The organism is Thioalbus denitrificans (assembly GCF_003337735.1).
GTDB lineage: Bacteria > Pseudomonadota > Gammaproteobacteria > DSM-26407 > DSM-26407 > Thioalbus > Thioalbus denitrificans.
Window position 1 is genome coordinate 114,150 of record NZ_QPJY01000006.1, and the last position, 57,095, is coordinate 171,244.

The following is a 57,095-nucleotide window of genomic DNA, read 5'->3' on the forward strand; positions in this document are numbered from 1 at the left end:
CGATCAGCGCTTCGATCTCTGCCTCACCGACATGCGCCTTCCCGACGGCAACGGGATTGAACTGGTGGGTCACATCCAGGAGCACCACCCGGAACTCCCGGTCGCGGTCATCACCGCCTTCGGGAGCATGGAAACGGCCATCGCCGCACTCAAGGCCGGCGCCTTCGATTTCGTCTCCAAACCCGTCGATCTGACGGTCCTGCGGGGACTGGTGGAAAAGGCGCTCAAGCTCTCCAGCCGCACCACCGGGCGCCAGCCAGCCGCCGAGCAGCGGCTGCTCGGGGAGTCCCCGGCCATCCACAGGGTGCGGGAACTCATCGCCAAGCTCGCCCGCAGCCAGGCGCCGGTCTACATCAGCGGCGAGTCAGGAACCGGCAAGGAGCTGGTGGCACGGCTCATCCACGAAAACGGACCGCGGGCTGACATGCCCTTCGTTCCGGTGAACTGCGGCGCCATCCCATCCGAACTGATGGAGAGTGAATTCTTCGGCCACCGCAAGGGCAGCTTCACCGGCGCGCTGACCGACAAGCCCGGGTTGTTCCAGGCCGCCCACGGCGGCACCCTGTTCCTGGACGAGGCGGCGGATCTGCCCATGCACATGCAGGTGAAGCTGCTGCGCGCCATCCAGGAAAAGGCGGTCCGACCCATCGGTGCCCAGAAGGAGGTGAAGATCGATGTGCGCATCCTGAGCGCCACCCACAAGGATCTCGGCGAACTGGTCCAGCGCAACGCATTCCGCCAGGACCTCTACTACCGCATCAACGTCATCGAGCTGCATGTCCCCAGCCTCAGGGATCATCCCGAGGACATCCCCCTGCTGGCCGAGAGTATCCTCCGGCGGCTGGGCGGCCAATGGGGCCAGGACACACCGCAACTCGACCCGGCCGCCATCAGGGCCCTGACCGGATACCCCTTTCCCGGCAATGTGCGCGAACTGGAGAACATCCTGGAGCGGGCGATGACCCTGTGCGAGGGGAACGTAATCCGCACCGAGGATTTGCATCTTCCGCAGCCGAGCGGAGGCTCCGGGGTCACGACCGCTGCCGGCGAACCCCTCCCCGAGTACCTGGGCGAGCTCGAACGGGAGGCCATCCTCCAGGCCCTCGAGGAGACCCGCTGGAACCGCACCGCCGCCGCCCGCAAGCTCGGCATCACCTTCCGCGCCCTGCGCTACCGGCTCAAGAAACTCGGCATCGAGTGAAAGATCCACCAGAAAACAATTCACCACGAAGGCACGGAGGACACGAAGAAAAACCGAAGAAACTTTAATCGACAGGATTTACAGGATTTTTCAGGATGGACAGGATTGTGTTGGATGCTGTGGATGGGCGGCTCGCCTGAACCATGCGTCTCCCCAACAAACCAAGTCACTCTTCCCGCCTCTCTCCGTGTCCTTCGTGCCTTCGTGGTGAATCTTTTTTCCATGGCTGTCCATCCTGTAAATCCTGTCTATTAAAAAAACATCACCCCACAGGCCGGTAGGGTGCCGGGTCGAGGATCGGCGCGCGGCCGGTGACGAGGTCGGCCAGCAGGCGCGCCGAGGCCGGGGCGAGGACCACGCCGTTGCGGTAGTGGCCGGCGTTGACGAACAGGCCCCGGATACCCGGGAGCTCGCCGATGTAGGGAATGCCCTTGGGCGAGCTCGGCCGCAGGCCGGCCCAGTGGCGCTCCACCGGGCACTCCGCCAGACCCGGCACCAGATCCACGGCAAAGGCGCGCAGCTTCTGCTCGGCCGCGGTCGTGGTGGACTTGTCGAAGCCGGTGTACTCCACCGTGCTGCCCACCAGCACGCGGCCGTCGCGGCGGGGGATCAGGTAGTGCTCATGGGCCAGCACGATGCGCCGGAGCAGATCCGGGCTGGCGTGATACATGAGCATCTGGCCCCGCACCGGCTCCACCGGCAGGCGGGCCTCGGTATCGGCGGCCAGCAGCCGGCCGGACCAGGCGCCGGCGGCGATGACCACCCGCTCCGCCTCCAGCCGTCCCGCCGGGGTGTTGACCCCGGCCACCCGGTCACCCTTGAACAGCAGGCCCTCCACCGGGGTATGGGACTGGATGCGGATGTTGCCGGCCTCCAGCGCGCCATGGAGAGCCTGGGCCAGGCGCGGATTGCGGATCTGGGCCACTTCCGGCATCCAGATGGCCGCTTCCGGCACCTTCGCCAGGTTCGGCTCCAGGCCGTGCGCCGCCTGGCCATCCACCAGTTCCACCCGGCGGTGGTGCCGGCGCGCCCACTCCTCCGCCGCGCCACGCTCACCCGTCTCCAGCACCAGCAGGCCATTGCGGGTCCACTCGGGATCGACCCCCGAGGCGTCGCGCATCCGCCGGGCCAGCACCTCGTAGTGATCCTGGCTCCAGGTGGCCAGCTGGGTGACCGCGTCGGGGTAGCGCCACGGGAACAGCGGCGAGAGGATGCCGCCCCCGGCCCAGGAGGCTTCACGCCCCGTCTCGCCGCGTTCCAGGAGCGTCACCTCCAGGCCCGCATCCGCCAGCTCCAGCGCGGTCAGCATCCCGATGATGCCGCCGCCCACCACCAGACAATCGCTCATACGCTATCCTTGTGCATTGCATCGCCCGCCGGCGGCACGGCCGGCATGGGCCGGACCGCCGGTTCCATAAGATGGGAATGTTACCAGCTTCGCCCCCGGCGCGGGCATGCCGGGCGACTCCGGTCAGAGACTGAATTTTTCACCACGAAGGCACGAAGGACACGAAGAAGAACAGAAAGAACCTGAATGGACAGGATTCACAGGATTACTCTGAACACAGTTGGTGGGCAGGCCACGATCCACCAGGGTTTCCTGCAACAAATCAAGTCAATCTTCGCGCCCTTCTTCGTGCCCTTCGTGCCTTCGTGGTGAAAATGAATCGTGCCTTCGTTGTGAATACTATAGTGAAAGAACACACCAACCCGTGGTGGCAGGAAGCCGCCGCGACCCCATCCACCTCACGGAAGAGGAGAGACCGCCATGGAACGGCAGTCGGGCTTCACCCTGCAGGAACTGATCATCACCCTCGCCCTCGGTGCGGTACTGGTCACCGTCGTCGTACCCGCCTTCTCCCATGTGGCCAGCACCAACCGCAGCGCCGCGGCCGTCAACGAGCTGCTCACGGCGCTCCAGCTGGCGCGCAGCACGGCCATCACCCGGGCGGTACCGGTGACCCTGTGCCGGGGCGCCACCCGCTGCGGCGATGCCGGCTGGAGCGAGGGCTGGCGCCTGTTCAGCGACGTGGACGGCGACCGGCTCCTGGAGCCGGGCGACGGCGACCGCCTGATCCGGGTCGGGGAGGCACCGGCCCCCGACTACACCCTGAGCTGGCGCGCCTTCGGCTCCAATGACTATATTCAGTTCACCCCCGAGGGACGCACCCGGGGCCAGAACGGGACCTTCCGCTTCTGCCCCCGGAACGGCGAGGACCGCTACGCCCGCGGGATCATCGTCCACCGGACGGGACGCGCCAGGGTCAGCCGGGACAACGACGGCGACACCCTGCACGAGGACGCCCGGGGGCGCCCCCTCGGCTGCTCCTGAATGCCGTTCATCGGTTCGCCGCCACCACCCGTCGGGCCATCCGTGACAGGAACAACAACCTGATCTAAGTAGATAACATGAAAAGAAATCCGGGCTTTTCCCTCATCGAGATGATGATAGCGCTGGTGGTGCTGGCCGTGCTGATTACCATCGCCGTGCCGGGGTTCCGCAGCTTCATCCTCAACAACCGGCTGACAACCCAGGCCAACGAGTTCATCACCGCGCTGCAGGTGGCCCGGAGCGAGGCCATCAAGCGCGGCGGGGTGGTGGTCAGGATCACGGCCACCGCGCCCGTCGCCGCCAATGAATGGGGCGGCGGCTGGAGCATCTGGCCCGACACCGACGATGACGGTGTACAGGATGCTGGCGAAGATACCATTCGCACCGCCGAGGCGTTCGCCGGCGGCAACACGCTCGACAGCGCGGGGAACATCACGGAATTCGTCTACCGTGGTGATGGCTCCATCAGCAGCGCCGACACCTTCACGCTGTGCGACAGCCGCACGGGAGAGACGGGACGCCGGATCATCGTGACCGCCAGCGGCCGTTCCGCGCTGAATCCCGAGTTCACCTGTCCCTGAGGAGTGACGGAAAGATGATCGCCAGGTGCGCACAGAGCCCAGCCCCCATCCGCGGCGGCCACCGCCAGGCCGGCTTCACCATGATCGAAGTGCTGATCACCGTGCTGGTACTCTCCATCGGCCTGCTTGGCCTGGCCGCCCTGCAGGCGACCGGGCTCAAGGAGAGCCAGATGGCCTACATGCGATCCCAGGCCGTGCTGCTCGCCTACGACATGGCGGACCGGATTCGGGCCAATCCGTTTCAGGCGGCGAGCTATGTCTACGATTCCGCGAACTACCCCAACGCGCTTCCTGCGGGGGTCGCGGGAACGGACCTCACCGACTGGATCACCAACGAGCTGAACCTGTTGCCGGATGCAGCGGGCGAGATTACCAGCCCCTCGGCTGACAACTACACCATCACCATCCGCTGGAACGAGACCCGGGATCCGGCGGTGGTGGACACCGACTGCCCCAATGACGATTCCGACGGCAAGGACCTGCAGTGCTACCAGCTGGAGGTGGCGCTATGAAACGTCTGCTGCCCATTGAAGCCAACCAGCGCCAGGGCGGCGTGAGCCTGGTGGAGCTGATGGTGGCCGTGGTCATCGGCCTGGTGCTGCTGGCCGGCATCACCCAGCTCTATATCGGCAGCAAGCGCAGCTACACCGCGCTGGAGACCCTGGCCCGCCTGCAGGAGAACGGCCGCTACGCCATCGACATCCTCGCCCGGGATCTGCGCCGGGCGGGCTACTGGGGCGGCAACGCCGACATCTCCATGCCGGCCACCGCCGGCAGCGAGGGGCCCTACACCCCGCCGGACAACACCTGCAATACCGGCGACTCCACCTGGGGCCGGATGGTGGAGCGGCGGGTGTTCGGCATCGACCGCGAGAACAGCGGCGCCGGCTACGGGGCCTGCATCCCCGCGGCCGATCACCCCGCCGGCGATATCCTGGTCGCCCGCTACGCCTCCCCGACCGACGTGGACTTCACCGTGGCGGCCGAGTACAACGCGGGCACGGACGGCAACCGCCTCTACATGCGCTCCTCGCTGTTCGAGAGCCGCATCTTCATCGGCAGCAAGAATGGACAGGCGGACAACGCGGTGGCCAAGGAGCCCAACCGCGCCGCGGCCATGGTGGCCAACGCCTACTACATCAACGACTCGGTCCAGCAGTGCCGGGGCAACAGCGTGCCCGCCCTCTGGCGCGAGACCCTGGACGCCAGCGGGCGCCCCGTGGGCGAGGAACTCGCCGTGGGCGTGGAGCAGATCCAGGTGCAGTGGGGCGTGGACACCAACGGCAACAACTCGGTGAACCAGTACGTGAACGCCAACGCGGTGGCGGACTGGGACCAGGTCATCGCCGCCCGGGTCTGGGTGCTGATGCGCGGGGACTGCCCCGAGGGCGGTGCCGCGGATACCCGCACCTACAACATGGGCAACCTCGCCTACACCCCCAACGACGACTTCCGGCGCCAGCTCTACGTCACCACGGTGATGCTGCGCAACCCGAACTTCTGAGGTGAGCGGCCATGAAAACGCCCACGAACACATGCGAATCCACCTGCCGGCACCAGGTCGGCGCGGTGCTGCCCGTCGCGCTCATCTTCCTGGTGATCCTGACCATCATCGGCGTCACGGCCATGAACACCTCGGTGCTGGACACCATGATGGCCAGCAACACCCAGTTCCAGACCCGCGCCCTGGGCGATGCCGAGGTGGTGCTGGTGGAGGGCGAGGACGACGTCGTGGCCATCACGACCGATGCCGTACCGCTCGACTGGAACACCACGGGTGACTACTACTACGACGCCACCGCCACCTCCACCGAGACCATCGACCCCTCGGACTGGGACTGGACCTTCACCACCCAGACCGCGGCTGACGGCGCCAGCCTCTACGTCGTCCAGTACGGCGGCCGCGAGCCCATCCCGGGCAACACCGGCGGCTACGGCGGCAGCGTGGCCTACGGCGGGGCCGGCGGCGGGGCCGCGGGCTCCTACGTCTACGTCTTCCAGGTCACCACCCAGGCCGACTCCAGCCGCGGCGCGCGTCGCATCGTGCAGTCCGTCTACGTCACCGATCAAGAGCCCTGATCCGTTCAGGAGGGCAAGACCATGAAACGCATCCATCGAATCCCCTACCTCAGGATCACCCTCCTGGTCGCCGCCCTGGGTGCAGCCGGCCTCTATGCCGCCGTGACGTTCAACCCCGCGACCCAGCCGTACCTGACGGTCTCGCCCTACACGCTGCAGAACACCAACCTGGCCGAGGGCGACACCCGGGCCTACCGGACCTGGTACGAAAACGGCGCCTGGCAGGGGGATCTCATCGAGTACGACATCGCCTCGACCGGCGCCCGCTACACCGACGTGGCGGTGGGCTACAGCCCGCCGGGCGTACCGGTGGACGGCGACACCGACGGCCACATCAACTGGAGCGTGCGCGCGGTCTTCGCCGCGGCCGAAGGCCAGACCGCCGACGGCACCACCTCCAATCCGCAGCAGTACGACGGCGTGCCCACCATCACCGACTACTGGATGGAGACGGCCGATGGCGGCGGCCGCAATATCTTCACCGTCAGCATCGGCAGCCAGGTGCCGTTCCTGTGGAACAACCTGAGCACGACCCAGCGGGCCGCTCTCGACAGCGGAGTGGCCACCACGGGCGCCTATGACAGCGACATCCTCAACTTCATCCGCGGCGATCGCAGCAACGAGTTCCCCGACGGCACCCTGCGTCGTCGCTACAGTCTGATGGGCGACATCATCCGCTCCCAGCCGGTCTACGTGGCCAAGCCGGTGGCCAACTTCACCCTCCCCTATTACGCCGCCTACAAGACGGCCCAGGCCAGCCGGGCCGGCCGGGTCTTCGTGGGTTCCAATGACGGCATGGTCCACGCCTTCGACACCAGCGACGGCTCGGAGGCCTACGCCTACATCCCCTCCATGCTGATGCCGGAACTGCCGGCCCTGGCCGCACGCCCCTACACCCACAAATACTACGTGGACAGCGAGCTCTACGCCGGCGATGCCTGCCCCGGGACCTGCAGCAGCTCCAGCGCCTGGAAGACCTTCCTCACCGGAGGCCTCGGCGCCGGCGGCAAGGGCCTCTGGGCCCTGAACATCACCAACGCCGACTATGACACCTCGAAGGTGGTGTGGGAGCGGCTGGGCGACGAAGCCTCGCCGCCAACCGGCTACACGCCGTCCCACATGGGCCATATCTACAACCGGCCCCAGATCGCTCTGATGCCCAACGGCAAGTGGTACGTGGTGACCGGCAACGGCTACGGCAGCACCAGCGGCGACGTGGTGCTCTACCTGTTCCCGCTCAACGGCGGAGACGAGGTCATCACCCACGTGGTGGGCGCGGACACCGGCAATGGCCTTTCGGGCATCACCCTGGTGGACACCGACGGTGATTTCCGGGTGGAGACCGGCTATGCCGGCGACATCAAGGGCAACCTCTACAAGTTCACCTTCGGCGGCAGCGATGGCGACTCCAGTCCGACGGTAACGAACGCCACGCTCATCAACGTCGGCGTCGATCGGCCCATCACCGTCTCCCCGGACGTGGGCCGGCACCCCAACGGCGGCTATTTCATCTACTTCGGCACCGGCAGCCTGCTGAGCAGCGCCGATGCCACCAATACCGCGACCCAGCGCATCTACGCCATCTGGGACAGCAAGCCGGGCGGCTCCTACCCCATCAGCGACAGCTGCGACACCGACGGCACCGTCGCCATCGAGGGCCCGCTGGTCTGCCAGACCCTGGGCGAGACCACATTCAGTGGAACCGCGGTGCGCTATGTCACCCAGGCCACGCCCAACTGGAGCAATCATTACGGCTGGCGCGTGGAACTGCCCGATTCGGGCGAACGGCTGCTGGGCAACCCGCAGCTGCGCGCCGAGCGGCTCCAGTTCATCACCACCAACACCGCGGTCGACGGCGTCGACAGCTGGCTGATGGGTCTCGACTGGCTCTCCGGCAGTGACGGGGACTACCCGAAGGAGGTGATGTACGACCTCAACCAGGACGGCCTGCTGAACGACTCCGACAAGGTGGCCGTGGACCTGAACGGCAACGGGGTGACCACCGATCCCGAGGACGGCCTGTTCGCGCCCGTGGCCCTGAACCTCGGCGACGGCAACCTCTCCCAGCCCACCATCGCCCGCATCGGCGGCGGGGTGGACATCCACTACATCAACGGCCTGCGCCTGCCGGCCCCCGAGTCGAACTTCGGCCCGATCCTGGGCGGCCTCATCGATGTCACGACCGATACACCCTACGGCGGCATCACCACCCTGGCGTACGACAAGCTGGTGGACGACGGCCTGCAGGAGGTCTGCGACAGCTACAGCATGACCACCTGCCGGGGCAGCCCGGGCCAGCCGGTCAGCGGGCATGCCGGCGAAGGCTATGCCGGCGTCCCCGACGGACATGTGCACGGCTACGACAAGGTGCACGGTACCCCGTACGTGGACTACCTGACCCTCGAACCCCGGCGCGGTCTGCCGCGGCTCGACGCCTACACGGGCGATGACGCCACGGTGGACGACACCCTGGCCCGTCTCGACCGCCTCGGCGCCGCGAGCGGAAGCGAGGAGCCCTACGCCTCCGGCACCCACACCAGCGTCATCGATCCGGACCAGAAGTTCGTCGTGGTGCTCTCCAACGCGGATCTCTCCACCGGGCCGGCCCTCCAGATCGGTTGCCGCACCTGGAACGTCACCGAGTACCAGGACATGCTGCGGTACCAACTGGAGACCCAGAACCGCACGCCGGCCGCATTGCAGGACACCTACCACGGCAACAAGACCCTGGTCTTCACGCTCAACAGCATCCGCGAGGACCATGACGACGGCCTGCCGGCCGGGCAGTGCGCACCCGAGACCATCGCCAACGGCATCGAGAAGTCCGAGACGGCAACCATGCGGGTCCTGTTCTACAACCGGGTGGTGGAGGACCTCGCGATTCTCCCGACCCTGCCGCAGTGCGTCTGGGGCATCCACAAGTACGACGTGCGGTTCGACTACTCCACTTCCGGCTACATCGACCCCGCCGTCAACGCCTTCGGCCATCTGACCCCGGCCCAGGAGAAGTCCTACACCGGCTACCGCTGGCGCAACGGGGCGCTGACCCTGCAGATGCTGGCCGTCAACAGCGACAACACGGCCGGCTATGTCCTGCAGCCGGCCACGGGCACCATCACCACCGGGTATGACAAGAAAGGCAACCCGATTACCGAAACCTTCACCTACCTGCCGAAGGACAAGAACGGCGCCCGCGTGGGCGGCATCATCGCCAAGGCGGTCCGCTATGACGGCATCAACAGCAAGTTCGTCAATGACATGGCCACCAGCCAGAGCGGGCTGCTCTACGAGTCGAGCGTCTTCTTCGACTTCGGCGACTGGTTCAACTTCAAGACCGGCAGTGCCTCGCTCTACTGCTACGGCGCCTCCACCTTCCATTCGCGGCTGGTGCAGGAGGTGGTACAGGGGCTCGACTGGGGCCACTACACCCAGTTGACCGACATCTTCTTCACCGACGGTGTCCTCAACAGCCTCTACTACCAGTACCTGGATCTGGTGAACGCCGTGCAGGCCGCCACGACCGAGGAGGAGCAGCGGGATGCCCTGCAGAACCTGGCCGACTTCTTCGCCGACAATCCGGACGTGGGCGCCTACGACAAGCTGCGCAGCTGGCGTGGCCACAAGGTCTGGCACCAGGAGAACACCGGCAACGAGGGGCGCATCCTGCCCATCGATCGCTCCGACTATACGGGCGGTGGCGGCACCGCCAGTGACGGCACGCCGGAGCAGGTGGACGACATCTCCCGCAACCTGACCCCGGTGCTCGGCCCGAACTTCATCACCGGCCGGCGCACCTGGATCGACCTGAGGCCGTGAGGCGAAGCGGCCGGCGCGCCCAAGCCGCGCGCCGGCCGCAGGCGGCCGCGGGACTGAACACAACGGGGACGAGAGCACACCATGAACCTGCACACTCGCAATGTGACCCGGAGCGGGGAACGGGGTTTCACCCTCACCGAGCTGATGATCGTGGTGGCCATCGTGGCCATCCTCGCCTCCATCATGCTGCCCGCCTACCAGGACCAGGTGCGCAAGAGCCGTCGGGCCGACGCCAAGGCGGCGCTGACCGAACTGTCCGGGTTCATGGAGCGTTTCTACGCTTCCAACGGGCGCTATGACCAGGACGGCGCCGGCAACGCCGTGACCCTGCCCTTCACCCAGTCGCCCAAGGAAGGCCGCAAGTTCTACAACCTATCCGTCGCGACTGCCGCGAATACCTACACGCTGACAGCGGACCCCATCGCCGGCACGGGACAGGAGAACGACGTCGCCGCGGGAGTCAGCTGTGATCCGCTGACCCTCGACCATTTGGGAGCCAAGACCCCGACCGGCTGCTGGTAGCCGCAGACCCGGCGTTGCGTCGCCACGTCGGCATCGACCTCGGCGGAACCAAGACCGAGGTTGCGGTCCTGGATGCGTCGGGCCGTCTCCTGCTGCGGGAGCGCCGCCCGACTCCCCGCGGCGACTACCGATCCGCCCTCGATCTCATCCGCGCCCTGGTCGGCGAGGCCGACCGGCTGACCGGCGGCCCCTGCCCGGTGGGGGTGGGCATCCCCGGCTCCGAATCCCCCGCCACCGGCCTCATCCGCAACGCCAACTCCACCTGGCTCAACGGCCGACCCCTCCGCGCCGATCTCGAGGAACTGCTCGCACGCCCGGTTCGGCTCGCCAACGACGCCAACTGCTTCGCCCTGTCCGAGGCCGTGGACGGTGCCGGCCGGGGCGCGGAGAGCGTATTCGGGGTGATCGCCGGCACCGGCACCGGAGCGGGCATCGTCATCGACGGAAAAGTCCTGACCGGCATCAACCGGGTAGCCGGCGAATGGGGCCACAACCCCCTCCCCTGGCCCGAACCCCACGAGCTTCCAGGCCCGGCCTGCTACTGCGGACGGCACGGCTGCCTGGAGACCTGGCTCTCCGGGCCCGGGCTGGCCGCCGACCACCGCCGAACCACGGGAACGGGCCTGACCGCCGAGGCCATCGCCGCACGGGCCGTGTCCGGCGACCCGGACTGCCGGACGACCCTCGATCGCCACGCCGGGCGAATGGCCCGCGGGTTGGCCCATGTGATCAACATCCTCGATCCCGAAATCATCGTGCTGGGTGGAGGGCTCTCCAACCTGGCCCATCTCTACGAGGAGGTCCCGCGGCGCTGGGAGTCATGGATCTTCTCCGACACGGTGCGCACCCGGCTCCTTCCCCCGCTGCACGGCGACTCCAGCGGGGTGCGCGGTGCGGCGTGGCTGTGGAATGAATAGTCAGACTTATTAACCGCAGATTACGCTGATTCACGCAGATTTTCTGTCGACTCAAGGATTTCCGATCGGACATCCGGACCGTCCCGTTTCCGGTGGTTCGCGTTGGTCGGAGAAGCGTCCCGTTCCACCCTGTCGCCTGTGCGGCCACCGCAGCGCACCACTGGCAGTGGTTCTGTCAATCCATGCAAATCAACGTAATCTGCGGTTGATTCGCCTTTGTATCTTCCTTCTTCGTGTCCTCCGTGCCTTCGTGGTGAATATTCAGTGTCTGCGCTGCGGCAGCAGCATTTGTCACCGGCTGCGGGAAAGCCCCATCGCCCCCGGGCGGGCCTCCCACAGGCTTCGCTCAGGTCACCGGGCCGGGAATCCTTGTGGGAGGCGCGCCCCCGCGGCGATTTGGGAAACATCCGGTGGTTGTATGGAGGAGCGTGGTCGTGCCCATGGCGCCGCCAACGACTGAAAAGACTTATTAACCGCAGATTACGCTGATTTACGCAGATTTTCTGTCGACTCGGGGATTCCGGATCGGACATCCGTACCGCCCAGTTTCCGGTGAATCACCTCGGTCGTATAAGCGTCCCGGTCATCCCTGTCGTCGGCTCAACCACTGCACTACAACACTCGTAGCGTTCTATTAATCCACGCAAATCAACGTAATCTGCGGTTGATTCGCTTTTTAAGTTTTTCTGCTTCGTGTCCTTCGTGCCTTCGTCGTGAATATTGCTTTCGTGGTGAATACTCAGTTGGCGCCCCTATCGCACCGCCAGCGCCACGGTGTAGTCCCTGCCCTGCTTGACCTTGTCGTAGTTGCCGAACACCTCCCTGAAGCCGCGCTCGATGAAGCGGCGCAGGCCGGAGATGGTGACCACGTAGAAGCGTCCGCCGGGCTTGAGGTGTTCCCGGGCGTCGTGGAGGTAGAGGTAGAGCATCTCCTTGCCCACCTTGGCCGGCAGGTTGGAGACGATGAGATCGAAGCGGCGCCCGCCCACGGCGCTGAAGCCGTTGCTGAGGAAGGCCTCGCAATTGCCGATGCCGTTGACCCGCGCGTTGCGGGCGCTGTAGTCCACCGCCACGAAATCCTTGTCCACCAGGCAGGTGCTCCCCTGCGGGGCCAGGCGCGCCAGCGTCAGCCCCAGCACGCCGTAACCGCAGCCCACATCGAGGCAGTCATCCCCCTCGTTGACCTCGACGTGCTCCAGCAGCAGCCGCGAGCCGTCGTCCACCGCCCGCGGCGAGAACAGCCCCCAGGTGGTATGGAACGTCAGCGGCTGCCCCCGCAGGGTGTCGCTGAAGACGATGTCCCGGCGCAGGGAGTCGATGTAAGCCTTGTCGATTTTCTTGGTCGTTTCAGTCATATGGATATCTCACCGGCCAGCCGCGGGTGACGGGCTCTGGGATCCAACAAACGGATAAACCGCAGATTTACGTTGATTTACGCTGATTTTCATGTCGATTCCTGGATTCCCGGTCGGACAACCGGTCCACCCGCTCTCCGGCAGGTCGGGTTGATCACGAAGACACCCCGGTCTGCGCTGGCGGGTATTCAACCATGGCGCTGCAGCCCAGGCAGTGGTTTTCATAATCTGCGTGAATCAGCGTAATCTGCGGTTAATAAATTCTTTTCCGTCTTGTCCTTTCTTCGTGTCCTTCGTGCCTTCGTGGTGAAATCGCTCTACCGCGGCCGCAGGTCCTCGACCCGCTGGGCCTTGCCCTGGGCCTCGGGGAGGCTGCGGGGCGGCATGAGGTCGAGGCCCGGGGTGACCAGCAGCTCGTCGCGCAGGCGGTGGATGATGTGCCGATGCAGGGCGGCCATGGCGGCGGGATCGTCGCGGTAGTGCTCCGCCTTGATCTCCACCTTCACCCGCAGCTGGTCGATATCCTGTTCCCGGTCCAGGATGATGAGGTAGTTCTGCCCCACCTCGGGGATGCCCAGCAGCACCCGCTCTATCTGCATGGGGTAGATGTTCACGCCCTTGATGATGAACATGTCGTCGCTGCGGCCGGTGATGCGGTCGATGCGGCGGTGGGTGCGGCCGCAGGCGCAATCGCCCGGCAGGATGCGGGTGATGTCCTTGGTGCGATAGCGCAGGATGGGCATGGCGTGGCGCTGGAGGGTGGTCAGCACCAGTTCGCCGGGCTCGCCGTCGGGCACCGGTTCCAGGGTCTCGGGATCGACCACCTCCATCAGAAAGGCGTCTTCCCACAGGTGCATCCCCTGCTGCTCCGGACACTCGAACGCCACCCCGGGGCCGTTCATCTCCGACAGGCCGTAGGAGTTGTACGCCTTCAGATCGAGCAGGCTCTCGATCCGGCTCCGCGCCTCACCGGTGTGGGGCTCGGCGCCGATGAGGGCGATGCGCGGGGTCAGCTCTCCCGGATCGATGCCCTCGCGCTCGAGCCAGCCGGCGAAGTGCAGGGCATAGGAGGGGATGATATGCAGCGCCGTCACGCCGAAATCGCGGATGAGCTTGATCTGGCGCTGGGTGTTGCCTGGCCCGGCGGGCACCGTGAGGCAGCCGAGCCGCTCGGCGCCGTAGTGCATGCCGAGGCCACCGGTGAACAGCCCGTAGGCGGTCATGTTCTGGAACACGTCGCCGGGGCGCATGCCCACCATGTACATGCAGCGGGCCACCAGGTCCGACCAGTTGTCCAGATCCTGCCGGTCATGGAACACCACCGTGGAGGCCCCTGTGGTGCCGCTGGAAGCATGCAGGCGGATCAGTTCCTCCCGGGGGCAGGTCACCAGGCCGAAGGGATACTCGGCCCGCAGATCATCCTTCGTGGTCACCGGAAGCCTGCGGATATCGCCGGGAGAGCGGATATCCTGCGGACCGAGCCCGGATTCGGCCAGGCGGCGTCCATAGAACGGTGACCGCCGCGCCCGCTCAAGGGTCGCCCGCAAGGCCCTGACCTGGAGATCGGCGAGCGCATCCCGGCCGATGGTCTCTACCTCGTGAAGGTGCACAGATGACTCCTGCTGTCTGGTGAAACGGTCTCTGTCAGTCGGCGCCGCGAAAGCCCATCTCCGGCATGCAGGGCGGGGACAGGGTACGGACAGCGGCTGCAACTGCCGGCTGTCATCGACCCGACCCGACAACCCCAATACCCGTGGGCGATCAGTTTATCAGGATCCCACCGCCGTCTTAATCGCATGCCTGCACAACGCTTGCCAGCCGGCCCCTTAGGCTCTAACCTGCAGTTAAAAAATCGGTGCCTGATCAATGCGAAACGCCCTGCCATGAAACCTGAGGTCGGTGGACAAGCCATCACCGTCGTACTCGCTGACGACGATGCCGCCTTCCGTCTCCTGCTGCGACGGGTCCTGGAGAACGAGGGCTACCTCGTCATGGAGGCCTCCGATGGCGAGGAGGCGCTGCGGGTCTGCGAGACCAACCATCCCGACCTGGTGCTGCTGGACGCCATCATGCCGGACAAGGACGGTTTCGCCACCTGCTCCGAGCTGCAGACCCGGGACTGGGCCCGGCGCGTGCCCGTGCTGATGCTCACCGGCCTGGACGACGAGCAGTCCATCGAGCGGGCCTTCTCGGTCGGCGCCTTCGACTACATCACCAAGCCGGTCAACATGTCCGTCCTGAAGCAGCGGGTACGGCGCATGCTCTTCAACAGCCAGGCCGAGCAGCGCATGCTGCACCTGGCCTACCACGACCCCCTCACCGGCCTGCCCAACCGGCACCTGCTCATGGACCGCCTGGAGCAGGCCATCATGCGCGCCCGCCGCAGCAACCAGAACCTGGCCGTGATGTTCATGGACCTGGACCGGTTCAAGCTCATCAACGACAGCCTGGGGCACGACGCCGGCGACCGACTGCTCAAGACCATCGCCGCCCGGCTCGAGGGGGTGGTCCGGCGTTCCGACACCGTGGCCCGCCTCGGCGGCGACGAGTTCACGGTCATCCTCGAAGGGCTCAACCAGCCCCAGGAGGCCGCCCAGGTCGCCCACAACATCCTCGAGGTCATGGCCCGCGACATCGATGTGGAGGCCAGCGCGCTCACCATCTCCGGCAGTATCGGCATCGCCACCTTCCCGCGCGATGGCGAAACCGTGGGCGCCCTGCTGAAGAACGCCGACATCGCCATGTACCGGGCCAAGGAGCTGGGACGCGCCAATGTCCAGTTCTACACCGAGGAGATGAGCGCCGCGGCGCTGCGGCGCCTGCACATCGAGAATGGACTGCGTCGCGGCCTCGCGCGGGGCGAGTTCCGCCTCCACTACCAGCCGAAGTACCAGATCGATGACAACCGCCTGCTCGGCATGGAGGCCCTGCTGCGCTGGAATCACCCCGAGGAGGGCCTGCTGCTGCCCGGTGAGTTCATCTCCGTGGCCGAGGAGACCGGGATCATCGTCGAACTGGGAGAGTGGGTCATCCGGACCGCCTGCGAGCAGTTCAAGGCCTGGCAGCAGAAGGGTCGTTCCGTTCCCAGCCTAGCCATCAACCTCTCAACCCGCCAGTGCCGCAACGATGGCCTGGTGGAGTTCATCGGCTCGGTGCTCGCCAGGCATCAGCTGGAACCCGCCGCAATCCAGCTGGAGTTCACCGAGGTGAGCCTGATGAACCAGATGGCCCAGATCGGCGACTGCCTGGAGGCCCTCCATGGCCTGGGCGTGAAGATCGCCATCGACGACTTCGGCAGCGGCTGTTCCTCGCTCACCGACCTGAAGCGCTTTCCCATCGACATCATCAAGGTGGACAGCAGCTTCGTCCACGGACTGCCCGGGAGCAGCGAGGACCAGGCCATCGTCCGCGCCATCGTCGGCCTCGCCCGGGGCCTGGGTCTGGACCTGGTGGCGGAAGGCGTCGAAACGCCGGACCAGGCAGCCGAGCTCCAGAAGCTCGGCTGCCACCAGGGTCAGGGCCACTACTGGCACCGCCCCGCCGAGTCGGAACAGCTGTTCCGCCAACAGCGCGCCTGAACGCCCCACCGGGCCGGACGAGCCTGCCGGTAACAGCGTGCCCCCCGGCACGCCGATGAATCCGCGCCAACGCCAGGCCCTCCATCACCCCTTGTCCATGCACCCGCTATCCTTTATCCATGACCTCCCGCCTGCCAGACACCGCTCCGAGGGTGTATGGGCAGCGCCAACGCAACATTCCGTAACAGCCGCCAGTAGTTGACATATAGCTGTTCCTGCTACTATGTTGCACTGCAACTAAAGCGCCGCCGACCCGATTGCCCCCGATTGTCGTCCGCGGCTCCACGAATACCGATTACAACGGTCAGATGGGAAAGAGGAGTCAAACACCATGCAAGACGTGGTCATCGTAGCGGCCGCCCGCACGGCCATTGGCAAGTTCGCCGGATCCCTGGCCGGCATTCCCGCCAGCGACCTCGGCGCAACCGTCATCAGGCACCTGCTCGCCACCACCGGCGTGGCTCCGGAGCAGGTCGACGAAGTCATCCTGGGCCAGGTGCTCACCGCCGGTGTCGGCCAGAATCCGGCCCGCCAGGCGGCCATCAAGGCCGGCCTGCCGGTGCAGGTCCCGGCCATGACCATCAACAAGGTCTGCGGCAGCGGCCTGAAGTCCCTCCACCTGGCCGCCCAGGCCATCCGCTGCGGGGACGCCGAGGTAATCATCGCCGGCGGCCAGGAGAACATGAGCCGCTCCCCCCACGTGCTCAACGGCTCCCGCGACGGCCAGCGCATGGGCAACTGGGAGATGGTCGACACCATGGTCAACGACGGCCTGTGGGACGCCTTCAACGACTACCACATGGGCTGCACTGCCGAGAACATCGTCGAGAAGTGGGGCATCACCCGCGAGGAGCAGGACGAGTTCGCCGCCGCCTCCCAGCAGAAGGCCGAGGCCGCCCAGAAATCCGGTCGCTTCGACGACGAAATCGTGCCGGTGGAGATCCCCCAGCGCAAGGGCGACCCGCTGATCTTCAAGACGGACGAATTCCCCCGCCATGGCACCACCGCCGACCAGCTGGCCAAGCTGCGTCCGGCCTTCAACAAGACCGGCTCGGTCACCGCCGGCAACGCCTCCGGGATCAACGACGGTGCCGCCGCCGTGCTGCTCATGTCCGCCGACAAGGCGGAAGCCCTGGGCCTCAAGCCCCTGGCCCGCATCGCCGCCTACGCCAGTGCCGGGGTCGATCCGGCCATCATGGGTACCGGCCCCATCCCCTCCAGCCAGCGCGCCCTGGACAAGGCCGGCTGGAAGGTGGAGGAGGTTGATCTCATCGAGGCCAACGAGGCCTTCGCCGCCCAGGCGATCTCCGTGAACCGCGAAATGGGCTGGGATACCGCCAAGGTGAACGTCAACGGCGGTGCCATCGCCATCGGCCACCCCATCGGGGCCAGCGGCGCGCGCATCCTCGTCACCCTGGTGCACGAGATGATCAAGCGTGACGCCAGGAAGGGCATCGCCACCCTGTGCATCGGCGGCGGCCAGGGTGTGGCGCTGGCCATCGAACGCTGACCCCCCGGGGAGCGCCGGGCGTACCCGGCCGGCTGATCACGGCCCCCACGGACGAATGGATAATCGAACAGAACCTGAACCGGAGAACGACGAGATGGCAAGAATCGCACTGGTAACCGGCGGCACCGGCGGCATCGGCACCGCCATCTGCAAGGCGCTCGCCGACGCGGGCTGCACGGTGGTGGCGAACCACATGCCCGGCAGCGAGGAGAAGGCGCAGAAGTGGCAGGCGGATCGCAAGGCCGAGGGCTACGAGATGGGCACCGTGGCCGGTGACGTCTCCGACTTCGAGTCCTGCAAGGCGATGATCGCCGCAGTCGAGGCCGGCTTCGGCCCCGTGGACATCCTGGTGAACAACGCCGGCATCACCCGTGACGGCATGTTCCGCAAGATGAGCCCGGAGAACTGGGATGCGGTCATCCGCACCAACCTCGACAGCGTTTTCAATGTCACCCGGCACGTCATCGAGGGGATGACCGAGCGCGGCTTCGGGCGCATCGTCAACATCTCCTCCATCAACGGCCAGAAGGGGCAGTTCGGCCAGGCCAACTACTCCGCCGCCAAGGCCGGCATGCACGGTTTCACCAAGGCTCTGGCCCAGGAGGTCGCGCGCAAGGGCGTGACGGTGAACACCATCTCCCCCGGTTACATCGCCACCGACATGGTGATGGCGGTCCCCGAGAGCGTGCGGGAGCAGATCATCGCCCAGATCCCGGTGGGCCGCCTCGGCAAGCCCGAGGAGATCGCCCGCACCGTGGCCTTCCTGGCGGACGAGGAAGGGGGGTTCATCACCGGCTCGAACCTCGCCATTAACGGCGGCCAGCACATGTTCTGATGGCCGGTGAACCATCCTCCGCCGGAGGATGCGGGATACCGGGGCCCGTCCCCGCCCGACGGCGGGGACAGGCCCCTTTCCCGGAGCCCGAACGTCTTGACGCCTGCGGGCGAGTCGGTCAGACTGCATGACCATGTCAGATGTGAGAATTATTAAAAAATATCCCAACCGCCGTCTCTATGACACGGCCATCAGCAGCTATATCACGCTGGAGGACGTCAAGCGGCTGGTTCTCGACCGCGTGGAGTTCCAGGTGGTGGACGCCCGCTCGCAGGAGGATCTGACCCGTACCATCCTGCTCCAGATCATCACCGAGCAGGAAGAGCAGGGCACCCCCATCCTCACCACCGAACTGCTCGAGCAGCTCATCCGCTTCTACGGCGACACGCTTCAGGGAATGATGAGCAGCTACCTGGAGCGCAGCCTGAGCTTCTTCATCGAGCAGCAGAGCAGCATGCGCAATCAGCTGCAGGACCTGGTGACCCAGACCCCGCTGGGCATGATGTCCGAGATGGCCGAACGCAATCTCAACATGTGGAAGACGATGCAGGAGAACTTCCTGGCCGCGAGCGGAATGCAGGGCCCGGCCCACTCCACGCCCAAGAAAGACAGCGACGCGCAGCCCAAGAAGAACGACAAGTAGCCTCCTCCCCGATTCCAACGCTGAACATCTCCTTCCGGACACCCCGGATACCCCACAAGGCACTCCGCAGGGCCCGCCAAGCACGGTCATTCCCACGCCGCCTCGGCACGCACCGAAGCACAGGGCCACGCCCTCGGTTGCGCTGGGACACTTGACAGATCCACGCCCGGGTCGCTATATTGCATCGCAACAATGTTGCAGCGCACCAGATAGAGGGGACCCCCATGGACAACGAAATGTTCTTCCGCATGACCGAAATGACCCAGAACGCCTGGAAACCCTTCATGGAACTGGGCGAGATCACCACCCGCGCCATGGAGCGCGCCGGGCAGCAGCAGATGGCCCTCATCAACGAGGCACTGCAGGACAGCGCCCGCTACACCCAGAATTTCACCAGCGTGAAGGACGTCAAGGAACTGGTCGAACTCCAGTCCCGGCTGATGGCCGAGGTCAGCGAGAAGTTCTTCAACGTCGCCCGGCAGAACGTCGACAACGCCATGCAGACCGGCTCCGAACTGAACAAGTGGTTCGAGACGAGCGTCAACATCCAGGCGGCCGTCAAGCCGGCCGCCCGCGGCACCACGCGCAAGAGCGCCTGAGCCAACCGGTTCCATCCTCCTCGGATTGAGGCCCCCTCCCCGGAGGGGGCTTTTTTTTCATAGACAGGATTGACGGGATTGGGCTGGGGCGGATCTCCTACGGGCTTCGGCGTGGGGCGGGGTGTGCAGATGAATCTGCACCTACCGGAGACGCGCCCTCGCGGCGATGGATCGCAGGCCGGTGGGCACACGGCGCGTGCCCTACCCCGCCCGGCGGCCTGGCGGTGAATGCCACCGCCCGGTCCCGGGCTCAAAAAAAACCCCCGGACGATGCCGGGGGTCCTTTTCGGGCCGTGGCCCGCGGTGAAGCTGTCGGGATCAGATGTAGAGGCAGATATCCGACTCGCCGGCAAACTCGAAGAAGGTGGCGGCACCACCGAACTCGAGCCCGTCGATGAAGTCGCTGGTATTGAAGTCGAAGAGATCCACCGTCATCTGACAGGCGATCATCTTCACTTCCGCCTCCTGGCAGAGCTCGCGGAGCTCCTCGATGCTGGCCACGCCCTTGTCCTTCATCTTCTTCTTCATCATGGCGGTCATGACCGTTTCCATACCGGGCAGCGCGGTGCCCAGAACCGGGAACCACTTGTCCATGCCCATGGGCATCGGCATTCCCGGGTTGCCCAGCGGGGAGACCTTCAGATCGAGGTCCTTGCGCACCAGCTGCAGGCCGTAGAAGGTGAAGAAGATCTGGGTTTCATAGCCCAGTGCGGCGGCCGTCGAGGCCAGAATGAAGGGGGGATAGGCCCAGTCGAGGGTGCCCTTCGTTGCGATAATCGCCAGCTTTTTCTGATCCATTGCGCTTCTCCGCCAGTTGCTTAGGGGTTGAAACTGCTTCCCGGGGCCCTCAGGCCTTCTTGATCAGGAAGACGAACTTTCCACCCTCTTCACCGGACTCAAGCAGCTCGTTGCCGGTCTGCTTGGCGAAAGCCTCGAAGTCTTTCACGGACCCCGGATCAGTCGCCACAATGCGCAGAACCTGACCACTCTCCAGGCCCGCCAGGGTCTTCTTGGCGCGCAGGATGGGCAGAGGGCAGTTCAGTCCGGAAGCGTCCAGCTCTTGATCAAAAGCGGCCATTCTTAAGTTCTCCTTCATCTGGGTGGATGAATCTCAGTTAATGGGATCCCATCCGGCATTCCTGAATTTGGGTAAGTGTTTATATGGCAATCGACTCACGAACGCAACATGAAAAAATTGATTAAACTGCATTAATCAGCCTTATCATCATGTAGTTCCGGTTCGATGACGCCTACCTTGCCACCCCGCCGCGACGCTATCAAGTACCCGGATAACCTCCCTCGACCGGCACTTTTTCCATCCCCGGCTGTCCATCACACAGGTGGCGCCCCGGCGCAAGGGACTGTCGACGCGGAAACGGCCTGGCGGAGAACTGCGCTGCAATTGCGCACCAGGAACTCTACAATGGTCGAACGGACACTCGTCAACCACTCTTGCACCACAACCGACCCGAATCCTGAAACTCCACCGGCCTTCCACCCTATGTTAAAGCGACACATCACACCGCTCCTCTGCGCAAGCCTGCTGGCCTGGCTTCCCGTGGGCGGCATGGCCCAGACGGACTTCCAGCTGCCCGACATGGGAGACCCCTCCGCGGCGGCGCTCAGCCCGGAACAGGACAGGAAGCTGGGCGAAGCCTTCATGCGCGAGATCCGGCGTTCCATGACCCTCCTCGAGGACCCGGAGGCCAAGGACTACCTGCGTTCGCTGGGCAGCCGCCTGAGCGCCTACGGTGACGACTCCGGTCAGCACTACAGCTTCTTCATCGTCGACGAGGACAGCATCAATGCCTTCGCCGGTCCCGGGGGCAACATCGGCATTCACACCGGCCTGTTCGCCGCCACCGAGAACGAAAGCGAACTGGCCGCGGTCGTCGCCCATGAAATGGCCCACGTCAGCCAGAAACATATCGCCCGGCAGATTCAGCGGGCCGAGAACCTGAGCCTGCCGGCCCTGGCCGCCCTCCTCGCCGCCATGGTGGTTGCCGGAAAAAGCGGCAACGCCGATCTCGGCCAGGCCGCCCTGGCCACGGTCACCGCCACCAGCGCCCAGATGCAGATCAATTTCACCCGCAACAACGAGCAGGAGGCGGACAGCGTCGGTATGCAGACGCTTTCGGGGGCCGGTTACGACCCGCACGGCATGGCGACCTTCTTCGAGCGCCTGCAGTTCTCCAGCCGCTACTATGGCAAGCCGCCCGAGTTCCTCAGCACCCACCCCGTCACCCGGGATCGCATCGCCGAGGCCCAGCAGCGCGCCCAGCGCTATGACTACCGGCAGGTTCCCGACAGCCTCACCTACGCCCTGGTCAAGGCCCGGTTGCATGTGCTCAGCGAGCCGGACCCCCGGGCCAGCCTGCGCTACTACCAGCGCCTGATCGAGGGTGGCCAGTACCGGAGCGAAGCGGCGCTGCATTACGGCCTGGCGCTGGCCCAGGGCGTCCTGGGCGACCATGCCGCCGCGCGCCATGAGCTCGATGCCCTCATCGCCCGCGAGGGAGAGCACCCCATGCTGCTCTCGGCCCGTGCCCACAACGAGCTCGAGGCCGGCAACCTGGCGGACGCCACCCGCCTCTACCGTGAAGCCCTCAAGGTCTATCCCGGGAACAGCGCCCTTACCCTCCAGTATGCCGAGGCGCTCATCCGGGCCGGGGATGCGGAGAAAGCCCGCGAGCTGCTTCGCTCCCACAGCCGGGAACATCCGGAGGAACCCGAGGTGTTTCGGCTTCTGGCCCGTGCTCACGCCGAACTCGGCGAGCAGGCCAGGGCCTACCAGGCCCAGGCGGAATACTACTTCCTGTCCGGCGATGTCCTGGGCGCGGTACAGCAGCTCAAGGTGGCCCGGCAGAAGGCCGGGAATGATTTCTACACCGCCTCGTCCGTGGAGGCGCGGCTGGCCGAACTGGAGAAGATCGCGAAGGAAGAGAAGGAAGACCGGCGCGACCGGGAGCCGTGAAGATTTTCGGGTGCTGGACGTGTGCCGGCATCGCCTTGCGGTTCATCCACCGACCATAAGCAGGTGCTGAAGTACCCGCGCCACCCACCCTACCCCGCCTCCGTCACTCCCCCTCCCGGATGGACTGACCCTTGCCAATGCGGCCTGATTCGGTATCCTACGAACACAGTCGGTAAGATAACCGGCACCGCAACCATGCGGTCTCAAAAATAAAATCAAAACGCCTGGCAGCCACCGTGCACGCACGATCCGGACTGATCCAAGGCGAAACAATACGACAAGCCGCTCCCCACCAAAGCGGACTGACCGGAGGAAGAGAGCAATGCGGAATTCCGCGAAATCCATTCTCGCCGCTACCGCGGTGAGCGCACTGCTGCTGGCCGCGGGCGGCCAGGGCACCGCACTCGCCGCCCACACCGAAGAACACGCCACCATCATCGATCAGGGCAAGGAAATCGCCTTCGATCGCCGCAAGGGCAACTGCCTGGCCTGCCACGCCATTCCCGGCGGTGTTTCGCCCGGCAACATCGGCCCGCCGCTCATCGTCATGAACAAACGTTTCCCCAGCAAGGAGAAACTGCGCGAACAGATCTGGGATCCCAGCCAGAACAACCCGGACACCATGATGCCTCCGTTCGGACGGCACATGATCATCTCCGAGGACGAGATCGACAAGATCGTGGAGTTCATCTGGTCGCTCTGACCGGCTGCACCGCCATCGACCTGCGCATGAACAATCCACCGGCACCGCCCTGCGAGGCGTGCCGGAACTGCTGGAGGAAGTATCCATGAAGAAGCTGATGAGTGTTGCGGCCATCGCTGCGGCCGTCGCCCTGATGCCGGTGGCCGCCCAGGCCACACCCGAGGAGGATCTGCAGGCGTTCCGGGACTACTACAAGGAGAAGTTCCCGGATGTGCCGTTCGAGGATTACGTCAACGGCTCCTATGCCCTGGACTCCATCGCCCGCGAGAACTGGCTCTCCATCGAGGAGTTCCCTCCCTACGAGCCGGCCATCGAGGAGGGTGACAACCTGTTCCACACGCCGTTCAAGAACGGCAAGACCTATGCGGACTGCTTCCCCGACTACAAGAAGGGCATCCGCCAGAACTATCCCTACTTCGATGCCAAGACCGGCCAGGTGAAGACCCTCGAGCTCGAGATCAACGAGTGCCGGGTCAAGAACGGCGAGGAGCCGCTGAAGTACAAGAAGGGGCACATCGCCTCCATCTCCTCCTACCTGGCCTACCTCTCGCGGGGCAAGATTTTCGACATCAAGATCCCCAACGACCCCCGCGCCCAGGCGGCCTACGAGGCGGGCAAGAAGTTCTACTTCACCAAGCGCGGCCAGCTGAACCTCTCCTGCGCCGACTGCCATGTCTACAGCGCCGGCAAGAACCTGCGCACCGAGCTGCTGAGCCCGGAGCTGGGCCACCCCACCCACTTTCCGGTCTACCGCTCCAAGTGGGGCGAGATGGGCACCCTGCACCGGCGCTACGGCGGCTGCAACGAGCAGGTCCGCGCCAAGGCCTTCTCGCCCCAGGGCGAGGAGTACCGCAACCTGGAGTACTACATGACCTACATGAGCAACGGGCTGCCGGTCAACGGCCCCGGCGCCCGCAAGTAGGCCTGTAGCCACGACGACAAAGCCCCGGGTGGCGTGAGCCCCCGGGGCTTTTTTCATGTGCCGTGCCCGGTTTTGTTCAACGCGAAGGCGCCAAGAACGCCGAGGTATTCATTCGGGGCTGCAGACAACAGTCCGTGGCTGTCGGTGCGGATTCAGTCCGCATGACCGGACCTGCCCGTATAATTCCGCCCTTAATCATTTCAGCCTTCTTTGCGTCTTTGCGTCTTTGCGTTGAAGCCTTCCTGAGAGCCAGTGTACTGCGTCACTCCTGGAGGTACTTTCTGAGCCCCCCGAAAGCGTCAGGACAAGGCACAGCGCGCAGGCAATGGTTGTTCCCTTGTCCAGCGCTGCAACGCGGTCATGGTGCTTTCGGGGGGCTCCCTGCGGGCGAGCCTCCAGGAGTGACGCAGTACACTAGTCGTGCTTCATCACCGCGCGCAGGAACTCCTGGGTGCGGGGATTGCGGGGCTCGTGGAAGATCCGGGCCGGATCCCCCTCCTCCACGATGCGGCCGTGGTCGAAGAAGCAGACCCGGTCGGCGACCTCCTCGGCGAACCACATCTCGTGGGTCACCAGGAGCATGGTCAGGTCGTGCTCCTGGGCCAGCTGCTCGATGACGTTGAGCACCTCCCCGACGAGCTCCGGGTCGAGCGCGCTGGTGGGTTCGTCGAAGAGCATGATGCGCGGGCGCATGGCCAGCGCGCGGGCGATGGCCACCCGCTGCTTCTGGCCGCCGGAGAGTTGTGCCGGGTGCGCGTCGGCCTTCTCCGCCAGCCCCACCATGTTCAGCAGCTCCAGGGCGCGCTCGTTGGCCTCCTCTCGGTTGAGGCCGAGCACGTGGACCGGCGCCTCGGTGACGTTGCGCAGCACGCTCATGTGCGGGAACAGGTTGAAGTGCTGAAAGACCATGCCCACGTTCTTGCGCATCCGCCGCAGGTGCGCCTCGCTGGCGGGAACCAGCTCCTCGTTGCGCATCTCGTGCCACAGCGGCTCCCCGTCGATGGTCACCACGCCGCCCTGGATCTTCTCCAGGGTCATGAGGATGCGCAGCACGGTGGTCTTCCCGGAGCCGCTCGGGCCGACCAGGGCCACCTTTTCGCCGGGGTTCACGTGGAAGTCGAAGTCCTCGAAGATGACGAGGTCGCCGAACCGCTTGGTGACCTTCCTGAACTCGACGATCGGTTTCATTTCATCGGGATCCCGTGTTTTGGCAGGTGGTGCTCGACCCGGCGCACTCCCGCGGCTGACAGGAGGCTGAGGGCCAGGAACAGCAACCCCACCACCGTGAAGGGCTCAAGGTACTGGAAGCTCTCCGAGCCCAGGATCTTGGCCCGCTGCAGCGCCTCGACCACGGTGATGGCCGAGAGCAGCGGCGAGTCCTTGAACATGGAGATCAGGTAGTTGCCCAGCGCCGGGATGATGGGCGGAATGGCCTGGGGCACGACGACGTCGCGGTAGGTGCGGTAGGCGCTCAGGTTGAGCGCCCGCGCCGCCTCCCACTGGCCGCGGGGCACGCCGTCCAGGCCGGAGCGGTAGACCTCGGCGGTATAGGCGCTGTAGTGCAGTCCGAGCCCCACCACGCCTACCACCAGCGCCGGCAGCGAGACGCCGTAGTCGGGCAGCACGAAGTAGAGGAAATAGAGCTGCACCAGCAGCGGCGTGCTGCGCACGAACTCGACGAAGAAGACCACCGGCCAGCGGACCAGCCGCAGCGGAGCGCGGCGCAGCACGGCGAGGAGCAGACCCACAACCAGCGCCAGCAGGAAGCCCAGCACGGTCGCCTCGACAGTCACCACCAGCGCCTTGAGCAGCGGCGGCAGGATCTCGAGGGCGTAGTCCCAGTCCCAGACGAACTTCATCGGGCCATTCCTCCCCGATCGAGCCCCACGCCCAACCGCCGTTCCAGCAGCCGCACGACACCGGTGATGAACAGCGCGATGACGAAGTAGAGCAGCAGCACCAGGCTGAAGATATCGGCGGTCTGGTAGGTGAGGTTGCGCAGCAGCTGGCCGCTGAAGGTCAGGTCGTGCAGCGTGATGAGGGAGACCAGCGCCGTGCCCTTGAGCAGCTCGATGGCATTGTTGCCGAAGGGCGGAATCATGGCCGGGATGGCCTGGGGCAGGATGATCTGCCACAGCCGCCGCAGCGGCGTGAAGTTCAGCGCTATCGAGGCCTCGTACTGCTCCTTCGGAACGGCCAGGATGGCGCCGCGCACCACTTCCGCGCCATAGGCCCCGATGTTGAGCCCGAGGGTCAGGACGCCCGCGGTGAAGGCGCTCATCTCCACGCCCAGCATCGGCAGGGCATAGTAGATCCAGAACATCTGCACCAGCAGGGAAGTGCCGCGGAACAGCTCCACGTAACCCCGGGCGATCCAGCGCACGAGGCGGTGTTCGGAAACCCGGGCGATCCCGGCGAGGAAGGCCATCAGCAGGGCCAGCACGATGGAGATCAGCGTGATCTCCACCGTGACCCAGGTGCCCTTGAGCAGGTAGGGCAGGATCTCGGCAAGGGTCATCGGATTCGGTTATCCGTCAGTCCGGCAGGTATCGGAACCGGACCGGTGGAGTCGGCCGTGAGGGCGTCCGCAGCGCATTTGCGCGAGCGCGACGCCCTGCTCCGGCCGACTCCGGGCCCGTTCGGCTCAACCGCCGCAGAGTTCGGCGGCGCTCTTTTCCGGCAGGGTGTGGCGCCCGAAACCGAACGGAGTCACGGTCTGCTCCCAGGCGTCGGTGCCCAGGTAGCCGGCGAGATGCTCGTTGAAGGCGTCCCGGAAATCCTCGTCGCCCTTGCGGAAGCCGAACGCGCCGTGACCGGCGATCAGCTTGCCGTCGATCACCAGGTCCTCGAAGGGCTGGGCCGTCTCGACGGTCGGATCGTTGGCCGCCAGGCGGGCCACGGTGAGCGCCGTGCCGCCGTAGGCGTCCACCCGGCCGCTCTTGACCGCGCCCATGCCGGTGGCGTTGTCCGGCAGCATCACCACCTGTTCGTCGGGAATGCCCACATCACGGGCATAGCCCCCCTCCACCGCACCGGCCACGACACCGAGCTTGATGTCGGGATTGGCCTTCACATCCTCGTAGCCATGGAGATTCCTGGGATTGCCGGCAGGCACCAGGAAGCCCTCGCCGATCTTGTAGCTGGGTTCGGAGAAGAGAACCTGCCCGCAACGCTCGGGGGTGATGTACATGCCGGCGGCGATGACATCGAAACGCCCGGCCTTGAGGCCCGGAATGAGGGAACCGAACTCCACCACCACCGCCTCGACCTTGTCGATGCCCATCGCATTGAACACCGCGCGGGCCACCTCGGGCGCCTCGCCGGTCACCTTGCCGTCCAGGTCCATGTAGCCGTAGGGGGCCTCGTTGGCGATGCCGATGCGGACCACGCCCCTTTCCTTCACCTCATCGAGGGTTCCGGCAGCCGCGCTGCCCACCGCCAGCGCGAAGAACAGCGTCATTGCGGTAGCGAATCCGCGGATCAAACGGAATGTTGTTGTTTTCATCGGTTCTCCTCCATGCGTGCCAGTCCGGCCGACAGCGTCGGCCCGCAAGCCATCCCGCCCGGATCACGGGTGGGGTGACACAAAACACCGCCGATGGATGACGCAAGGCATGGTGCCGAATGTGCGGGTATGCACGTCCGGAGCCATCAGAGAACCGAGGAACGGAAAGCGTCTGACACGTTCCGCTGGGAGTTCGTTGTTCGGTTCATCACCTTAGAACGACCTGACCAGACCGGATCGGTTATTGATACGGGCCTGCCCGAGGTTGCGCGCCCAATGGGGCTGCAGTCCATCAAGACGGATGCCTTTTTCGACCCTAAGCAATCCGGCGCCGGGATGCAAGTCTGGTGATGGGTGAATGCGTGATGCGCCGTCGGGCCGGATGCATCCGGCCGGACGGATCGAGTGATGAGTGAATCCTGACAGCCCGTTCGGGCACCGCCACCCCCTGGCCGGGGTTTGGTTCCCGGCCAGGGGGTGGCGTCATCGATGTTTCTCCCTTATCCCTTAATCCAGGCCTGCTCAGGACGGAAGCTCCAGCAGCAGCCGGTTGAGGCGCTGGACGAAACTGGCGGGATCCTCCAGCTGCCCACCATCGGCAAGCTGGGCCTGGTCGAACAGCAGTCGGGCCAGGTCCTCGAAACGCGCCTCGTCGGTCGTCCCTTCCAGGCGCGCCACCAGGGAGTGGGCGGGGTTGAGCTCGAGGATCGGTTTCGCTTTCGGCACCTCCTGGCCGGCGGCGCGCAGCATCCGCTCCAGGTGGGCGCTCATCTCGTCGGCACCGCGAACCAGGCAGGCGGGCGAAGTGGCCAGGCGACCGGAGACCCGGACCTCCCGCACCGACTCGCCGAAGACCTTCTGGACCCGCTCCAGCAGCGCCTTGTGGGCCTCCTGGTCGGCCTTCTTCCCCTCTTCCCCCTGCTCTTCCCCGCCGTCGATCGTCTCCAGCCCCAGCTCACCCTGGGTCACGGAGCGGAATGACTTGCCCTCGAACTCCATGAGGTGGCCCATCAGCCACTCGTCCACCCGGTCGGTGAGCAGCAGCGCCTCCACGCCCTTCTCCCGCAGCCGCTCCAGGTGGGGGCTGTTGCGGGCCGCCGCGAAGCTGTCGGCGATGATGTAGTAGATGTGCTCCTGTCCCTCCTTCATGCGCCCGAGGTAATCGGCCAGGGCGACCGTCTGCTCCGGGGAGTCGGTGTGGGTGGAGGCGAAGCGCAGCAGCCGGGCGATGGCCTCGCGGTTGGCGAAGTCCTCGCCCGGACCCTCCTTGAGCACCTGCCCGAAGGCGGTCCAGAACCGGCTGTAATCCTCGGGCTGCTTCTCCGCCAGATCCTCCAGCAGCCCCAGCACCTTCTTCACCGAGCCGGCGCGGATGCTGTCGATGACCTTGCTGCTCTGCAGGATCTCGCGGGAGACGTTCAGGGGCAGGTCGTTGGAGTCGATGACGCCGCGCACGAAGCGCAGGTAGCGGGGCATCAGCTGTTCGGCGTCATCCATGATGAAGACCCGCTGCACGTAGAGCTTCACCCCGTGGCGGGCGTCGCGGTCCCACAGGTCGAAGGGGGGGCGGGAAGGCAGGTAGAGCAGCGAGGTGTACTCCAGCCGCCCCTCGACCCGGTTGTGGGTCCAGGCCAGCGGGTCCTCGAAATCGTGGGCCACGTGCTTGTAGAAGGTCTTGTACTCCTCCTCGCCGATGTCGGCCTTGGGCAGGGCCCACAGCGCCGTGGCCCGGTTCACCTGCTCGGTCTCCGCAGCGCCCTCCTCCCCCTCCTCCCCGGAGGACTCCTTCGCCATCAGGATGGGCAGGGTGATGTGGTCGGAGTACTTGCCCAGGATGCCGCGCAGCCGCCAGCCGTCCAGCAGCTCGTCCTCGCCCTCGCGCAGGTGCAAGGTGACCGAGGTGCCCCGGGCGGCCCGTTCCACCGTCTCCAGGCTGTACTCCCCGGTACCGTCCGACTCCCAGCGTACCCCGTGCTCGGGGCCGAGGCCGGCGCGGCGGGTCTCGACCGTGACCCGGTCGGCGACGATGAAGGAGGAGTAGAAACCGACGCCGAACTGGCCGATGAGATGGGCGTCCCGGGCCTGGTCGCCGGTCAGGGACTCGAAGAACTGGCGGGTACCCGACTTGGCGATGGTGCCAAGGTTGTCCATCGCCTCCTGGCGCGACATGCCGATGCCGTTGTCGCTGACGGTCACCGTGCGCGCCCCGGGATCGAGGTCGACCCGGATGTTCAGCTCGCGATCACCCTCGTAGAGGGCGTCGTCGGCCAGGGCCTCGAAGCGCAGCTTGTCGCAGGCGTCGGAGGCGTTGGAGACGAGCTCGCGCAGGAAGATCTCCTTGTTGGAGTAGAGGGAGTGGATCATGAGGTTGAGCAGCTGCTTCACCTCGGCCTGGAACCCCAGGGTCTCCTTGTGGGCGTCAACGGTCATCTTCTGTCTGGCTCCTCGATACAGGCTTTTAATCCGAACGGGCGGGCCGCGGCCCGCGACACAACCCTTGTAGATGCGTCCGGAACGCGCCTTTTCAAGCCCCTGGCCCACGGCTCTGTCGTTTCACCCTGGCGGGAGAAAGCGGAAAGCGGCCGCGCGCAAAGACCCAGGGCACGCCATGGACGACCCGGCGACGGCCCTTCCCTACGCCCTGGCGGCCTGGCGCAAGAGATTCCCAACCCGGCCCCCAATGGGTGCGCCCGGCATGGAGCGCCCGGCACGGTGGCCTTGCCGGGCCCGGGAACGGTATGCTTGAGCCATCGACTTCCACCGATTGCCAGGAGCGCCCGACCCGGCCATGAGCCCCACCGTCAAGCACGTCCCGACCACGCCCTTCGACGACCAGCGCCCCGGGACCTCCGGGTTGCGCAAGAAGGTCCGCACCTTCCGCCAGCCCGGCTACCTGGAGAATTTCGTCCAGTCGGTGTTCGACAGCCTGGAGGGCTTCCGGGGACAGACGCTGGTGGTGGGCGGCGACGGGCGCTACTGGAACCTCGAGGCCATCCAGGTCATCCTGCGCATGGCCGCTGCGAACGGCTTCGGGCGGGTCCTGGTGGGGCGCGACGGCCTGCTCTCCACCCCCGCGGCCTCCGCGGTCATCCGCGCCCACCGCGCCTTCGGCGGGCTCATCCTCTCCGCCAGCCACAACCCCGGCGGCCCCGACGCGGACTTCGGCATCAAGTACAACACCGGCAACGGCGGCCCCGCCCCGGAGAAGGTGACCGAGGCCATCTACGCGGCGTCCCGGCAGATCGGGGAGTACCGCACCCTCGAGGCGCCCGACCTGGATCTCTCCCGCCCGGGCGCGACGGAACTGGGCGGCATGCAGGTGGAGGTCATCGACCCGGTGGCCGACTACGCGGCGCTGATGGAGCGACTGTTCGACTTCGGCGCCATCAGCGGGCTGCTCGCCTCCGGGTTCCGCATCCGCTTCGACGCCATGCACGCCATCACCGGCCCCTACGCCCACGCCATCCTGGAGCAGCGCCTGGGCGCGCCGGCGGGGACGGTGATCAACGGCACGCCGCTGCCCGACTTCGGCGGCGGTCACCCGGATCCGAACCTCACCTACGCCCACGACCTGGTGGAGGAGATGTACGGGCCCGACGCGCCGGACTTCGGCGCCGCCTCCGACGGCGACGGCGACCGCAACATGATCCTGGGCCGGGGCTTCTTCGTCACGCCCTCCGACAGCCTGGCGGTGCTGGCGGCCAACGCGCGCCTGGTGCCGGGCTATGCCGGCGGGCTGAAGGGCATCGCCCGCTCCATGCCCACCAGCCAGGCCGCCGACCGGGTGGCGGAGAAGCTCGGCATCCCCTGCTTCGAGACCCCCACCGGCTGGAAGTTCTTCGGCAACCTCCTGGATGCCGGACGGGCCACCCTGTGCGGGGAGGAGAGCTTCGGCACCGGCTCCGACCATGTGCGCGAGAAGGACGGCCTGTGGGCGGTGCTGTTCTGGCTCAACATCCTTGCCGTCCGCCGCGAGGGGGTCGAGGCGGTGGTGCGCACCCATTGGGCCGAGTTCGGCCGCAACGTCTACAGCCGCCACGACTACGAGGGGATTCCCGCGGAGGCCGCCAGCGGCCTGATGGCGCACCTGAGAGCCCGGCTCGCGGCGCTGCCCGGCACGGACCTGGACGGCAACCGGGTGGCTTATGCCGACGATTTCGGCTATACCGACCCGGTGGACGGCAGCACCAGCAGCGGCCAGGGGCTGCGGGTGGGGTTCGAGGACGGCTCGCGCATCGTCTTCCGCCTCTCCGGCACCGGCACCGAGGGCGCCACCCTGCGGGTCTACCTGGAGCGCTTCGATCCCGACACCGACCGCCACCACCTGGATGCCCAGGAAGCGCTGGCGGACCTCATCCACATCGCCGATGGACTGGCCGAGATCCGCGCCCGCACGGGCCGGGAGGCCCCGGATGTCATCACCTGACGCCGCTCCGCGGGTGGGGCTGTTCGTCACCTGCCTGGTGGACTTCTTCCGCCCCGGCGTGGGCTTCGCCAGCGTGCGCCTGCTGGAGGCCGCCGGCTGCCGGGTGGAGGTGCCGGAGGCGCAGACCTGCTGCGGCCAGCCCGCCTTCAACAGCGGCGACAGCGCCGGCGCCCGGCGCCTGGCCCGGCAGGTGATCGAGGCCTTCGAAGCCTACGACTACGTGGTGCTCCCCTCCGGCTCCTGCGCCGGGATGATCCGGGCCCACTACCCCGAGCTGTTCGGCGACGACCCGCCCTGGCAGCGCCGCGCCCGGGCCCTGGCGGAACGCACCTACGAGCTCACCGCCTTCCTCGCCGACGTGCGCGGCTTCACCGGCCTCGGCGCCCGCGTGCCGGCCCGTGCCACCTACCACGACAGCTGCAGCGGCCTGCGCGAGCTGGGCATCCACGGCCAGCCGCGCCGGCTGCTGGCCGCCGTGGAGGAGCTGGAGCTCGGGGAGATGGCCGAGAGCACCACCTGCTGCGGCTTCGGCGGGACCTTCTGCGTCAAGTACCCGGATATCTCCGCCCAGATGGTGCGGGACAAGGCGGGCCACGTGGAGGCGAGCGGGGCCGACCTGCTGCTGGCCGGCGACCTCGGCTGCCTGCTCAACATGGCCGGCGCCCTGAAGCGCCGCGGCAGCCGGGTGCAGGTCCGCCACGTGGCCGAGGTGCTGGCGGGCATGACCGACACCCCGGCCATCGGCGAGGGGGAGGAACCGGCATGAAGGCCACCTCCCATGCTTTTCCCGAGAATGCCGCCCGGGCGCTGGCCGATGCCCGCCTGCAGCAGGCCCTGGGCCGGGCCCGGGGCGGATTCGTGGACAAGCGCGCCGCCGCCGTGGCGGCCCTGCCGGAGTTCGAGGCGCTGCGGGAGCGGGCCCGGGCCATCAAGGATCACACCCTGGCGCACCTGGACTGGTACCTGGAGCGGTTCGAGGCAAAGGTCCGGGAACAGGGCGGCCAGGTGCACTGGGTCCGGGACACCGCCGAGCTGCAGGCGCAGGTGCTGGAGATCTGCCGCGCCGCCGGCGCCCGCCGCGTCACCAAGGGCAAGTCCATGGTGGGCGAGGAAGCGGCGCTGAACGAGGCGCTGGAGGGCGGGGGGCTGGAGGTCACCGAGACGGATCTCGGCGAGTACATCATCCAGCTCGCCAAGGAGCCGCCCAGCCACATCATCGCCCCGGCCATCCACAAGACCCGCGAACAGGTGGACGAGCTGTTCCACCGCTTCCACGCCGACCTCGACCCGCGCCCCCTGACCGAGGTGGCGGAGCTGGTGGACGAGGCCCGCCGGGTGCTGCGCGACCGCTTCATCGCCGCCGACGTGGGCATCACCGGGGCCAACTTCCTGGTGGCCGAAACCGGTTCGGCCATCATCGTCACCAACGAGGGCAACGGCGACCTCACCGCCACCCTGCCCCGGGTCCACATCGTCACCGCCAGCCTGGAGAAGGTGGTGCCGAACCTGGATGACGCCGCCACCCTGCTGCGGCTGCTGGCGCGCAGCGCCACCGGCCAGGAGTTCACCTCCTACACCACCCTGTTCACCGGGCCGCGCCGGGAGGAGGACCCCGACGGCCCCGAGGCGTTCCACGTCATCCTCCTGGACAACGGCCGCAGCGCCATGCTCGGCGGCCCGTTCAGCGACATGCTGCGCTGCATCCGCTGCGGCGCCTGCATGAACCACTGTCCCGTCTACGGCGCCGTGGGCGGCCACGCCTACGGCTGGGTCTATCCCGGCCCCATGGGCTCGGTGCTGAGCCCCATGCTGGCGGGGCTGGAGGAGACCCGCCACCTGCCGGAGGCCTCCACCCTGTGCGGGCGCTGCGGCGAGGTGTGCCCGGTGCGCATCCCGCTGCCCGGGCTGCTGCGCCGGCTGCGGGAGCGCAACTTCAGCGAGGGCAACACGCCCGCGCGCTGGCGTCTCGGGCTGCGCCTGTGGGGCGCCGTCGCCGCCCGGCCCGCCCTCTATCGGGCCGCCACCGGCGCGGCGGCCTGGGTGCTGGGTCGGCTCGGGCGCCGCCGTGGCGCCTTCCGCCAGCTCCCCGGCGCCGGCGGCTGGACCGCGACCCGCGACCTTCCCGCTCCCGCGGGCGAGACCTTCATGAGCCGCTGGAAGCGGCAGGGAGGCGAGCGCCCGTGAGCGACGCACGCAAGGCCATCCTGGCGGCCATCCGCGGCAACCTCGGCCGCGGCCCGGTGGAGCCGGTCAGCGCCCGGGCCCTGGAGGAGCGGCTGCGGGGTTCACCCGGCGCGCCCCGCCCGGCGCTCGCCGGCGAGCCGCTGGAGCGGTTCCGGGAACGGGCGCTCCGGGCCGCGGCCAGCCTCGAGGCGGTGGACGGCCGGGAGGCGATTCCCGCCGCGGTGGCGGCCTGCCTGGAGCAACGGGAGCAGGCGCGGCGCCTGGTCTGCGGCACCGATCCCTGGCTCACCGGCCTGGACTGGGCCGGGCGGGACATCGAGCTCCGGGAGGGCACCGCCGAAGCCGACGACCGCGTGGGGCTGAGCCGGGCGGACCTCGCCGTGGCCGAGACCGGCAGCGTGGTGCTGCTGGCGGGTCCGGGCAACCCCACCCGCATCAACTTCCTGCCCGAGCTTCACATCGTGGTGGTGGAGGCGGAACGGGTGGTGGACGGGCTGGAGGAGGTCTGGACCGAGCTGCGCCGGCGCGGCCTGCCGCGGGCGGTGAACTTCGTCACCGGCCCCTCCCGCACCGCCGACATCGAGCAGACCCTGCAGCTCGGCGCCCATGGCCCCCGCCACCTGCACCTCATCCTCGTCGGCGGCTGAACACCGGAGTCACGTAGCAGGGAACCTTCTTCTGTCTCTCGCCAAGACGCGAAGCGCGCCAGGGATGACCCGGTAACAGATAAGTCGTATCTTCTCCAGCCCTGGAGTCAGTGGCTTTTCCTTGCGCCTTGGCGCCTTGGTGTCTTGGCGCCTTGGCGTTATGAAAGATCCGCCCCACGCCCACCTCAGAGCCGCGACTGAACCCAGCGCACGATGTCCGCCGCGCCCATGGCGCCGGGCTGGCGGGCCACTTCCCGGCCCCCGCGGAACAGGGCCAGGGTGGGGATGCTGCGGATGTTGAACCGGGCGCCGAGGGCCGGTTCGGCCTCCGTGTCCACCTTGGCCAGGCGGACCCGGGGCTCCAGCTGCCGCGCCGCCTCCTCGAACGCCGGCGCCATCATCTTGCAGGGCCCGCACCAGGGGGCCCAGAAATCCACCAGCACCGGGATGTCGCTGCGCTCGATATGACGCTGGAAGTTCTCCGCCGTGAGCGCCACGGGGTGGGCGGCGAACAGGGGCTGGCGGCACTTGCCGCAGCGGGGGTGTTCGGCGAGGCGGCTGGAGGGTATGCGGTTCACCGCCCCGCAATGGGGGCAGACGATGTGGGTCGAGTCGCTCATGCAGGTACTCCAACAATCGGGTCCATGAGCGATATGGCGCCCGGAGGCACCGTTTTCAAGACCCTTTCCGGCTCGACCCGGAGCCGGGCTCCCAGCGATGCCCGTGGGGTGAATGGTGCGCACGGCGCATCCTACGTTCTATTGAAATCTCACCACGAAGGCACGAAGAACACGAAGTAAAGCAAAACGTAGGGTGCGCCGTGCGCACCGGGACACACACAATCCCGTCAATCCTGTAAATCGTGTCTATATACAAATATCAAACACTCCCTGCCGCCAGCTCTGCCACCAGGGTCTCCACCGCCCGCTCCACGGCGGGTGACATGGCCTCGCCCAGGCCGAAGCGCTCGCCCTCGATGGCATGGAGGTCGAGCCGCGCCGGCAGGCGGCCTAGTGTTCCGGCCAGGGCGAGAGCCTCGGCCAGCCCGAAGGCATGGCTGGAGCCGAGGCGCAGGGCGGCGGGGAGGGAATCGTCCGGCAGCCGCCAGTGGCGAAGAGTGCCGGCCGGGGCGTCGGAACGGCAGACATCCACCAGGGTGACCCGGTCGTGCCCCACCCAGGATTCCATGAGCACCGCGCCGTCGCCGGAGAACTCCCGCACCTCCACCTCCGCCAGGCGGCCCCGGAGCCGTCTCGCCACCTCCAGGCCGGCCTGGTCGTCGCCCCGGTAGTCGGTGCCGATCCCGATCAGGAGGCCGGGTTGGCGCGGACCGCTACTCACGGTCGACGGTGAGTTCGAGGAAGTGGGTGGCGCAGGAGATGCAGGGATCGTAGTTGCGGATGGTCTGCTCGCAGCGCAGCTTGAGCTGCTCGTCGGGCAGCGCCAGGTTCTGCGCCACCACCCCGCGCAAATCGTCCTCGATCTGCTTCTGGTTCTGGGAGGTGGGCGGGATGATGCGCGCCTCCAGGATGTGTCCCGTCTCGTCCAGGGCGTAGCGGTGATAGCAGATGCCGCGCGGGGCCTCGGTGCAGCCGTGGCCCACGCCCGCCCGGGGCGCCGCCTCCACGCAGGAGGCGTCGGGCTCCTCGTAGGCGCGCACCAGTCGCAGCGCCTCCTCGCAGGCGTAGAGTGTCTCCACCAGCCGCACCAGCAGGCTCTGGTAGGGGTTGTTCACCACCGGGCCCAGGCCGGCCTCGCGGGCCGCGCCCTGCGCCAGCGGCGTGAGCTGGTCGAAGTTGTTGTTGTAGCGGGCGATGGGGCCCACCAGGTAGGGCTCGCCCGCGCCCAGGTAGCCGTGCAGGGCATTGGAGTGGGCCACGTGCTCCTCGCCGAAATGATCGAGGAACGTGTCGATGGCGATGTCCATGCCGCGGTTGGAGACCAGCCGCCCCTCGGTGATGGCGTATTCGTCGGGGTGGCGCAGGGAGACGCAGGTGTAGTCGTGGGTGTAGTCGGGAAAGTCGAAGCCGGCGAAGGCGCGCAGGAGGGTCGTCGAGGCCTCCAGCGCCCATTCCAGCTCCGACGCCAGCGCCCGGACGCGCGCCCGGCCCGGCGCCCGGTAGAAGCCGCCCACGCGGGTGTTCACCGGGTGCACGGCGCGGCCGCCCACCACCTCGAGAATCTCGTTGCCGAGCTTCTTCAGCCGCAGCGCCGTGCGCACCAGCTGCGGATCCCGCTCGGCGATCTGCAGGGCGTCGTCCAGGCCGAGGAAGTCCGGCGCGTGGAGCATGGCGGCGTGGAGCACGTGGCTCTCGATCCACTCGCCGCAGTAGAGCAGCCGGCGCAGGTCCCGCAGCGGCCCGGTCACGCGGATGCCGAGGGCCTGCTCCATGGCGTGGCTGGAGCTGAGGATGTAGGCCACCGGACAGATGCCGCAGATACGGGCGGTGATATCCGGCGCCTCGGCGTAGCCGCGCCCGGCGAGCAGCGCCTCGAAGAACCGCGGCGGTTCGAAGATGCGGAACTTGAGATCCCTGATGGCGCCGTCCTTCACCCGCAGGTAGAGGGCGCCCTCGCCCTCCACCCGCGCCAGGGCGTCCACCTTGATGGTCCGGGTGCCGCTGCGCTCACTCATGCTTCTGGCTCTCTTCACGGAAGGCCGGTGCGTTGGCGTTGAAGGTGCTGTAGAGGTGGCCGATGGCGCGGCCGCCGAGCCCCTCCGCACCCAGCTTCGCGCTCAGCGCGGCGGTGTTGGGCGCCTCCTTGGGGCCAAAGCAGCCGTAGCAGCCGCGGCTGCAGGCGGGACAGAGATTGCCGCAGCCGGCCTGGGTCACCGGCCCCAGGCAGGGGGTGCCGTGGGCCACCAGCACGCAGACGGTGCCGTGGCGCTTGCACTCCACGCACTGGCTGTGGTCGGGGATGTTGGGGCGGCGCCCGTTGAGGGTGGCGTTCACCACCTCCAGCAACTGGTGCTTGTTGACCGGGCAGCCGCGCAACTCGAAATCCACCGGCACATGGTCCTGGATGGCGGTGGCGGTGGCCAGGGTGTCCAGGTACTCCGGGTGGGCGTAGACGGCGCGGGCGAAGGCGTCCACGTCGGCGAAGTTGCGCAACGCCTGGATGCCGCCGGACGTGGCGCAGGCGCCGATGGTCACCAGGAAGCGCGACTGGCTGCGCACCTTGCGGATGCGCTCGGCCTCCTCCGGGGTGGTGATGGAGCCCTCCACCAGGGACAGGTCGTAGGGCCCGCGCAGCCGGGCCCGGGTGGCCTCCAGGAAGTAGGCGATATCCACCGCGCCCGCCACCGCCAGCAACTCGTCCTCGCAGTCGAGCAGGCTCAGCTGGCAGCCGTCGCAGGAGGAGAACTTCCATACCGCCAGTTTCGGTTTTCTCATCGCAATCACCTGGACATGAAAAGGCATTGAATAGACAGTATTTACAGGATTGACAGGATTTTTCTGTCCGCAGTCGGACCGGATGTTTCTGGCTATTTGGACACCGCCTGCCTGGCTTTCCACCACAACCCTATGGGGTTCCGATCAAGTACTCCTTTTCGAATCCTGTAAATCCTGTAAATCCTGTCTATTCCCATTCTCAAAGCTCGCGGACGTTGAAGCGCGAGCGGATGCGGTCGAAGCGGAACACCGGGCCGTCCTTGCACACGAAGCTGGCGCCGAACTGGCAGTGGCCGCAGAAGCCCACGGCGCACTTCATGTTCCGCTCCATGGAGGCGTGGATGCGGCGGTCCTCCACCCCGGCGCTGTTCAGCGCCTCGACGGTGAAGCGCATCATGATCTCCGGGCCGCAGAGGAAGGCCGCGGTGTTCGGGGCGTCGAAGCGGGCGCGCTCGATGAGCCTGGTCACCACGCCCACGTTGCCGGCCCAGCCGGGGCTGGCCCGGTCCACGGTGACGTCCACGTAGGTGTCCAGCCGCCCGCTCCAGCGCTCCAGCTCGGCGCGGTAGAGGATCTCCTCCGGGCTGCGGGCGCCATAGAGGATCACCACCCGGCCGTAGCGGGTGCGATTGGCCAGCACCTGGTGGATGGCCGGGCGCAGGGGCGCCAGGCCGATGCCGCCCGCCACGAAGACCACGTCCATGCCCTCGACCTCGGCGACCGGCCAGGCGCTGCCGAAGGGACCGCGCACGCCGACGCCGTCCCCGGGGCGCAGCCGCTCCAGCGCCTCGGTCACCGCGCCCACCGCGCGGATGGTATGGATCAGTCGTTCCGGCCGGTCCGGATCGCCGCTGATGCTGATGGGCGCCTCGCCGACACCGAAGGGGTAGAGCATGTTGAACTGCCCCGCCCGGAAGGGAAATGCCCCCGCCGGGGGCGTCAGCTCCAGGGTGAAGACGTCGTTCAGCTCGCGCCGGAAGCGCGCCACCTCGAACAGGGTGGGCAGCATGGGATCCCGCGCCACGATTCAGCCCCTCCGCTCGCCGGGCTTACCGTACATGTCGAACAGCTGCAGCCGCGCCGCCGCGAGCCGGGCGGAGAGGACCGGCGCGAACCGCTTCATCAGGTCGAAGCCGAGGCTGTGATCCGCCTCGCACTTGTCGCGCAGGCACTTGGCGTCCAGGCCGACCACCCGGGTGAGCTGCACCGCGCGGGCGTCGAACAGCCAGCGGTAGGGCGGAACGATCCAGGAGGAGCCCAGGATCTCCCCCTCCCCCAGGGTCTGCAGCACCATCGGCTCACGCCCGGGGGCATGCAGCTCCACGGCCACCGCGCCATGCCGGATGAGATAGAAGCGGTCGGCCGCCTCGCCCTCGCGGAACAGGTACTGGCCGGCGTCGATGCGCTCGTTCGCGCCGCAGCCGGCGATGAGCTCCAGGTAGTCGGGTTTCATGCCGCTGAAAAAGGGATGATCCCGCAGCAGCTTGTCGATGCCTTCGAATTGTGACATGGCCTACCCCCTCTCCTCGCTGTCGCGGATGGCGCGCACCTCTGCGGTGATGTCGATGCCCACCGGGCACCAGGTGATGCAGCGTCCGCAGCCCACGCAGCCCGAGGAACCGAACTGCTCCCACCAGGTGGAGAGCTTGTGCGTGATCCATTGCCGGTAGCGCGCGCTCACCTGGCGACGCACGCTGCCCCCATGGATATAGCTGAACTCCAGGTTGAAGCACGAATCCCAGCGGCGCCAGCGCTCGGCGACATCACCGGCCAGGTCGGTGACATCCTCCACCGTGCTGCAGAAGCAGGTGGGACAGACCAGGGTGCAGTTGCCGCAGCTCAGGCAGCGCCCGGCCACATCGTCCCAGCGGGGATGCTCGACGTTGCAGCGGAGCAGGTCCACCGCCTCGGGCGGCATTTCCCGCCCCATGGCGGCCGCCGCCTGCTCCACCGCGTCGAATGCCGCCGAGCGCTCCGCCGGTGCCGTAGCGCGGCCCGGCAGCCGCTCCAGCACGCGCGCGCCCGACTCGCTGCCCGTCTCGACCAGGAACCAGTGGGCTCCCGCCTCCATCACTTCCGTCAGTGCCAGGTCATAGCCGCCGCTGGCATGGGGTCCGTCGGCATGCATGGAACTGCAGAAGCAGGTGCCGCCGGCGCGGGTGCAATTGACCGCCACCACGAAGGACTTTCCGCGCCGGCCGAGGTAGCCCGGCTCGGCGAACTGGCCGTTGTCGAATACCCGGTCCTGGATCGCCATGGCGCGCAGTTCGCAGGCCCGCACCCCCACCAGTGCCAGCGGCGGCTCGTCATCGGCCCCGGACTCGATGCGGAAGCCGCGGCCGTCACGCTCGGCCCGCCACAGCCGCTGCTCGGGCGGGAACAGGTGGTGCTTCCAGGTGTGGGGGCCGTGGACGTAGTCGAACAGCGCCTCCGGCCGCCCGGACTCCAGCCGGTAGACTCCGCCCTCCTGACGATCCCGCAGGCCGACGGGCAGGTCCGCCGTGCTGCGTACCGGCGCATAGGTGACCGCCCCGTCGCGGGCCACGGGGCCGAGCACGCGGAAACCCTCAGCGGCGAGGGTTTCAAGCAGGCGATCCAGCCCCTCACGGTCGAGGATCACGGCTGCTCCGGGTTTGGCTTCGCTCTGTTCCATGATCTCGCTCGCTGGACTCCGTCGTGGCCGGGCGTTTCAGGATCTCACCACGGGATCTCACCGTGGGATCTCACCACGAAGGCACGAAGGACACGAAGAAAAAACTCAATGAACCGCAGATTGGCGTTGATTTTCGTTGATTGCTCCGGAGTTGCTGGGGAGCGCCCTGCCGGAGCTGGCCAACGTGCCGGCTAGTGGCATGCATCTCAACAGAGCTGTCAACCTCTGATGCTAAATCAATGTCAATCAACGTCAATCTGCGGTTGACGGTCTTTTTGCCTTTCTTCGTGTACTTCGTGCCTTCGTGGTGAACATACAATGACTGCGGCGCATGAAGCCGTGATGACGTTTTGTGCACTGCACCGTCCCGTTAATCATAGACCACGGCGGTACGGCTGTGGACCGTCTCCGTGGTAATCTTTTCACGAATCCATGGAACCGCGATGGATGCGGTTCCCTGACGGGGGAGTGGCGCAAATGAGCGGTTGGGGATGTCCGCACGAGGTGAACGGCCGCTGCGAACGGGTGAATGGGGCGGTCTGCGATCCCGGCATGAAGGGGTGCGTCCTGTTCGGCCGCTTCACCTTCAGCAATCCGGACAAGAACCGGCCCGAGGGGGGCTGGGCGAGGCGCACGCCGGAGGGCGGGCGCGCCGACGAGGAGCCGCCGCGGCGCCGGCGGCGGTGAATAGTGGCCAGCCTGCATTTCTCACCACTGCACGTCGTGAGGACTTCGAGGTGCCGTTCCGGCGGGGACACGGACCGGAAGACGCCGCCGGCGTAGCCGACACGATGTAGGGCCGGATTCATCCGGCCGGGCAGGGCTGGAGCAAGTACGCCCCATCAGAACGCGCAGATCGGCGTCCGCAGTAGAAGGGTGGTGAGAAATGCGGGCTAAATCGGCTTGCGCCCGGCCAGGGCGCGGGTCAGCGTGCTGCCGTCCACGTACTCCAGTTCGCCGCCCAGTGGCACGCCATGGGCGATACGGCTGACGCCCACCCCCTGCTCCCGCAGCAACTCGCCGATATAGTGGGCGGTGGCCTCGCCCTCCACGGTGGGGTTGGTGGCCAGGATCACCTCCTCCACCCCCTCCCGCGCCCGTGCCAGCAGGGCATCCACCCCGATCTCCTCCGGACCGATGCCGTCCAGGGGCGAGAGGTGGCCGCCGAGCACGAAGTAGAGCCCGGCGTAGGCGCCCGACTGCTCCACCGCCAGCACATCCGCCGGAGTCTCCACCACGCACAGCAGCCGCCGATCACGCCGCTGGCTGGCGCAGAGGGGGCACAGGGGCGCCTCGCTCAGGGTCCGGCAGCTGTCGCAGCGGCCCACCCGCTCAACCGCCTCGGTCAGTGCCTTGGCCAGCCGCAGCGCCCCTTCCGGGTCGCGCTCCAGCAGGTGGAAGGTCATGCGCTGGGCCGATTTCGGCCCCACCCCGGGCAGACAGCGCAGGGCCTCTATCAACTGCTGCAGCAGGGGGGTATAGCTCATGGCGCGCTCAGAAGGGCAGCTTCATGCCCGGGGGCAGCCCCATGCCGCCGGCCAGCCCGGCCATGCGCTCCTGGGTGACCTGCTCCACCTTGCGCACCGCGTCGTTCACGGCCGCGGCCAGCAGGTCCTCGAGCATCTCCCTGTCCTCCTCCAGCAGGCTGGGATCGATGCTCACCCGGCGCACGTCGTGGCGCCCGGTCATCACCACCTTCACCAGCCCGGCCCCGGCCTCGCCGCTCACCTCCATGGTGGCAAGCTCCTCCTGGGCCTTCTGCAGGTTCTCCTGCATCTTCTGGGCCTGCTTCATCAGGTTGCCCAAACCGCCTTTCATCGCTTTCTCCCTCCGGTTTCTGCTGAATTTCATTTCACCACGAAGGCACGAAGGACACGAAGAAAAGATCTCGATAAACCGCAGATTGACGTTGATTTTCGTTGATTGTAACGGACCTGAAACGGTGCATCCCGCAGGAGCCGTATCCACTCACCGGCTTGCGGCAAGGCGCTTGGAAGCCTGATTCCGAATCAACGCCAATCAAAGCAAATCTGCGGTTGATGATCTTTTCGCCTTTCTTCGTGTCCTTCGTGCCTTCGTGGTGAATTGTCTGTAAATGTCAGTCCTTTCAGCGGCGTCAGTGCTCGGTCGGCCGGATGGAGCCGGGGACGAGGCTGGCGTCGAAGGTGTCCATGAGCGCCTGGACGTTGGGATCGGCCTGGATGTGCGCCTCGGCCGCGTGCTGGCGCTCGGAGCGGGCGCGCTGCTGCTGGCGGGCGGGCGTCTCCGTGTCCGCCGCCCCCACCACGATTTCCAGGCGCACCGGCTGCCCCAGGTAACGGGTCAGGGCGTCGTGGATCCGCTCCTTCTGCCGCTCGCTCAGGGCGCTGGACTGGGCCGGGTCCAGGAGCAGCCGGATCGACTGTCCCTCGACCCGGTCGAGGACGCAGTGGTTGGCCAGCTGCAGGGTGAAACCGTTGAGCCCCAGCCGCGGAACCGTGGCGGCCCAGTCACTGATGACCGCCGGACCGGAGTTCCCCGCCGGCCCGGCTTCCTGTGGCGCGCCACGGACCGGTCCCGGGCGGGTTTCCGGCTCCCGGACCCCGCGCTGTTCCGGAACACCAGCTGATCGCCGGGTGGTCGGCTGTGGCCGGGTCTCCGCCCCCGGCGACGGGGGCGGGGCGGCGCGTTTCGTCACGCCGGGCGCGGTGGCGTCACCGTCGGCCCGGACCCGGGCCTGATCGAGGGCCGCGCGGGCGCTGCGCGCCTCCCTGCCGCCGCTGCCGGCGGGTGCGGCACCGCCGGCGGCCGGCGCCGGGGCCGCTGCCGCCGTCGCGGGGCGGAACGCCAGCATTCGCAGCAGCAGCATCTCGAAGCCGCCCCGGGGATCCGGAGCCAGGGGCAGGTCCCGGCGCCCCAGCAGGCCGATCTGGTACCAGAGCTGGACCTCCTCAGGCTCGATTCGCCCGGCCAGCGCCAGCACCCGGTCGCGATCGCCGAGCCGGTCGTCCACCGCCTCCGGCACCAGCTGGGCCAGGGCCACCCGGTGCAGCAGCGACACCAGCTCACCGAGTACCGCGCCGTAGTCCGGCGCCTGTTCGGCCAGCCCGGCGCTGCGGTCCAGCAGGGCCGCGGCATCCCCCGCCGCGAGCAGCTCCAGCAGCTCGAAGATGCGCCCCCGATCGAGAGTTCCCAGCATGTTGCGCACCTCGTCCGCCTCCAGGCGTCCGCCGCCGAAGGCGATGGCCTGGTCGAGCAGGCTGAGCGCGTCGCGCATGCTTCCGTCGGCGGCCAGGGCCAGTTCCAGCAGCGCCGGCTGATCCGCCTCGATACCCTCCTCGGCGAGGATATGCGCCAGGTGGTCGCGGATCCGCTCCGGGGAGAGGCGCTTGAGGTTGAACTGCAGGCAGCGGGAGAGCACCGTCACCGGCACCTTCTGCGGATCGGTGGTGGCGAGCAGGAACTTCACGTGCGGCGGCGGCTCCTCCAGGGTCTTCAGCAGGGCGTTGAAGCTGTGCCCGGAGAGCATGTGCACCTCGTCGATGAGGTAAACCTTGTAGCGGCCGCGGGAGGGGGCGTACTGGACGTTGTCCAGCAGTTCGCGGGTATCCTCCACCTTGGTCCGCGACGCGGCGTCCACCTCGATGAGATCGACGAATCGGCCCTGCTCGATGTCCCGGCAGGAGGGGCAGGTGCCGCAGGGTGTGGAGGTAACGCCGGTCTCGCAGTTGAGACACTTGGCCAGGATGCGGGCGATGGTGGTCTTGCCCACGCCCCGGGTCCCCGTGAAGAGGTAGGCGTGATGCAGGCGATCGTGGTCCAGGGCGTTGACCAGGGCGCGCTGCACATGCTCCTGGCCCACCAGGGACTGGAAGGTTTGTGGCCGCCACTTGCGGGCGAGGACCTGGTAGCTCATTGCTCCGCCTCCGGGTTCACGGGAGCGCCGCGGGTGGCGGCTGGCAACCACCGGCCGGGGTACGGCCCGCGGCGCGGGGCGCCTGCGGGGCCGAGGGAAGCGGCTTCGACGACACAATGGGTGGCGGCCTGCACCAGCCACACCCCGGCACACGAGTCCATTGCTGCCGCTGCTCCCTTCCGGGCCTGACGGGGTTCACAATGTATCGTTGCGAGGGGACCGATACAAGCCGCCATTGAAGCGGTCTTGCTATGGGGGAAAGTGGCGGAGAGGGAGGGATTCGAACCCTCGATACGCTGTTAACGTATACACACTTTCCAGGCGTGCTCCTTCAACCGCTCGGACACCTCTCCTGGGACAGACGGCCGGACCTGTCCAGCCACCGCCTTTGAAGCGCGAAAGAATATACCAGAAGCCGCGGCGGCGCAAACCTGAATCGGGGGTGAATCCCTGTCCCGACAGATTGTATATCTTGACAGCCCCGCACCCCGATCCTTAGTGTACTGCTTCACTCTTGGAGGCACATTCAGCGAGTCGCTGGCCGGTCAGGTGCAAGGCGCGCTTGCGCAGGAAGGGCAGGCCCCCTTTCAAGCAAGCGCAACGCCGCAGATGGCCGGCCAGCGGCTCGCCCGCAGGGAGCCCCCCCGAAAGCACCATGACTGCGTTGCAGCGCTTGACAAGGGAAACGACCATTGCCTGCGCACTGCGCCTTGTCCTGGCGCTTTCGGGGGGCTCTGAAAGTACCTCCAGGAGTGAAGCAGTACACTAGTACTGCCCCGCGGCCGACGGTGCATTCGATGTGCCTTTCAGACCACACGGATGTACCTGCGGCCTCCCGGACGATATGATTCGGACCGGGCTGCGCAAATTACGACTTTTCCGCCGCCACCGCCGCCACCATCCGCACATGACCGGGAACTGACGCCCTCCGCCATGGAACTCGACTCCATCCGCGCCCTGGTGCGCGACGACATGGCCGCCGTCGACGCGCTCATTCTGGAGCGCCTGCGGTCCGACGTGGTGCTGGTCAACAGTGTCGGCCACTATATCGTCAACAGCGGCGGCAAGCGCCTGCGCCCGCTGCTGGTCCTGCTGGCCGCCGGCGCCTGCGGCTACAGGGATCGCCGCCACGTCGACCTGGCCGCGGTGATCGAGTTCATCCACACCGCCACCCTTCTCCATGACGACGTGGTGGACGACTCCGACCTGCGCCGCGGCCGCGAGACCGCCAATGCCCTGTGGGGCAACGAGGCGAGCGTGCTGGTGGGCGACTTCCTCTACTCGCGCTCGTTCCAGATGATGGTGGACGTGGGCATCATGCGGGTGATGGCCATCCTCGCCGACGCCACCAACATCATCGCCGAGGGCGAGGTGCTCCAGCTCATGAACTGCCATGACCCGGACACCACCGAGGCGCGTTACTACGAGGTCATCCGCTGCAAGACCGCCAAGCTGTTCGAGGCCGCCGCGCGCCTCGGTGCGGTGCTGGGCGGCCGCCCGGAGATCGAGGAGCAGGCCCTGGCGGCCTACGGCATGCACCTGGGAGTGGCCTTCCAACTGGTGGACGACGCGCTGGACTACAGTGCCGACGCCGGCGAACTGGGCAAGAACATCGGCGACGACCTGGCCGAGGGCAAGCCCACCCTGCCGCTGATCCACGTGCTGCGCGAGGGTGCCCCGGACCAGGTGGCGGTGGTGCGAAGCGCCATCGAGAATGGCGGCCTGGATCAGATTGACGCCGTCCGTGCCGCCATTGCATCGACCGGGGCCATCGAGTACACTGCGCGCTCTGCGCAGCAGGAGGCCGAAAAAGCCGTCCAGGCGTTGGAAGCGATACCCGAATCGCCCTTCCGTGAAGCCCTGGCCGGACTGGCCCGATTCGCCGTCAGCCGTACCTACTAACGGGGTGTAGCTCAGCCTGGTAGAGCACCGCCTTCGGGAGGCGGGGGTCGTAGGTTCAAATCCTGTCACCCCGACCATACATCAAAAATGCGGCCTCGAAAGAGGCCGCATTTTTTTTCGCGCCCGGCTGCGGGGATCCGTGCACATCCGGGGTTGTGTCCAGCGCGGGCTTGTCGTGCATTCGACCGTTGCACGGGAGATCGCCCCTGCCTTCCCGACGCCGGGGAATGGGGGGACACGGCCCGGGTGGTTGCCGCTGACGTTGACAAATTGTCACACCAGGACCGCCCGTATACGCCCCCTCCGTTGTTCCAGGTGCTAGCTTTTCAATAGATGTCGGCGGATTTGGCATACCGCGCTGTTCGCGGTGGACCGCCGCAGGAGATTCCGGCCATGATCGGCATCCCGACATACCGTACCCCCCTCTCCCATTATGTCCTCCTCGCCCTGCTGACCCTCATGCTGGCCGTCGCCGCCCCGGGCGCCTGGGCCAAGAAACCGGATGGTGGCGGTGGCGGTGGAGGCAAACCCGCCAAGACGGCGGTGCTCACGGTCACGGCGAGCGGGCCCGGCGAAGTCAGCTTCGCCGATGCCGACGGAAACCCGGTCTCCTGCCGTGACGCGCCCTGCACCGCCACCTATCCCGCCGGCAAGACCACGGTCTCCCTGAACGCCATCCCCGATGCCGACGCGGCCTTCTCCGGCTGGAGCGGGGACTGCACCGGCACCGGCGCCTGCACGGTGACCCTGCGTGCCGACCGCAGCGTCGGCGCGGCGTTCGAGGACACCGCGCCGCCTCCCCCGCCGCCGCCGACGCCCCGGGCCTCGGCCGCCGGCGACAGCATCACCATGGGCTTCGCCGCCAGCTGCTCCCGCAACGTGAACTTCTGGGATCTCTTCTGCCTGCTGGGCGGCGACCAGCCCGAGAACTCCTGGTTCAACGGCGGCTCGAGCGCGGTCCTGAGCGTGATCGACCGCTACCGGCTCGAGGTGGACCCCGACACCAGCGCCACCAAGGCCGCCGCCGAGAGCGGCAGCGAGATGGTGGGCGTGACCGTGGGCGGGGAGACGCCGCGCAACTTCGTCGACCAGGCCGCCGAGATTGTCGGCCAGGTGCCGCTGCCCAACCGGGTGGAGGTGATGCTGGGCGGCAACGACATCTGCAACCGCGACTGCGCCGACCCGGCCGACTGCAGCAACCCGCTGCTGGACGATGAGAGCTGGCGGGCCGGTGTCCGGGCCGGCCTGGACATCCTCGTCAACGGACTGCCGGAAGGCGCCACCATCCTCCTGGTGGGCGTGCCCCGGATGCAGGATCTCTATGCCGCCGGCATCGCCCGGCAACAGGCCGACTCCGGGGTGAACTGCCAGAGCGTCTGGAGCACCTACGGGATCTGCCGCATCGCCACCAACGACGGGACACTCAAGGGTGAATCGCACGCCGAGCGCCTGGCCGCCATCGGCGAGCGCCAGCAGCGCTACAATGAGATCCTGGCGGAGCTGGCACAGACCTACAACGGGACGAACGGCATCGAGGTGGTGGCTGAATACGGGGACGGGAAGGGTCTCTCGGTGGGCACCTACGCCTTCGGCGCCGGCGATATCAACGGCGGCGACTGCTTCCACCCGAGCGTCAGCGGGCAGAACATCGTGGCCGACGTCGTCTGGGGCAACAATCCCGACAATCCGGCGCCCTGACGGGCGGGAAACAGCCTACTCGGCCCGGTAGATGAAACGCCGCGGCAGGCCGCCGCGGCGGATGACGGTGAGATCGATATCGACCCCCTCGGCCAGCAGCCGCCAGAGGGGGTTGTGGTCGGCGTGGATCCATTCGCCGTTCACCCGCATGAGCACGTCCCCCGCCCGCAGCCCCAGGCTCGCGTAGAAGCCCCCCGGTTCGATCTCTCCGAGCCGCAGCAGGGCGTGCCCCTCCACCACGTGCTCGGCGGCCTCCAGCTGCCGCTCCAGCGCTTCCCGCTCCGCCAGCGCCTCCGTGACGAGCGCCGCAGGCAGGGTGATCTCGGCCGCGGGCTCGGGCAGCCGGTAGCCCGCCTCCGCCATGCCGGGGTCCGGCGGCACCGCGCCCTTCTCCGCGTCGCCCGGGGCGCCGTCAGCGAGGAGGACCGGTTCCGCGGCGTGGCCGGAAACCGGCAGGTACTCGATGCGGCCGTCGTGGTCGAGGTAGACACGCTCCGGTTCGATGCGGGCAACCATCACCCCCGCCTCCAGGCGCTGACCCGGCCGGAAGGCTCGTCCGGGACCGGTCGATCCCTCCGGCGCGATGAGGGCCAGCCGCCCCGCCCCGCGCCCCGCCACCCCCGAGACGCTCCAGGCCAGCCCGCTGCGGGGCGCCGCACGCAGGATCCCGGCATCCAGCCGGGGCGGAATTCCGTAGCCCAGCCGCTCCAGCTCGGCGTCGATCAGCCGCCTGAACCGGGCCTCGCCGGCCGGTCCGCGCAGGTAGAGGCCGTTGACGAACGAGACGGGCACGCTCCCGAGGCCGATCCGGCGCCCGCTCGCCGCGTCGCGCTCCACCGCCGTCCGCTGCCGCCCCGCGGCCAGGCAGGCCCCGATGGCGTCGGCATCGACCTCGGCCAGCCGGGCCACCGCCCGCAGCGCCGCGGCGTCGAAATCGCCGCCCCGCAGGTAGAGGGCGTCGTGGTAGGGCCAGTAGCGCCCCTGCTCCCCGGCGCAGCGCGCCGCCTCCGCCGCCATCCGGGCGTGCCTGTGGTAGGGCAGCGGCAGGTCCCGGTGCTCCTGGCGCAGCAGGATGCCGTAGCGCTCCCGCAGGGCATGGAGCACCGGCTGCAGGTCCGCGCAGTGGCGGGACTGGAAGTTGCAGTAGACCGCCAGGGTCACGGGAGCGTCCGTGCCGCCGCCGCGGATGGACCCGGCCGCCGGCGTCAGCGCCACCCGGGGCGGCATGGGGGGCGCAAGCAGGATCTCCGCACCGGATTCTCCCGCCCCTTCCCCGGCGACAAGCCCCTCCAGGGTCTCGAGCCGGACCCGGTAGGCCTCCATGGCCAGATCGTGCAGCGGCAGGGCCGCGGCCGCATCCACCTCCGCCACGGTGATCTCGCGCTCGCCCACGCGTGCCGCCACCGCATTGGCATCATCCGGCTCCCCGGCGCCGGCAGCCAGTGCCAGGAACCACAGCCCGAGCGCGGCCAGCGCGGCCGGCGACCTGAACCGCCGGGAGGCGACGCAGGGCGAGGGAAAATGCGGGTGCGTCGGATTGCTCACTGGCATGGCGCGCTCCTTGGCTCCCTGCCGGCCGTGGCAAGGGATGAATACCAAGATAGTTGAAATGCGCGCATTCCGGGTCGAGCCATGGGGACAGTCCGCCTGTTTCCCGGCGGCCCCATGAGGGGACGCCGGGGTGAAAACTTCCGGGAGCAAGCAAACTGCCCCCAAATTCAGCGGTTGGAGCGGACCTGCGCCAGCCCCGCGCCGTAGTCGATGACCATCCCCTCCGGAGTGATGCGCTCGACCACGGGGCCGTCCTCGCCGATGCGCTGCCCCTCCCGGTACTTGCGCATGCCGATGAGGACGAAGCGCCGCGCAGGCTCGCGGTTGTAGACATGAACGTTGATGGAGAGCCCGGGCAGGGCGCGACGCACCTCGCCAGGCAGCTCCTCCAGCCATGGAATGCGCGCAGCGGCCGGCTGCGGCTCGGCAACTTGCGCAACCGGCGGTTCCGGCATCGGCGCCACCGACGGCTCGGACCGGGCCACAATCCCGGGCGGCGTCCGCGGTGCTGGCGGAAGCGGTTCCCGCAGGGGAGCGACCGCCCCTTCGTCCACGCCCGGCGCCACGGGCGAAGCGGCTTCAGCCGGCAAGTTTCCGACCGGTTCCGGGCGCGGGGTGGGGGCAGGCACCCCGTCCGATTCGGCCGGCGGCTGCACGCGGGTCTCAGGGGCCGGCTCGGAGCGTGGCGGGGGGACCGACGCCACCCGGGCTTCGGCGGCCAGTGGGCGCGCAGCAACGGGGGCCGGCGAAGCTGCGGTCCCGGGCGGCGCAGCGACCAGGGCGGGTGGAGAGGGAGTCGCCTGCCCGGCTGCCGGCGCCGGTGCGGGGGCCGAGGCAACCGGGGGTGCGCCGCCCGCGGGCGGCGCCGCGGCCACAGCCGTGGATTCCATGGCGCCTGGCGCCGCCGAGCGCTCCGGGGCACCGGGCCAGAAGCGGATCCCGGCGCCAACCGCGAGGCCGAGCAGGACCACTCCCGCCACGGCTGATGCCCATCCAGTGCCGCGCCGGTCGCCCCGGCCGGCGGGCTCACCGACCATCTGGATGGCCAGCGGCGGCGGCTGACCCATCCGCCGCTCCCGCTCCGCCCGTTTCAACGCTTCCAGGATGAAGGACATGGGAACTTCACTCCCCCGGGGCGGCTGCCGTTGTCCGGATGCCCTTGCTGAGCCGGGGCACACCGGGCTGTCCGCCGGCATTGATCAGCTGGATCAGGGTCTCCTGGCCGACGATGGCGTCGGGGACCAGGCCATGGTCGCGCTGGAAGGCCCGCACCCGTTCCGCCAATGGGGCATCGAAGGTGTCGGAAAGCGATTCGGGCGCCGGCACCCCCTCGGCCAGGGCCAGCTGGCGGCGGAGCCAGATCACTTCCGGCCCGGTATCCCCCGCGTCGATGCGGCGGACGCCGGCCGGCGTCCGCCGCCATAACAGCAGGTACTCGCCGTACCAGTGGGACTCCACCTCGCTGCGCCGCCAGTCGCTGCGTGCGCCGCCGAAATCCAGTGTCGCGCGGTCCGCGTCGAGCTGCGCCAGCACCACCTGGTGCCGTCCCCCTTCCCGGTCCACCAGCTCCAGGATCGCCGGACGGTCGTAGTGGATCAGCCGGGCCCAGTTCCCGCTGCCGTGCAGGCACTCCAGTTCCGCCCGCAGCGCGCGGTCGCATGCGGTTCTGCCATCCAGCGCCTGGTAGTTCACCCCCCAGTAGCCGAACAGGGTCGTCAACGCCGTGACGGTATCGGATGGATTGCCGGAGGACAGCAGTGCCTCGTGAAGCGGCTGTTCACCTGCCGATTCTCCGGCGGACATCGCCAATGCCGGGGAGGGACCGAACGCCCCGGCCAGCGGCGGCAAGTGCCCCGGCTTCGTGCGCGGCTCCGTTTCCCCCGCGCCTCCGCCAGGCTCCACCCCTCTCCCGGCAGCCACCGAAGGGGATTCCTGCGCCGGGGGCGCCGCGGGTGTTGCGGATCCCGTCCCGGCCACCAGGCTCTGTACCCCCGGGTGCTCCAGTGCCGCATCAGCGGCAACACCCGCGACGGTTTCCATGCTGCCGCCTTCCCAGGTCACCAGTCGCCACGCAACGGCGCCGCCCAGGATCAGACCGACCGCCAGCGCCCAGCCGATGGCGACCCGTCCGGGGCTGCGCCCGCCGCGACCGCTCACCTCCCGCTCGGCCCGGCGCACCAGATCCGCATCCACCCGCTCCGCCCCTTCGGCATAGGCGCCCAGCAGGGCACGCTGACAGAGGATATTGATGAGCCGTGGCACGCCGCCGGAGAGTCGATGGACCTGGCGCACCGCGCCGGGGGTGAAGAGCCGGGGGGTCAGGCCGGCGACCGCCAGGCGGTGGCGGACATAGGCGCCCGTCTCATCGGCGGAGAGCGGGGTCAGGTGATAGCGCGCGGTGATGCGTTGGGCGAGCTGGCGCAGGTCGGGGCGGGCCAGCACCTCGCGCAGCTCCGGCTGGCCGATGAGGAGGATCTGCAGCAGCTTCTCGGTGGCGGTCTCCAGGTTGGTGAGCAGGCGCACCTGTTCAAGCACCTCGGGACTGAGATTCTGGGCCTCGTCGATTACCAGCACGGTGCGCCTGCCCCGGGCGTGGGCCTCGAGCAGATGGGCATTGAGACGGTCCACCAGCGTCTTGATGCTGGCGGTGCCCCCGGGGTAGTCCACGTGCAACTCGTCGCAAAGGGAGGCCAGCAGCTCCACCGGGGTCTGGCGCGGATTGAGGATGAGAGCCAGGTCCACCTGCTCCGGCACCTGCTCCACCAGGCTCCGGCACAGGGTGGTCTTGCCCGTGCCCACCTCGCCGGTGAGCTGCACGAAGCCGCCCCCCTGCTGGAGCCCGAACAGGAGATGCGCCAGCGCCTCCTGGTGCCGCCCGCTCATGTAGAGGTAGCGCGGGTCCGGCGTGATGGAGAAGGGATCCTCCCCGATACCGAAGTAGGCCTCGTACATGCCCTCAACCGTTGTCGTCGCTGCGGCCTGGATGTTTCAGCCAGGAATGTCCCGATTGTGCCAGAGTCCGCACTCGCGGTGGGAGATTCCTGCAACGGACGCCTCCGCCCCGGCCACCGGCCCCGGGACCAGGCGGAAAACCCGCCGGCTCGCGCCGACGCCACCATCCGGAGACCAGCCTCACCGCAGCCGGATGCAGCCGCGATCATCCGTCGCCGGACGGATAATCCCCCATCCATAATCCGATTCCTGCCGCGGCAAATATTGCGCCAATAAATATATGCGCGACGCGGAGGATTACTCGATCACGGGGATGAGTGAATGCAAGCCGTAATATTCTTGAATATCGAAATTAATACATTACATAGACATATTGCATGCAGTTGACACCATCAACCAATCTCTTGGCTGATTATAGCCAGACAGCATATATATAAAATTTATAACAACCTGTTTTAATACATTTTTTTGCCGCCCGGCAACAGATTCCACATGTCGGCAACAAGATTTTCCCGCAAGGACCACACCGTCCACGGAAAGCAACGCAATTCAATCGTCAGTCACGATTGAACATGGATTTCCGTGCCGCACTTCATATAAATCCATCAATATTTTAACAATGTCGTGACGTTTATCACGGAACCCGCGTCCATAGTTATTGGTAAGGGATTGGAGTGATTCCAGGCGCGATTATTCCCTGCACGGATAATCGCACGATGGGAACTTTGTCTCAGGGACGGGGAGATACCAACTGCTCCGTTCCGGAGCAAAGGGGCCAATAATGGAGACCAGCACGCCATCGAAAAATTCGAGGGCGATCTGGCTTGCCTCCATCTGTCTGCTCGTGGGCGTTCTCGGCTTCGGGGCGGTTCCCGCCTCCGCGGCGTCGGGCATATTCACGCGCATATTCGAGATGGAAGGCAACGCGATCGATGAGAACGATGCGTCACTTTACAAGGAGGGAGAAGACTGGCAGAGAACGAACAACGACATCTGGGTCGACCTCTGGAACACCTATCTGCCGAGTGCGACCAAACCGACCGGCTGGGATTTTGACGTGCCATACAGCGGCAAGGCCGCTGTCCGCGTGTTTGTGCCCGACTACCCCGGACTGCCGGGCTTCGTCGGAACCATTTTCGACGACAACATCTTCGGGGCCGGCTGCAAGGATGACCTCGATCTGAATACCTGCAAATCCGAGACCGGCAATTCGCCGGACAAGAACCAGTGGACCAACGGCTACGCGGCCTTCTACAACATCGAGGGCCTGGCCGCCCCGGTTCCCGTCGATGGTTTGCCTCCCGGAACGCTGTACCACCAGAACGGCGACCTGGTCATCGTCATGGGTGGCGACGTCCACGACGGCGACGGTTCCTCGCAGGTGGGCGGCTGGCTGTTCCGGCAGCAGGTACCGGCCGAACTGATCGTACCGGGAGAAGACTTCCCCTTCAGCCGCTCGATCGGGGACATCCTGGTCACGGTGGACTGGAGCGAAGGCGGCCGGACGGCGACGGTACGGGCCTACCGCTGGATCGGCGGTGACACGACCGAGTGTCCGACCCCGGGCGTCGTGCTCGGCACCGATGACAACCTGTGCAAGATCTTCGAGGGACCGAACGCGGTCTGTACGCCCGAGTACAACGGCCTGGCCTGCGCCATCGCCAACTATGCGCCCACGGAGGAGGCCCCGGAGGGGGTAGGCGAGACACCGGCGCCCTGGCCCTACATCGCCAAGGGCGACAGGAGCGTCGATCCCGCGAACGGGATCTTCACCGAGAACTTCCCGGAAACCACCCTGCTGGAAGGCATCCTGAACCTCAGCGCCATCCTGCGGCTGAACGACGAGACGGTGGGCTGCTTCTCCGACTTCATGTGGGAGACCCGCTCCTCCGGCGCGCCGGGCGAGACCTACAACGCCAAGCTGAAGGACTACCTGCTGGGCGACACGGAGCTCTGCGGCATCGACGTGGACAAGAGTGGCGGCACCCTCTCCAAGGTGGGTGACCTGGTGTCCTACAACATCCTGGTCGAGAACACGGGCATCGTGCGGCTCTACAAGCAGAGCATCACCGACACCCTGCTGGGCGATCTGACCAGTACCAACGGCAACTGCCCGGGCGGCGACGAGGACAACCTCACCGAGGGAGAGTCCTGCGTCGAGTCCAACGCCTGCGGCGCCTACCTGGAACCGGACGGAACCTGCGCCATCACGGCCTGGCGGCGCGTGGCCACGGGAGATCCCGACCCGCTGCCCAACACCGTCACCGTGGTCTACGACTCGGACCCCGGCCTGCAGGGCGATGAAGTGACCAGCAGCAACGACCACTCGGTCAACCTGTTCCAGCCGGCAGTGGAGGTGGTGAAGGGCGGTGACACGCTGTCCAAGGCGGGTGACGACGTCACCTACAGCTTCACCATCAACAACCTCAGCTCGGACGATGCGCCGAACCTTCTCATCGACGACACCAGCGGCGTGACGGACACCGTGCTGGGCAACCTCACGGCCACCGCCAAGGCCAACGGCTGTACCTCCCTGGCCTACGGCGGCAGCTGCAGCTTCAACGTGGTCTATACAGTGCAGTCCGGCGATCCGGACCCGCTCGACAACACGGTAAGCGTCCTCTACCACCCGGACGGGTTCCCCAACAACATCACCGACGAGGACAGCCACTCGGTCAACCTGTTCCAGCCGAGCGTCGATGTGACCAAGACCGGCGACACCCTGTCCAAGGTCGGCGACCCCGTGAACTACACCATCACGGTGACCAACGACGGGTCGAGCGACAACCCCGGACTCGAGAACGGCACCATCACTGACACCCTGCTGGGCAACCTGCTCGACGGGTCCAATCCGTACGTGACCTCCAGCGATTGCACTGGCACGCTGGGCCCGAGCGGTTCGTGCACCATCCAGGCGACCCGCACGGTGCAGGCCGGCGACCCGGACCCGCTGCCCAACACGGTGACGGTGCATTTCGATCCGACCGGTTCGTTCGACAATGACATCACCGACAGCGACGGTCACTCGGTCAACCTGTTCCAGCCGGGCGTCGATGTGACCAAGACCGGCGACACCCTGTCCAAGGTCGGTGACCCCGCGAGCTACACCATCACGGTCAACAACACCGGCTCGGGAGACAGCCCCAACCTGGTCAACGGCACCATCAGCGACACCCTGCTGGGCAACCTGCTCGACGGGTCCAATCCGTACGTGACCTCCAGTACCTGTTCGGCCACCCTGGCCACCGGTGCCTCGTGCACCATCCAGGCGACCCGCACGGTGCAGGCCGGTGACCCGGATCCGCTGCCCAACACGGTGACGGTGCACTACAACCCGGACGGGTTCCCGAATGACATCAGCGACAGTGACGGTCACTCGGTCAACCTGTTCCAGCCGGGCGTCGATGTGACCAAGACCGGCGACACCCTGTCCAAGGTCGGTGACCCCGCGAGCTACACCATCACGGTCAACAACACCGGCTCGGGCGACAGCCCCAACCTGGTCAACGGCACCATCAGCGACACCCTGCTGGGCAACCTGCTCGACGGGTCCAATCCGTACGTGACCTCCAGTACCTGTTCGGCCGCCCTGGCCACCGGTGCCTCGTGCACCATCCAGGCGACCCGCACGGTGCAGGCCGGTGACCCGGATCCGCTGCCCAACACGGTGACGGTGCACTACAACCCGGACGGGTTCCCGAATGACATCAGCGACAGCAC

48 protein-coding genes, 2 tRNA genes and 1 other RNA gene (1 of these 51 only partly in view) are annotated in these 57,095 nt (G+C 67.2%); 26 read left to right on the forward strand and 25 right to left on the reverse strand.

The genetic code is table 11. The features are described 5' to 3' along the window. Positions 1–1,201, forward strand: partial view of a sigma-54-dependent transcriptional regulator gene (locus DFQ59_RS12690; RefSeq protein WP_114280089.1) — the 3' portion only. It extends 131 nt beyond the left edge of the window; only the last 1,201 of its 1,332 coding nucleotides appear in the window; the start codon falls outside the window, past its left edge; its stop codon occupies positions 1,199–1,201. A gap of 262 nt (positions 1,202–1,463) precedes the next feature. Here the strand turns inward: DFQ59_RS12690 and thiO are convergent, their stop codons facing one another. After that, positions 1,464–2,549 (reverse strand): glycine oxidase ThiO, encoded by a 1,086-nt coding sequence (gene thiO, locus DFQ59_RS12695; protein ID WP_114280090.1) that lies wholly within the window; start codon positions 2,547–2,549, stop codon positions 1,464–1,466. A gap of 420 nt (positions 2,550–2,969) precedes the next feature. Between thiO and DFQ59_RS12700 the strand changes: the two genes are divergently transcribed. The 8 genes from DFQ59_RS12700 to DFQ59_RS12735 all read left to right on the forward strand — a co-directional run bounded on the left by DFQ59_RS12700 (position 2,970) and on the right by DFQ59_RS12735 (position 11,448). Continuing rightward, positions 2,970–3,533 (forward strand): GspH/FimT family pseudopilin, encoded by a 564-nt coding sequence (locus DFQ59_RS12700; RefSeq protein ID WP_114280196.1) that lies wholly within the window; start codon positions 2,970–2,972, stop codon positions 3,531–3,533. 77 nt (positions 3,534–3,610) lie between these two features. Then, positions 3,611–4,114, forward strand: coding sequence for a GspH/FimT family pseudopilin (locus DFQ59_RS12705; RefSeq protein ID WP_114280197.1), 504 nt, complete (start codon positions 3,611–3,613; stop codon positions 4,112–4,114). Positions 4,115–4,128: 14 nt separating this feature from the next. Beyond that, positions 4,129–4,626 (forward strand): type IV pilus modification protein PilV, encoded by a 498-nt coding sequence (gene pilV, locus DFQ59_RS12710; RefSeq protein WP_114280091.1) that lies wholly within the window; start codon positions 4,129–4,131, stop codon positions 4,624–4,626. Next, positions 4,623–5,618 (forward strand): PilW family protein, encoded by a 996-nt coding sequence (locus DFQ59_RS12715; RefSeq protein WP_114280198.1) that lies wholly within the window; start codon positions 4,623–4,625, stop codon positions 5,616–5,618. The genes pilV and DFQ59_RS12715 overlap by 4 nt, the downstream gene beginning before the upstream one ends. Before the next feature lie 11 nt (positions 5,619–5,629). Next, on the forward strand, positions 5,630–6,193 hold the full coding sequence (locus DFQ59_RS20075) for a pilus assembly PilX family protein (protein WP_211314929.1): 564 nt from the start codon (positions 5,630–5,632) through the stop codon (positions 6,191–6,193). A gap of 21 nt (positions 6,194–6,214) precedes the next feature. Beyond that, positions 6,215–10,009 carry a pilus assembly protein gene (locus DFQ59_RS12725; RefSeq protein ID WP_114280092.1) on the forward strand — a complete coding sequence of 1,265 codons (3,795 nt, stop codon included), beginning with the start codon at positions 6,215–6,217 and terminating at the stop codon, positions 10,007–10,009. Positions 10,010–10,090: 81 nt separating this feature from the next. Next, positions 10,091–10,531, forward strand: a complete 441-nt coding sequence (locus DFQ59_RS12730) for a type IV pilin protein (protein WP_114280093.1) — start codon at positions 10,091–10,093, stop codon at positions 10,529–10,531. Positions 10,532–10,545: 14 nt separating this feature from the next. Next, on the forward strand, positions 10,546–11,448 hold the full coding sequence (locus DFQ59_RS12735) for an ROK family protein (protein WP_114280094.1): 903 nt from the start codon (positions 10,546–10,548) through the stop codon (positions 11,446–11,448). 752 nt (positions 11,449–12,200) lie between these two features. On the opposite strand, the gene DFQ59_RS12740 is transcribed toward DFQ59_RS12735, so the two are convergent. Further along, complete coding sequence (locus DFQ59_RS12740; protein WP_114280095.1) at positions 12,201–12,803, reverse strand: class I SAM-dependent methyltransferase; 603 nt, start codon at positions 12,801–12,803, stop codon at positions 12,201–12,203. A 317-nt stretch (positions 12,804–13,120) separates the two neighbouring features. Further along, positions 13,121–14,413, reverse strand: coding sequence for a phenylacetate--CoA ligase family protein (locus tag DFQ59_RS12745; protein ID WP_114280096.1), 1,293 nt, complete (start codon positions 14,411–14,413; stop codon positions 13,121–13,123). A 273-nt stretch (positions 14,414–14,686) separates the two neighbouring features. Here DFQ59_RS12745 and DFQ59_RS12750 point away from each other — a divergent pair, with 273 nt between their 5' ends. The 5 genes from DFQ59_RS12750 to DFQ59_RS12770 all read left to right on the forward strand — a co-directional run bounded on the left by DFQ59_RS12750 (position 14,687) and on the right by DFQ59_RS12770 (position 19,968). Beyond that, a complete protein-coding gene (locus tag DFQ59_RS12750) occupies positions 14,687–16,381 on the forward strand; it encodes a putative bifunctional diguanylate cyclase/phosphodiesterase (RefSeq protein WP_170142153.1) in 1,695 nt (564 codons plus the stop codon). A gap of 331 nt (positions 16,382–16,712) precedes the next feature. Then, positions 16,713–17,891 (forward strand): acetyl-CoA C-acetyltransferase, encoded by a 1,179-nt coding sequence (locus tag DFQ59_RS12755; protein WP_114280098.1) that lies wholly within the window; start codon positions 16,713–16,715, stop codon positions 17,889–17,891. Between the two features lie 94 nt (positions 17,892–17,985). After that, positions 17,986–18,726, forward strand: a complete 741-nt coding sequence (gene phbB, locus DFQ59_RS12760) for an acetoacetyl-CoA reductase (protein ID WP_114280099.1) — start codon at positions 17,986–17,988, stop codon at positions 18,724–18,726. A gap of 127 nt (positions 18,727–18,853) precedes the next feature. After that, a complete protein-coding gene (gene phaR / locus DFQ59_RS12765; RefSeq protein ID WP_245937273.1) occupies positions 18,854–19,369 on the forward strand; it encodes a polyhydroxyalkanoate synthesis repressor PhaR in 516 nt (171 codons plus the stop codon). A 224-nt stretch (positions 19,370–19,593) separates the two neighbouring features. Then, on the forward strand, positions 19,594–19,968 hold the full coding sequence (locus tag DFQ59_RS12770) for a phasin family protein (RefSeq protein ID WP_114280100.1): 375 nt from the start codon (positions 19,594–19,596) through the stop codon (positions 19,966–19,968). Positions 19,969–20,286: 318 nt separating this feature from the next. Here the strand turns inward: DFQ59_RS12770 and dsrE2 are convergent, their stop codons facing one another. Next, the gene (gene dsrE2 / locus DFQ59_RS12775; protein WP_114280101.1) at positions 20,287–20,766 is read right to left on the reverse strand and encodes a sulfur carrier protein DsrE2; all 480 of its coding nucleotides are present in this window, start codon (positions 20,764–20,766) and stop codon (positions 20,287–20,289) included. Positions 20,767–20,815: 49 nt separating this feature from the next. Beyond that, positions 20,816–21,046 (reverse strand): sulfurtransferase TusA family protein, encoded by a 231-nt coding sequence (locus tag DFQ59_RS12780; RefSeq protein WP_114280102.1) that lies wholly within the window; start codon positions 21,044–21,046, stop codon positions 20,816–20,818. A 489-nt stretch (positions 21,047–21,535) separates the two neighbouring features. On the opposite strand from DFQ59_RS12780, the gene DFQ59_RS12785 reads away from it, so the two are divergent. The 3 genes from DFQ59_RS12785 to soxA all read left to right on the forward strand — a co-directional run bounded on the left by DFQ59_RS12785 (position 21,536) and on the right by soxA (position 24,567). Further along, complete coding sequence (locus DFQ59_RS12785; protein ID WP_170142154.1) at positions 21,536–22,942, forward strand: beta-barrel assembly-enhancing protease; 1,407 nt, start codon at positions 21,536–21,538, stop codon at positions 22,940–22,942. Positions 22,943–23,264: 322 nt separating this feature from the next. Continuing rightward, entirely contained in the window at positions 23,265–23,645 is a 381-nt protein-coding gene (gene soxX, locus DFQ59_RS12790) for a sulfur oxidation c-type cytochrome SoxX (RefSeq protein WP_114280104.1), read from the forward strand. Positions 23,646–23,730: 85 nt separating this feature from the next. Beyond that, positions 23,731–24,567 (forward strand): sulfur oxidation c-type cytochrome SoxA, encoded by an 837-nt coding sequence (gene soxA / locus DFQ59_RS12795; protein ID WP_114280200.1) that lies wholly within the window; start codon positions 23,731–23,733, stop codon positions 24,565–24,567. A 414-nt stretch (positions 24,568–24,981) separates the two neighbouring features. On the opposite strand, the gene ehuA is transcribed toward soxA, so the two are convergent. From ehuA to htpG, 5 genes are all read right to left on the reverse strand, one after another. Then, the gene (ehuA, locus tag DFQ59_RS12805) at positions 24,982–25,755 is read right to left on the reverse strand and encodes an ectoine/hydroxyectoine ABC transporter ATP-binding protein EhuA (protein ID WP_114280105.1); all 774 of its coding nucleotides are present in this window, start codon (positions 25,753–25,755) and stop codon (positions 24,982–24,984) included. Continuing rightward, positions 25,752–26,426 carry an ectoine/hydroxyectoine ABC transporter permease subunit EhuD gene (gene ehuD, locus DFQ59_RS12810; protein ID WP_114280106.1) on the reverse strand — a complete coding sequence of 225 codons (675 nt, stop codon included), beginning with the start codon at positions 26,424–26,426 and terminating at the stop codon, positions 25,752–25,754. The genes ehuA and ehuD overlap by 4 nt, the downstream gene beginning before the upstream one ends. After that, positions 26,423–27,085 carry an ectoine/hydroxyectoine ABC transporter permease subunit EhuC gene (gene ehuC, locus DFQ59_RS12815; RefSeq protein WP_114280107.1) on the reverse strand — a complete coding sequence of 221 codons (663 nt, stop codon included), beginning with the start codon at positions 27,083–27,085 and terminating at the stop codon, positions 26,423–26,425. The genes ehuD and ehuC overlap by 4 nt, the downstream gene beginning before the upstream one ends. 126 nt (positions 27,086–27,211) lie before the next feature. After that, on the reverse strand, positions 27,212–28,027 hold the full coding sequence (gene ehuB / locus DFQ59_RS12820; RefSeq protein ID WP_114280108.1) for an ectoine/hydroxyectoine ABC transporter substrate-binding protein EhuB: 816 nt from the start codon (positions 28,025–28,027) through the stop codon (positions 27,212–27,214). Between the two features lie 567 nt (positions 28,028–28,594). After that, positions 28,595–30,502 (reverse strand): molecular chaperone HtpG, encoded by a 1,908-nt coding sequence (gene htpG, locus DFQ59_RS12830; protein ID WP_114280110.1) that lies wholly within the window; start codon positions 30,500–30,502, stop codon positions 28,595–28,597. 358 nt (positions 30,503–30,860) lie between these two features. Here htpG and DFQ59_RS12835 point away from each other — a divergent pair, with 358 nt between their 5' ends. From DFQ59_RS12835 to DFQ59_RS12850, 4 genes are read left to right on the forward strand one after another with little or no spacing between them, the layout of a single operon-like run. After that, entirely contained in the window at positions 30,861–32,498 is a 1,638-nt protein-coding gene (locus DFQ59_RS12835; protein WP_114280111.1) for an alpha-D-glucose phosphate-specific phosphoglucomutase, read from the forward strand. Further along, complete coding sequence (locus DFQ59_RS12840; RefSeq protein ID WP_114280112.1) at positions 32,485–33,264, forward strand: (Fe-S)-binding protein; 780 nt, start codon at positions 32,485–32,487, stop codon at positions 33,262–33,264. The genes DFQ59_RS12835 and DFQ59_RS12840 overlap by 14 nt, the downstream gene beginning before the upstream one ends. After that, positions 33,261–34,682 carry a LutB/LldF family L-lactate oxidation iron-sulfur protein gene (locus DFQ59_RS12845; RefSeq protein ID WP_114280113.1) on the forward strand — a complete coding sequence of 474 codons (1,422 nt, stop codon included), beginning with the start codon at positions 33,261–33,263 and terminating at the stop codon, positions 34,680–34,682. The genes DFQ59_RS12840 and DFQ59_RS12845 overlap by 4 nt, the downstream gene beginning before the upstream one ends. Further along, the gene (locus tag DFQ59_RS12850) at positions 34,679–35,329 is read left to right on the forward strand and encodes a LutC/YkgG family protein (RefSeq protein ID WP_114280114.1); all 651 of its coding nucleotides are present in this window, start codon (positions 34,679–34,681) and stop codon (positions 35,327–35,329) included. The genes DFQ59_RS12845 and DFQ59_RS12850 overlap by 4 nt, the downstream gene beginning before the upstream one ends. A gap of 185 nt (positions 35,330–35,514) precedes the next feature. On the opposite strand, the gene trxC is transcribed toward DFQ59_RS12850, so the two are convergent. The 7 genes from trxC to DFQ59_RS12885 all read right to left on the reverse strand — a co-directional run bounded on the left by trxC (position 35,515) and on the right by DFQ59_RS12885 (position 41,377). Then, the gene (trxC, locus tag DFQ59_RS12855) at positions 35,515–35,949 is read right to left on the reverse strand and encodes a thioredoxin TrxC (RefSeq protein WP_114280115.1); all 435 of its coding nucleotides are present in this window, start codon (positions 35,947–35,949) and stop codon (positions 35,515–35,517) included. 259 nt (positions 35,950–36,208) lie between these two features. Next, complete coding sequence (locus DFQ59_RS12860) at positions 36,209–36,670, reverse strand: hydrogenase maturation protease (protein ID WP_114280116.1); 462 nt, start codon at positions 36,668–36,670, stop codon at positions 36,209–36,211. Further along, positions 36,663–37,964 carry a Ni/Fe hydrogenase subunit alpha gene (locus DFQ59_RS12865; RefSeq protein WP_114280117.1) on the reverse strand — a complete coding sequence of 434 codons (1,302 nt, stop codon included), beginning with the start codon at positions 37,962–37,964 and terminating at the stop codon, positions 36,663–36,665. The genes DFQ59_RS12860 and DFQ59_RS12865 overlap by 8 nt, the downstream gene beginning before the upstream one ends. Further along, positions 37,957–38,724, reverse strand: a complete 768-nt coding sequence (locus DFQ59_RS12870; protein ID WP_425451026.1) for an NADH-quinone oxidoreductase subunit B family protein — start codon at positions 38,722–38,724, stop codon at positions 37,957–37,959. The genes DFQ59_RS12865 and DFQ59_RS12870 overlap by 8 nt, the downstream gene beginning before the upstream one ends. A 199-nt stretch (positions 38,725–38,923) precedes the next feature. After that, the gene (locus tag DFQ59_RS12875) at positions 38,924–39,733 is read right to left on the reverse strand and encodes an FAD/NAD(P)-binding protein (protein WP_114280203.1); all 810 of its coding nucleotides are present in this window, start codon (positions 39,731–39,733) and stop codon (positions 38,924–38,926) included. Positions 39,734–39,751: 18 nt separating this feature from the next. Next, entirely contained in the window at positions 39,752–40,234 is a 483-nt protein-coding gene (locus tag DFQ59_RS12880; RefSeq protein ID WP_114280118.1) for a cyclic nucleotide-binding domain-containing protein, read from the reverse strand. A gap of 3 nt (positions 40,235–40,237) precedes the next feature. Continuing rightward, entirely contained in the window at positions 40,238–41,377 is a 1,140-nt protein-coding gene (locus DFQ59_RS12885) for a 4Fe-4S dicluster domain-containing protein (protein WP_114280119.1), read from the reverse strand. 477 nt (positions 41,378–41,854) lie between these two features. Between DFQ59_RS12885 and DFQ59_RS12890 the strand changes: the two genes are divergently transcribed. Next, a complete protein-coding gene (locus DFQ59_RS12890) occupies positions 41,855–42,064 on the forward strand; it encodes a hypothetical protein (RefSeq protein WP_114280120.1) in 210 nt (69 codons plus the stop codon). Positions 42,065–42,270: 206 nt separating this feature from the next. Here the strand turns inward: DFQ59_RS12890 and recR are convergent, their stop codons facing one another. The 5 genes from recR to DFQ59_RS12915 all read right to left on the reverse strand — a co-directional run bounded on the left by recR (position 42,271) and on the right by DFQ59_RS12915 (position 45,625). Continuing rightward, a complete protein-coding gene (gene recR / locus DFQ59_RS12895) occupies positions 42,271–42,864 on the reverse strand; it encodes a recombination mediator RecR (RefSeq protein WP_114280121.1) in 594 nt (197 codons plus the stop codon). Positions 42,865–42,871: 7 nt separating this feature from the next. After that, positions 42,872–43,195 carry a YbaB/EbfC family nucleoid-associated protein gene (locus tag DFQ59_RS12900; RefSeq protein ID WP_114280122.1) on the reverse strand — a complete coding sequence of 108 codons (324 nt, stop codon included), beginning with the start codon at positions 43,193–43,195 and terminating at the stop codon, positions 42,872–42,874. 298 nt (positions 43,196–43,493) lie between these two features. Further along, a complete protein-coding gene (gene dnaX, locus DFQ59_RS12905; protein ID WP_114280123.1) occupies positions 43,494–45,272 on the reverse strand; it encodes a DNA polymerase III subunit gamma/tau in 1,779 nt (592 codons plus the stop codon). 128 nt (positions 45,273–45,400) lie between these two features. Continuing rightward, positions 45,401–45,497, reverse strand: an RNA gene (gene ffs, locus DFQ59_RS12910) — signal recognition particle sRNA small type. A gap of 37 nt (positions 45,498–45,534) precedes the next feature. Continuing rightward, a tRNA-Ser gene (locus tag DFQ59_RS12915) sits at positions 45,535–45,625 on the reverse strand. Positions 45,626–46,205: 580 nt separating this feature from the next. On the opposite strand from DFQ59_RS12915, the gene ispB reads away from it, so the two are divergent. From ispB to DFQ59_RS12930, 3 genes are all read left to right on the forward strand, one after another. After that, positions 46,206–47,174: an octaprenyl diphosphate synthase gene (gene ispB / locus DFQ59_RS12920; RefSeq protein WP_114280124.1), complete on the forward strand. Its 969-nt coding sequence runs from the start codon at positions 46,206–46,208 to the stop codon at positions 47,172–47,174. Further along, positions 47,175–47,251, forward strand: a tRNA-Pro gene (locus DFQ59_RS12925). A 316-nt stretch (positions 47,252–47,567) separates the two neighbouring features. Beyond that, positions 47,568–48,872 (forward strand): InlB B-repeat-containing protein, encoded by a 1,305-nt coding sequence (locus tag DFQ59_RS12930; protein ID WP_114280125.1) that lies wholly within the window; start codon positions 47,568–47,570, stop codon positions 48,870–48,872. Positions 48,873–48,887: 15 nt separating this feature from the next. Here DFQ59_RS12930 and DFQ59_RS12935 read toward each other — a convergent pair whose 3' ends face one another. From DFQ59_RS12935 to DFQ59_RS12945, 3 genes are all read right to left on the reverse strand, one after another. Continuing rightward, a complete protein-coding gene (locus DFQ59_RS12935) occupies positions 48,888–50,423 on the reverse strand; it encodes a thioredoxin domain-containing protein (RefSeq protein WP_114280126.1) in 1,536 nt (511 codons plus the stop codon). A gap of 167 nt (positions 50,424–50,590) precedes the next feature. Further along, the gene (locus tag DFQ59_RS12940; protein WP_114280127.1) at positions 50,591–50,878 is read right to left on the reverse strand and encodes a general secretion pathway protein GspB; all 288 of its coding nucleotides are present in this window, start codon (positions 50,876–50,878) and stop codon (positions 50,591–50,593) included. 667 nt (positions 50,879–51,545) lie between these two features. Beyond that, complete coding sequence (locus DFQ59_RS12945; protein ID WP_114280128.1) at positions 51,546–53,375, reverse strand: ExeA family protein; 1,830 nt, start codon at positions 53,373–53,375, stop codon at positions 51,546–51,548. A gap of 1,057 nt (positions 53,376–54,432) precedes the next feature. Between DFQ59_RS12945 and DFQ59_RS12950 the strand changes: the two genes are divergently transcribed. Then, the coding region (locus tag DFQ59_RS12950; protein WP_211314930.1) for a DUF7507 domain-containing protein at positions 54,433–57,095 on the forward strand (2,663 nt) is incomplete at its 3' end.

Coding starts and splice junctions, on each gene's coding strand:
- thiO (WP_114280090.1), bottom strand. CDS start 2,549: ATGAGCGATTGTCTGGTGGTGGGCGGCGGCATCATCGGGATGCTGACC.
- DFQ59_RS12700 (WP_114280196.1), top strand. CDS start 2,970: ATGGAACGGCAGTCGGGCTTCACCCTGCAGGAACTGATCATCACCCTC.
- DFQ59_RS12705 (WP_114280197.1), top strand. CDS start 3,611: ATGAAAAGAAATCCGGGCTTTTCCCTCATCGAGATGATGATAGCGCTG.
- pilV (WP_114280091.1), top strand. CDS start 4,129: ATGATCGCCAGGTGCGCACAGAGCCCAGCCCCCATCCGCGGCGGCCAC.
- DFQ59_RS12715 (WP_114280198.1), top strand. CDS start 4,623: ATGAAACGTCTGCTGCCCATTGAAGCCAACCAGCGCCAGGGCGGCGTG.
- DFQ59_RS20075 (WP_211314929.1), top strand. CDS start 5,630: ATGAAAACGCCCACGAACACATGCGAATCCACCTGCCGGCACCAGGTC.
- DFQ59_RS12725 (WP_114280092.1), top strand. CDS start 6,215: ATGAAACGCATCCATCGAATCCCCTACCTCAGGATCACCCTCCTGGTC.
- DFQ59_RS12730 (WP_114280093.1), top strand. CDS start 10,091: ATGAACCTGCACACTCGCAATGTGACCCGGAGCGGGGAACGGGGTTTC.
- DFQ59_RS12740 (WP_114280095.1), bottom strand. CDS start 12,803: ATGACTGAAACGACCAAGAAAATCGACAAGGCTTACATCGACTCCCTG.
- DFQ59_RS12750 (WP_170142153.1), top strand. CDS start 14,687: ATGAAACCTGAGGTCGGTGGACAAGCCATCACCGTCGTACTCGCTGAC.
- DFQ59_RS12755 (WP_114280098.1), top strand. CDS start 16,713: ATGCAAGACGTGGTCATCGTAGCGGCCGCCCGCACGGCCATTGGCAAG.
- phbB (WP_114280099.1), top strand. CDS start 17,986: ATGGCAAGAATCGCACTGGTAACCGGCGGCACCGGCGGCATCGGCACC.
- phaR (WP_245937273.1), top strand. CDS start 18,854: ATGACCATGTCAGATGTGAGAATTATTAAAAAATATCCCAACCGCCGT.
- DFQ59_RS12770 (WP_114280100.1), top strand. CDS start 19,594: ATGGACAACGAAATGTTCTTCCGCATGACCGAAATGACCCAGAACGCC.
- dsrE2 (WP_114280101.1), bottom strand. CDS start 20,766: ATGGATCAGAAAAAGCTGGCGATTATCGCAACGAAGGGCACCCTCGAC.
- DFQ59_RS12780 (WP_114280102.1), bottom strand. CDS start 21,046: ATGGCCGCTTTTGATCAAGAGCTGGACGCTTCCGGACTGAACTGCCCT.
- DFQ59_RS12785 (WP_170142154.1), top strand. CDS start 21,536: ATGGCCCAGACGGACTTCCAGCTGCCCGACATGGGAGACCCCTCCGCG.
- soxX (WP_114280104.1), top strand. CDS start 23,265: ATGCGGAATTCCGCGAAATCCATTCTCGCCGCTACCGCGGTGAGCGCA.
- soxA (WP_114280200.1), top strand. CDS start 23,731: ATGAAGAAGCTGATGAGTGTTGCGGCCATCGCTGCGGCCGTCGCCCTG.
- ehuA (WP_114280105.1), bottom strand. CDS start 25,755: ATGAAACCGATCGTCGAGTTCAGGAAGGTCACCAAGCGGTTCGGCGAC.
- ehuD (WP_114280106.1), bottom strand. CDS start 26,426: ATGAAGTTCGTCTGGGACTGGGACTACGCCCTCGAGATCCTGCCGCCG.
- ehuC (WP_114280107.1), bottom strand. CDS start 27,085: ATGACCCTTGCCGAGATCCTGCCCTACCTGCTCAAGGGCACCTGGGTC.
- ehuB (WP_114280108.1), bottom strand. CDS start 28,027: ATGACGCTGTTCTTCGCGCTGGCGGTGGGCAGCGCGGCTGCCGGAACC.
- htpG (WP_114280110.1), bottom strand. CDS start 30,502: ATGACCGTTGACGCCCACAAGGAGACCCTGGGGTTCCAGGCCGAGGTG.
- DFQ59_RS12835 (WP_114280111.1), top strand. CDS start 30,861: ATGAGCCCCACCGTCAAGCACGTCCCGACCACGCCCTTCGACGACCAG.
- DFQ59_RS12840 (WP_114280112.1), top strand. CDS start 32,485: ATGTCATCACCTGACGCCGCTCCGCGGGTGGGGCTGTTCGTCACCTGC.
- DFQ59_RS12845 (WP_114280113.1), top strand. CDS start 33,261: ATGAAGGCCACCTCCCATGCTTTTCCCGAGAATGCCGCCCGGGCGCTG.
- trxC (WP_114280115.1), bottom strand. CDS start 35,949: ATGAGCGACTCGACCCACATCGTCTGCCCCCATTGCGGGGCGGTGAAC.
- DFQ59_RS12865 (WP_114280117.1), bottom strand. CDS start 37,964: ATGAGTGAGCGCAGCGGCACCCGGACCATCAAGGTGGACGCCCTGGCG.
- DFQ59_RS12870 (WP_425451026.1), bottom strand. CDS start 38,724: ATGAGAAAACCGAAACTGGCGGTATGGAAGTTCTCCTCCTGCGACGGC.
- DFQ59_RS12875 (WP_114280203.1), bottom strand. CDS start 39,733: ATGCTGCCCACCCTGTTCGAGGTGGCGCGCTTCCGGCGCGAGCTGAAC.
- DFQ59_RS12880 (WP_114280118.1), bottom strand. CDS start 40,234: ATGTCACAATTCGAAGGCATCGACAAGCTGCTGCGGGATCATCCCTTT.
- DFQ59_RS12885 (WP_114280119.1), bottom strand. CDS start 41,377: ATGGAACAGAGCGAAGCCAAACCCGGAGCAGCCGTGATCCTCGACCGT.
- DFQ59_RS12890 (WP_114280120.1), top strand. CDS start 41,855: ATGAGCGGTTGGGGATGTCCGCACGAGGTGAACGGCCGCTGCGAACGG.
- recR (WP_114280121.1), bottom strand. CDS start 42,864: ATGAGCTATACCCCCCTGCTGCAGCAGTTGATAGAGGCCCTGCGCTGT.
- DFQ59_RS12900 (WP_114280122.1), bottom strand. CDS start 43,195: ATGAAAGGCGGTTTGGGCAACCTGATGAAGCAGGCCCAGAAGATGCAG.
- dnaX (WP_114280123.1), bottom strand. CDS start 45,272: ATGAGCTACCAGGTCCTCGCCCGCAAGTGGCGGCCACAAACCTTCCAG.
- ispB (WP_114280124.1), top strand. CDS start 46,206: ATGGAACTCGACTCCATCCGCGCCCTGGTGCGCGACGACATGGCCGCC.
- DFQ59_RS12930 (WP_114280125.1), top strand. CDS start 47,568: ATGATCGGCATCCCGACATACCGTACCCCCCTCTCCCATTATGTCCTC.
- DFQ59_RS12935 (WP_114280126.1), bottom strand. CDS start 50,423: ATGCCAGTGAGCAATCCGACGCACCCGCATTTTCCCTCGCCCTGCGTC.
- DFQ59_RS12940 (WP_114280127.1), bottom strand. CDS start 50,878: ATGCCGGAACCGCCGGTTGCGCAAGTTGCCGAGCCGCAGCCGGCCGCT.
- DFQ59_RS12945 (WP_114280128.1), bottom strand. CDS start 53,375: ATGTACGAGGCCTACTTCGGTATCGGGGAGGATCCCTTCTCCATCACG.